At 34.6% G+C, this 40,568-nt stretch carries 43 protein-coding genes; 17 read left to right on the forward strand and 26 right to left on the reverse strand.

The window, feature by feature from the left end:
- From CDIMF43_RS13650 to CDIMF43_RS12710, 15 genes are all read right to left on the reverse strand, one after another.
- A partial coding sequence (locus CDIMF43_RS13650) for a hypothetical protein (protein WP_199198171.1) occupies positions 1 to 506 on the reverse strand: 506 nt, incomplete at its 3' end.
- Entirely contained in the window at positions 503 to 742 is a 240-nt protein-coding gene (locus CDIMF43_RS12645) for a hypothetical protein (protein WP_074401612.1), read from the reverse strand. The genes CDIMF43_RS13650 and CDIMF43_RS12645, both read right to left, overlap by 4 nt.
- 12 nt (positions 743 to 754) lie before the next feature.
- Positions 755 to 1,897: a signal peptidase I gene (gene lepB / locus CDIMF43_RS12650; RefSeq protein ID WP_109842214.1), complete on the reverse strand. Its 1,143-nt coding sequence runs from the start codon at positions 1,895 to 1,897 to the stop codon at positions 755 to 757.
- Entirely contained in the window at positions 1,897 to 2,799 is a 903-nt protein-coding gene (locus CDIMF43_RS12655; RefSeq protein WP_074401611.1) for a coiled-coil domain-containing protein, read from the reverse strand. The genes lepB and CDIMF43_RS12655 overlap by 1 nt, the downstream gene beginning before the upstream one ends.
- Before the next feature lie 149 nt (positions 2,800 to 2,948).
- Positions 2,949 to 4,391, reverse strand: a complete 1,443-nt coding sequence (locus CDIMF43_RS12660; RefSeq protein WP_109842215.1) for a helix-turn-helix domain-containing protein — start codon at positions 4,389 to 4,391, stop codon at positions 2,949 to 2,951.
- Between the two features lie 184 nt (positions 4,392 to 4,575).
- Positions 4,576 to 5,043 (reverse strand): hypothetical protein, encoded by a 468-nt coding sequence (locus tag CDIMF43_RS12665; RefSeq protein WP_109842216.1) that lies wholly within the window; start codon positions 5,041 to 5,043, stop codon positions 4,576 to 4,578.
- 417 nt (positions 5,044 to 5,460) lie between these two features.
- Entirely contained in the window at positions 5,461 to 6,969 is a 1,509-nt protein-coding gene (locus CDIMF43_RS12670) for a helix-turn-helix domain-containing protein (RefSeq protein WP_135021029.1), read from the reverse strand.
- 463 nt (positions 6,970 to 7,432) lie between these two features.
- Positions 7,433 to 7,624 carry a CsbD family protein gene (locus CDIMF43_RS12675; protein WP_034568306.1) on the reverse strand — a complete coding sequence of 64 codons (192 nt, stop codon included), beginning with the start codon at positions 7,622 to 7,624 and terminating at the stop codon, positions 7,433 to 7,435.
- A gap of 67 nt (positions 7,625 to 7,691) precedes the next feature.
- Positions 7,692 to 8,432: a carboxymuconolactone decarboxylase family protein gene (locus CDIMF43_RS12680; RefSeq protein WP_074401607.1), complete on the reverse strand. Its 741-nt coding sequence runs from the start codon at positions 8,430 to 8,432 to the stop codon at positions 7,692 to 7,694.
- 15 nt (positions 8,433 to 8,447) lie between these two features.
- Complete coding sequence (locus CDIMF43_RS12685; protein WP_074401606.1) at positions 8,448 to 9,029, reverse strand: histidine phosphatase family protein; 582 nt, start codon at positions 9,027 to 9,029, stop codon at positions 8,448 to 8,450.
- Positions 9,026 to 9,409: a MerR family transcriptional regulator gene (locus tag CDIMF43_RS12690; RefSeq protein WP_109842218.1), complete on the reverse strand. Its 384-nt coding sequence runs from the start codon at positions 9,407 to 9,409 to the stop codon at positions 9,026 to 9,028. Before CDIMF43_RS12690 ends, CDIMF43_RS12685 begins: the two co-directional genes overlap by 4 nt.
- Before the next feature lie 318 nt (positions 9,410 to 9,727).
- Entirely contained in the window at positions 9,728 to 10,720 is a 993-nt protein-coding gene (locus CDIMF43_RS12695) for a LacI family DNA-binding transcriptional regulator (protein ID WP_082985700.1), read from the reverse strand.
- Between the two features lies 1 nt (position 10,721).
- A complete protein-coding gene (gene galT, locus CDIMF43_RS12700) occupies positions 10,722 to 12,218 on the reverse strand; it encodes a UDP-glucose--hexose-1-phosphate uridylyltransferase (RefSeq protein ID WP_109842219.1) in 1,497 nt (498 codons plus the stop codon).
- A gap of 10 nt (positions 12,219 to 12,228) precedes the next feature.
- A complete protein-coding gene (gene galE, locus CDIMF43_RS12705) occupies positions 12,229 to 13,218 on the reverse strand; it encodes a UDP-glucose 4-epimerase GalE (RefSeq protein WP_074401603.1) in 990 nt (329 codons plus the stop codon).
- A 16-nt stretch (positions 13,219 to 13,234) separates the two neighbouring features.
- Entirely contained in the window at positions 13,235 to 14,398 is a 1,164-nt protein-coding gene (locus CDIMF43_RS12710) for a galactokinase (RefSeq protein WP_109842220.1), read from the reverse strand.
- Between the two features lie 256 nt (positions 14,399 to 14,654).
- On the opposite strand from CDIMF43_RS12710, the gene CDIMF43_RS12715 reads away from it, so the two are divergent.
- The 5 genes from CDIMF43_RS12715 (at position 14,655) to CDIMF43_RS12735 (ending at position 21,406) form a co-directional block, all read left to right on the forward strand.
- The gene (locus tag CDIMF43_RS12715; protein WP_233218327.1) at positions 14,655 to 15,692 is read left to right on the forward strand and encodes a galactose-1-epimerase; all 1,038 of its coding nucleotides are present in this window, start codon (positions 14,655 to 14,657) and stop codon (positions 15,690 to 15,692) included.
- A 39-nt stretch (positions 15,693 to 15,731) separates the two neighbouring features.
- A complete protein-coding gene (locus tag CDIMF43_RS12720) occupies positions 15,732 to 17,471 on the forward strand; it encodes a DUF2264 domain-containing protein (protein ID WP_109842221.1) in 1,740 nt (579 codons plus the stop codon).
- Between the two features lie 2 nt (positions 17,472 to 17,473).
- Positions 17,474 to 18,301, forward strand: coding sequence for a hypothetical protein (locus CDIMF43_RS12725; RefSeq protein WP_109842222.1), 828 nt, complete (start codon positions 17,474 to 17,476; stop codon positions 18,299 to 18,301).
- 138 nt (positions 18,302 to 18,439) lie between these two features.
- The gene (locus tag CDIMF43_RS12730; protein ID WP_109842223.1) at positions 18,440 to 19,606 is read left to right on the forward strand and encodes a glycoside hydrolase family 88 protein; all 1,167 of its coding nucleotides are present in this window, start codon (positions 18,440 to 18,442) and stop codon (positions 19,604 to 19,606) included.
- Positions 19,607 to 19,618: 12 nt separating this feature from the next.
- Positions 19,619 to 21,406 (forward strand): glycoside hydrolase family 35 protein, encoded by a 1,788-nt coding sequence (locus CDIMF43_RS12735; protein WP_109842224.1) that lies wholly within the window; start codon positions 19,619 to 19,621, stop codon positions 21,404 to 21,406.
- 19 nt (positions 21,407 to 21,425) lie between these two features.
- Here CDIMF43_RS12735 and CDIMF43_RS12740 read toward each other — a convergent pair whose 3' ends face one another.
- Complete coding sequence (locus CDIMF43_RS12740; RefSeq protein WP_074401596.1) at positions 21,426 to 22,133, reverse strand: GntR family transcriptional regulator; 708 nt, start codon at positions 22,131 to 22,133, stop codon at positions 21,426 to 21,428.
- A gap of 243 nt (positions 22,134 to 22,376) precedes the next feature.
- Here CDIMF43_RS12740 and CDIMF43_RS12745 point away from each other — a divergent pair, with 243 nt between their 5' ends.
- The 9 genes from CDIMF43_RS12745 to asnA all read left to right on the forward strand — a co-directional run bounded on the left by CDIMF43_RS12745 (position 22,377) and on the right by asnA (position 32,621).
- Positions 22,377 to 23,306, forward strand: a complete 930-nt coding sequence (locus CDIMF43_RS12745; protein ID WP_074401595.1) for a PTS sugar transporter subunit IIAB — start codon at positions 22,377 to 22,379, stop codon at positions 23,304 to 23,306.
- A gap of 18 nt (positions 23,307 to 23,324) precedes the next feature.
- The gene (locus tag CDIMF43_RS12750; RefSeq protein WP_074401594.1) at positions 23,325 to 24,119 is read left to right on the forward strand and encodes a PTS mannose/fructose/sorbose/N-acetylgalactosamine transporter subunit IIC; all 795 of its coding nucleotides are present in this window, start codon (positions 23,325 to 23,327) and stop codon (positions 24,117 to 24,119) included.
- On the forward strand, positions 24,112 to 24,912 hold the full coding sequence (locus CDIMF43_RS12755; RefSeq protein WP_176713086.1) for a PTS system mannose/fructose/sorbose family transporter subunit IID: 801 nt from the start codon (positions 24,112 to 24,114) through the stop codon (positions 24,910 to 24,912). Before CDIMF43_RS12750 ends, CDIMF43_RS12755 begins: the two co-directional genes overlap by 8 nt.
- 31 nt (positions 24,913 to 24,943) lie before the next feature.
- On the forward strand, positions 24,944 to 25,588 hold the full coding sequence (locus CDIMF43_RS12760) for a bifunctional 4-hydroxy-2-oxoglutarate aldolase/2-dehydro-3-deoxy-phosphogluconate aldolase (RefSeq protein ID WP_109842225.1): 645 nt from the start codon (positions 24,944 to 24,946) through the stop codon (positions 25,586 to 25,588).
- 3 nt (positions 25,589 to 25,591) lie between these two features.
- Positions 25,592 to 26,599 carry a sugar kinase gene (locus tag CDIMF43_RS12765; protein WP_109842226.1) on the forward strand — a complete coding sequence of 336 codons (1,008 nt, stop codon included), beginning with the start codon at positions 25,592 to 25,594 and terminating at the stop codon, positions 26,597 to 26,599.
- A gap of 14 nt (positions 26,600 to 26,613) precedes the next feature.
- Positions 26,614 to 27,456, forward strand: a complete 843-nt coding sequence (kduI, locus tag CDIMF43_RS12770; RefSeq protein WP_162532952.1) for a 5-dehydro-4-deoxy-D-glucuronate isomerase — start codon at positions 26,614 to 26,616, stop codon at positions 27,454 to 27,456.
- A 22-nt stretch (positions 27,457 to 27,478) separates the two neighbouring features.
- A complete protein-coding gene (locus CDIMF43_RS12775; RefSeq protein ID WP_109842227.1) occupies positions 27,479 to 28,282 on the forward strand; it encodes a gluconate 5-dehydrogenase in 804 nt (267 codons plus the stop codon).
- Between the two features lie 97 nt (positions 28,283 to 28,379).
- A complete protein-coding gene (locus tag CDIMF43_RS12780) occupies positions 28,380 to 31,406 on the forward strand; it encodes a polysaccharide lyase 8 family protein (protein ID WP_109842228.1) in 3,027 nt (1,008 codons plus the stop codon).
- Positions 31,407 to 31,616: 210 nt separating this feature from the next.
- Positions 31,617 to 32,621 (forward strand): aspartate--ammonia ligase, encoded by a 1,005-nt coding sequence (gene asnA, locus CDIMF43_RS12785; protein ID WP_109842229.1) that lies wholly within the window; start codon positions 31,617 to 31,619, stop codon positions 32,619 to 32,621.
- 155 nt (positions 32,622 to 32,776) lie between these two features.
- On the opposite strand, the gene CDIMF43_RS12790 is transcribed toward asnA, so the two are convergent.
- Positions 32,777 to 33,382: a hypothetical protein gene (locus CDIMF43_RS12790; protein ID WP_109842230.1), complete on the reverse strand. Its 606-nt coding sequence runs from the start codon at positions 33,380 to 33,382 to the stop codon at positions 32,777 to 32,779.
- Between the two features lie 97 nt (positions 33,383 to 33,479).
- On the reverse strand, positions 33,480 to 33,812 hold the full coding sequence (locus CDIMF43_RS12795; RefSeq protein ID WP_034568298.1) for a winged helix-turn-helix transcriptional regulator: 333 nt from the start codon (positions 33,810 to 33,812) through the stop codon (positions 33,480 to 33,482).
- A gap of 150 nt (positions 33,813 to 33,962) precedes the next feature.
- On the opposite strand from CDIMF43_RS12795, the gene CDIMF43_RS12800 reads away from it, so the two are divergent.
- From CDIMF43_RS12800 to CDIMF43_RS12810, 3 genes are all read left to right on the forward strand, one after another.
- Positions 33,963 to 34,388: a MerR family transcriptional regulator gene (locus tag CDIMF43_RS12800; protein ID WP_074401585.1), complete on the forward strand. Its 426-nt coding sequence runs from the start codon at positions 33,963 to 33,965 to the stop codon at positions 34,386 to 34,388.
- A 1-nt stretch (position 34,389) separates the two neighbouring features.
- Positions 34,390 to 34,956: an NAD(P)H-dependent oxidoreductase gene (locus tag CDIMF43_RS12805; RefSeq protein ID WP_109842231.1), complete on the forward strand. Its 567-nt coding sequence runs from the start codon at positions 34,390 to 34,392 to the stop codon at positions 34,954 to 34,956.
- Positions 34,957 to 35,151: 195 nt separating this feature from the next.
- Positions 35,152 to 36,423: a RidA family protein gene (locus tag CDIMF43_RS12810; protein ID WP_109842232.1), complete on the forward strand. Its 1,272-nt coding sequence runs from the start codon at positions 35,152 to 35,154 to the stop codon at positions 36,421 to 36,423.
- Positions 36,424 to 36,561: 138 nt separating this feature from the next.
- Here the strand turns inward: CDIMF43_RS12810 and CDIMF43_RS12815 are convergent, their stop codons facing one another.
- The 8 genes from CDIMF43_RS12815 to CDIMF43_RS12845 all read right to left on the reverse strand — a co-directional run.
- Positions 36,562 to 37,146, reverse strand: coding sequence for a GNAT family N-acetyltransferase (locus tag CDIMF43_RS12815; RefSeq protein ID WP_074401582.1), 585 nt, complete (start codon positions 37,144 to 37,146; stop codon positions 36,562 to 36,564).
- A gap of 5 nt (positions 37,147 to 37,151) precedes the next feature.
- Complete coding sequence (locus CDIMF43_RS12820) at positions 37,152 to 37,736, reverse strand: PadR family transcriptional regulator (protein WP_074401581.1); 585 nt, start codon at positions 37,734 to 37,736, stop codon at positions 37,152 to 37,154.
- Positions 37,729 to 37,959 carry a 2TM domain-containing protein gene (locus CDIMF43_RS12825; protein WP_074401580.1) on the reverse strand — a complete coding sequence of 77 codons (231 nt, stop codon included), beginning with the start codon at positions 37,957 to 37,959 and terminating at the stop codon, positions 37,729 to 37,731. Before CDIMF43_RS12825 ends, CDIMF43_RS12820 begins: the two co-directional genes overlap by 8 nt.
- A gap of 439 nt (positions 37,960 to 38,398) precedes the next feature.
- Complete coding sequence (locus CDIMF43_RS12830) at positions 38,399 to 38,764, reverse strand: hypothetical protein (protein WP_135017077.1); 366 nt, start codon at positions 38,762 to 38,764, stop codon at positions 38,399 to 38,401.
- A gap of 30 nt (positions 38,765 to 38,794) precedes the next feature.
- The gene (locus tag CDIMF43_RS12835) at positions 38,795 to 39,160 is read right to left on the reverse strand and encodes a hypothetical protein (protein WP_074401579.1); all 366 of its coding nucleotides are present in this window, start codon (positions 39,158 to 39,160) and stop codon (positions 38,795 to 38,797) included.
- Positions 39,161 to 39,363: 203 nt separating this feature from the next.
- Complete coding sequence (locus tag CDIMF43_RS13655; protein WP_162532953.1) at positions 39,364 to 39,519, reverse strand: hypothetical protein; 156 nt, start codon at positions 39,517 to 39,519, stop codon at positions 39,364 to 39,366.
- Between the two features lie 25 nt (positions 39,520 to 39,544).
- Positions 39,545 to 40,414 carry a T7SS effector LXG polymorphic toxin gene (locus CDIMF43_RS12840; RefSeq protein ID WP_074401577.1) on the reverse strand — a complete coding sequence of 290 codons (870 nt, stop codon included), beginning with the start codon at positions 40,412 to 40,414 and terminating at the stop codon, positions 39,545 to 39,547.
- The coding region (locus CDIMF43_RS12845; RefSeq protein ID WP_162532954.1) for a hypothetical protein at positions 40,387 to 40,568 on the reverse strand (182 nt) is incomplete at its 5' end. The genes CDIMF43_RS12845 and CDIMF43_RS12840, both read right to left, overlap by 28 nt.

Genomic DNA, 40,568 nt, shown 5'->3' on the forward strand with positions numbered 1-40,568 from the left:
GACGAATCTTTATCTTCTTCACTTGAAGAGTCCTTATCTTCTTCACCTGACGAATCTTTATCTTCTTCACTTGAAGAGTCCTTATCTTCTTCACCTGATGAATCTTTATCTTCTTCGCTTGAAGAGTCCTTATCTTCTTCACTTGATGAATCTTTATCTTCTTCGCTTGATGAATCTTTATCTTCTTCACTTGATGAATCTTTATCTTCTTCGCTTGATGAATCTTTATCTTCTTCACTTGAAGAGTCCTTATCTTCTTCACCTGATGAATCTTTATCTTCTTCGCTTGAAGAGTCCTTATCTTCTTCGCTTAAAGAATCCTTATCTTCTTCAGTTGAAACATTTTTAATAATTTCATCATTGTTTGGATGCACAGAATCAGAACTTTTTGCTAGTAAATGTAATTCATCACTGACTAATCCGTTGACTCCGAATCCAAATCCTGCTATTGTCAATAAACTGATTCCTACCACTATAAATGTATTTCTTTTTTTTGAATGTTTCATTCTTCTACACCTTCCTTCGCTAATAACTCTTGATAATGAAAAGCATTGAATCTAAAATAAAACGTAGCCAACAATAATACTAAAATTAAAAAAATATCTCCAATTGTTGTAACTTCTAATGAAAACAAATAAAGTTTTATAAGATAGATTACACTAGCGAACGCTGTCAAAAACGAAGCGCCTAAATATCCCCAGTAAAGATATTCTATCCATTTCGATTGATCATAATGGTACATTTTTTTCACTCCTTATTCTTCTTTTACCATCCCAATAAAATTTAAGCCATTAATTAAACCATACGATCGGCTATCAGCAGAATTGTTTCGATTATCCCCTAAGACTAAATAATGATTTGGAGGAATTGTATTCACTTCTGCAATTTCATGCAACGTAAAATTTTCATTTCCAACACGATATGGATCTTCTACTAATTCGTCATTCACGTATAATTCTCCATCTTTATAAATGATGTTCTCTCCCGGAAGACCAATGACCCTTTTTATATAATTTTCTGTCTTTGAATAGTTGAAAACAACAACATCAAAGCGTTGAATTTCTTTTACAGACTTTGCTACAACTACTTTTTCAGTATTGTAATATGTAGGAAGCATTGAATCACCATCAATTTCCGCTTTAAACGAAGCCTTTGGTCGAACTAATGCTATTTCTCCTAATACAATAACTAGTACACAAGAAAAAAGTAGTGTTTTTTTTATCCAATTATTAGAACGTCTGGTTTTATCTCCATAGATATCTAAACGCGTTGGTTTAAAAGTATCTTGGGTAGTTGAATTATCAATTCGTTGAAGTCTGGGCGATGTGTCAAGAAAATGTCTATCTTGTATCCGCATCTCTTTTTGTATGTTAAAATTAGACGCCTTATCTATTGATTTTTTTGTACTTACATAAGGAAATAATTTTTTTTTTAAATCTGCTAAGAAAAAGACAAGAATCTCTTTTTGACTACCAAATTCTTGCTCTAAACAATTCTCAAAATTTGTTTCCAAGGGGAAACCAGATTCTTTTTTAGCAATAGGAATAAAATCAAAATAATAAATACATTTGTCTTTTCCTATCTGTTCCATTTGAACATCTAACCAAACAATCTGATCATAGCAGCTTTTCAAGTTCAAATAAAAAGCATTCCACTCTAACTCAGCTTCTGTCAATTCAATTTCTAAATGCTTGACAGGCGAACTGATTTCCCAAATTGAGCTAAAACGCTGCATTATTTTTTCTAGCAACTCATAATTTTTCTCTTTTATAAGTATTTTTTTACTCACTGCAAAAAATTCATTTTTTTGATTTGATAAATGAAGATGCGTTCCAATTCTAGGAGCAGAACTTTGAAAATAGTTTATTTTCAGCCTATCATCATCATAAAAGCTCATTAATTTTTATTCACATTGTCTTTTTTATTAAATGCACTTAATTGGGTCACCAGTTTGTCAAAAGTGATAGCTGACTCATCTTTTAATTCATTGACACTTAAGTAAAGACTATGGGCAACATTTTCAAGTTCATTTAATTCTTTTTCTGCTTCAAATACTTTTGTTTGAGCTTCGTATTTCGCTTGACTCATAATTTGCTGTGCTTTTTTTTCCGCCTGTTCAATCATACGGCTTGAAATCCCTTTTGCCTCTACTAACACATCTGCAATTTCCACCTTATCACTATGATTTTCTGTAGAATTCTTTTCTAATTCATCTTGTAACTGATGAATTCTTTTTTGTAGCTCATTCTCTACATCTTTTTTCTCACTTTTCAACTTTTCAATAACAAACATTAAACGTGTTCGTTCTTCCTTTTCAACCGTCCGTTTTTCAGATTCCTCAACTAATAATTGTTTCAGCTTGTTGTTTTCAGAACCAAATTCTTTTTTCATTTGTTCTTGTTGGGCTTCCATGTTCGAAACTGCTTGATTAACTTTTGATTGTTCTTCTTGGTCATTCGCTTTAGCATGATCCAAAGCTTTCTTGAGTTTCGCAACAAGGTCTTGGTAATCCATCATTTTATTCGTAATTTGGTCAACTTCTCGTTGCTTTTGATCTGCTTCACTTTTTATACGTTCATTCATATTAAATAATCGTTCGTTTTCTTCTTTTACATGCATCATTTCTGTACTTAAAGCAGAGTAGCTAGTTTGCGTTTCTGAAATTTGTTCTTTTAATAAATCTATCTCTTTTTGAAGTTCATCCTCTTCATAATCGTAGCCCACGTCATCATACTCCTCGTAACTATAGTCATACTCTTTATTTTTCTTTTTTTGTTTTGGAAAAACATAGTCAAACATAAAAGTCTCACTTCGCTTTCTTTACTTTATTCACAACAATTTTTATCTCAATATATTATAACTTTTCTTCCTGAAACTGAAAGATAAAAAACAAACCTTCCAAAAACCATTTTTTTACCCTTTTGATTCCTATTCTAATTTGTATTAATTCATGCATGTTTCAAACTTAAAATTTTCATTTCTATTTTTTTTAAGTCATTCAAACTTAAATCTCGATTTATTGTAATAAGCTGTGCTTTTTCATATTTTATGCTGATTTCTTTGATTGGAATTGTTACCAAAGCCATGTCCACTTTTTCATTACCCTCTAAAAATCTTGCGTCAATAAGTTCAATATTATATTTTTTTCCTAAATAGGATTTAATTTGATTTATAACAAAATCTCTTGCAAAAAATGGAAGCCCACTTTCTAGCACAATCCTAATTTTTTTTTCATAAATTGGTAACTTATCAAATTTGGCAAAAATCATCATATAATGAGTAGATAAATATTGTTCTTCCTCAAATAGCGGCAAATTAGTTTCTTTTTTTAACAGTCTAATAAATTCTATTAGTTTAATATTCAAATTCTTACAGTATTTATTTATATATTCGGAATAGTCATATCCATTAATATCACAGCCAAAATTAACAAATTGTTTACTAAAGCTATGACAATAAAAAAGCCATGTTTCAACTTCTTTCCTATGCTCACTCGGTATTAAAAAAAATTTTTCTTCAAAAAATTGCATACATTTATTTGTAGCAATAGTTGCTTCTGAATCTTTAATATCATGGTTAGAATCCCCGGTAAAACCAATGCTTTGAAAAAATTGATAGTATAGTTCTACATCCTCATATTTAGCTCTAGAATCTTCTGCTATTTCTAAATTAAGCTGCAATCCTAAATTTTCTCTGTCAATAGTATTATTTTTTAGCTGCGTGCGGCTTTGGCTAATTCGAATTTTATTTATTGCCAAATAAAACATCAATCTCCGTTTGTCAATTTCAGTTATATTTTTAACATTTAATTGCGAAATAAGGTTATTTACATCGAGTTTCATTTGATTCTCATCAATAGAATCGAATGGCCAAACAACGCCTCTTGTAATCCTCCAAAAAAATAAATATAAAAATAACTGTATCTGTTTTTCTTCGCCTACTATTTCATATGACCCTCTTGAAATTTCTAGATTGTATCTTTTTAAAAATATTCTTAGATCTGACAACTGTCGTTTAATTGTTGATTCTCCTATAAAAAATTGGGATGAATAATCCGAAATAGAAGTTACTCGACCAAAAATAATTTCACTTAGTAGTGTAATCGTCCTATTTTTATTTAACAAAAAGGCAATAAAGCGTTTCAAATCATCATTTAAGCAAACATCAAAAAAAACGCCTTTATTCCGAATAACTGTAATTACTTGCTCTCCTTCATTGAAATCTATTAAATCTTTCTGTAAGGTATTTACAATTTTTCTTAGTCTTTTTTCTGGAAAATTAAATATTGAAATAAGCTGTTCCGTACTCACAAAGTTAGACTGCTCAGCGAGATAAAGTGCTATATTGATTTCAAGTAATTCATCTTCTGTAATTAATTCAAAATGTTTCACCTAAATCCCTCTTTCTATTAAACTAAAAAGTTTAAGTGTTTTACTCTTTTATAATTCAAACTTTTAATTTATATTGCCGAGTTCGACAGTAACTCGTGTTTGTTCTAAATAAAATTAACTTCTAACATTAATTCCTTTTCCTATTCTTTAATACAGGAACTTATTATTTATTCATACATACAAACTAGTTTTTCTTTAGCCAACAATCTTCATGCATATTAACCTGGTTAATCTCAATTTTTTTTATACACTTACTTATTATTCTTTTTTTTAATTCGCTATTCTCAATATCAATTGGAGCAATACATTGAATATCGAGTTCTTCATTGTAATTGTTGACTTTGGTCCTAACAGTTACTACATAAAGAGACATATCTCTCCAATATTTATCAATTAAATTTCCTTTGTCATACAAATTCCTATCATATTCTTCTAGGTCTGAGTCATTTATGATAAAAATGACTTTTTCGACCTTAATATACAAAATCGTAGCATCAATATAGTTGTTTAAATGTTTTTCTAAATCTCTTTTTTTATAATTTTGTGCCACAACCATTTGCCTATTGAATCTTTTATTATTATTATTTATCCAACTATAATAGTAGCAATCCATAATCCAACATGCTGAAAAGAGATTCTCTAAATTAATCATGACTTGTTCTCCTAATTCTGTGATTTTATATCTAATTTATTCGCAAATTAGATTTGTATCATTACTATAATTCAATATACAACTTATTTTTCATCAAATTTCACACTTACTAATTTCTAGTTTTGATTAATAATAGTTTACTTAATAATATTAATTGCACATTTTAATTTGTAATCTTCCTAAAATAAGCTATAATCCGTCTTCTTTATGGTCGTTACTAGACCTATTATTACTAGAAAATTTTTATTTGATATTAAAAAAACAGATTTTATCATAAGATAAAATCTGTTTTTTAGATAAATCGATATTAGTAGGATAAATATAAGACTTATAAAATGTTCCAAATACTTTTCTAAAAAGTTATACAGTTTTTTTCTAGTGAAGAAAGATACAACAATTTATTCTATTCACCATAAATCACTGTTTTTTCTTTAAACAATTTAATAAAGCTTCTTCTATTTTTGCATAGTCTGCAAAATGTAGTTCCCGATTAATGGCGATAATTTGAGCGTTCTTGTATATCTCATTGTACTCATCTAATGGAATTGTGGTTAAGAAAACATCCACTCTTTCTTCATCTATCTTCTCACCTAATTTAAAAAATTTGATGTTATATCGACTTCTAAAATAATTTTTGATTTGTTCTACTAAAAAGTTTTCAATCGCTTTAGGAAGTGCCGTTTCTAAATACACCATTATTTCCTTCTCAAAAGAAAGGTTTTTCGATACATTCGCTAGAAGCATAATATAATGTGGAACTAAAAATTTTTGCTCTTCATATAAAGACAGGTGTGTTTGTTGTTTAGCAGTTTGGATAAATTTGATTATTTTTTGCTCCAAGTTAAACGCATGTAAGTTCATCAATCTTGTATAATCATACCCATTAATATCTGTTGAGAAATTATGGAATTCGTGCGCTAAAACATGAATAGAATACAAGAACTCTTTTTCAACTTTCGTTTGTTCTACCGAAATATTAGAGAGTACATGTTTAATTTTATTGAACGTATAGACATTAGCCACTCCAGCAGGTAATAGATGCTCTTCCTCAAACTCTAATTCTCCGCTTAAGTTATTAAACCACGCAAACCCTTTAAAGAGCTGATACATAAAATAAAATTCATCTCTTGATAAATTGGACAAATAGTTCAATGATACTAAATCAGATTTCAACTTTTCATAATTTTCTGAGTAAAGAAAAATCTCATCATATTCAACATGGTTGTTTGAATTAATACGGATTTTAGTGATAGCTAAAAGAAACATCAGTCTCTTTTTTTCAATAGGAGATAAATGAGCAACGTATTCTTTTTCACTCAAGCCCTCCACAATTAATTTCATAGATTGTTCAGAAACCGTCTTGAACGGCCAAACTAATCCCCGATTAATTCGCCAAAAAAATAATAAGAAGAAATAACGTATTTGTTTTTCACTCCCAGTAAGATTGAAATTTTTATTTGAAATACCTATTTTCAAATTTCCAAGTAATTTTCTTACACTATTCAAATTTCTTCTAACAGTTGCTTCACTTAAATGATGGTCGAGAGCGTATTGGGTCACAGTTTTAAATTCCCCTTGAAAAATTGACTTTACTAATTGAATGTTGGGACTATGTTCCATAATAAAAATAAAAAATAGTTTCAAATCACTTTCAATAGGAACATTTAATTTTGTTCCATAACTTGTAGAAATATCAATCGAATATCCCTCAGTATTATATTCCTCTATATGTTGTTCTAAATTTCTGGAAATTTTTCTTGCCGAAAAACTAGAGAGATTAAATTCTTCACTTAATTCTTCTGTGCTCACATATCTAGACTGTTTATCAAGATACATTGCTATTTTTATCTCAAGTAGTGTATCATCTGAAATAAACTGAAAATGCTCCTGTTTCTCCACAATCACTCTCTCCTTTTGCTCTATCACTTTTTACACCAATTGTATCGTAAAAAAGAGATTTTTTCATGTATCAAGTTGCTTATTGTATAAAAATATTTTTTAGACTAGTACTGGTTTAAAATGCTTTATTTAATAAAGTATCAGATAATCAATCGCTACAAACCCTTGCATCATTTTTCCTTAAAATTAATACAAGAAGATATGCAAAATATAAACCACAATTTCAATGAAAAGCCGTCTAAATATAATCAAAAACTCTATTATGAGAAAATAGAACAATAAATTCCAGATTATTCTATTTTCTTAAAGTATTAAGTTTTTTATATAGAATAAAAGCCGTTCCTATAGGTGAATTCAAGAAAATTAGTACCAGTATGGGGAAACTATACAAACAAAAAAATCTTGGCGATTTCCAGTTATTCTGAAAATCGTCAAGATCGTTTTATTTTTTAAGGCCTCTATGTCACGACCTCTGTTCACTTGATTCGCTTTAAAATTTTTCTTTCACATCATCGATAAAATCTTCTGTTTTATCTTTTGCTTCAGTAGCGAATTCTTTTACTTTTCCAACAGCTTTATCAAACATGCCTTCTGCTTGCTTTTGTTTGTCGCCTGTTGCTCCGCCTACGCGATCTTTCACTTCACCTTTGACTTGATCTAATTTACCGTTATCTTCCGTCATTGTGCATCCCTCCAACTTTTCTTTTATTATACAAAAAAAGAATCGTAATTTCCAAAGATAACCCTTTTTAGCTTTTATTGATGATTGAAATGGCATTTAAGACATTTGGAAAGCCGATATAAGGCAAACAGTGAATCATCGTTGCAAGCAAGACTTCTTTGCTGTTTCCTACTTTCAAATTCCCCTTCGCATGTGCTAAAATTTGTTTTTCTTGACCGTTTGCAACCAGCATACATAAAATTAAAAGCTCTCTTGTTTGTAGGGACAACCCCGATCTCGTATAAAAGTCACCAAACCCAACTGCAGTTAAAAAGTTCGGCACTACAGTTTTCAAGTTTTCAGGCAAGTCTTGATGGGCTTGTTGAATTTCATCGCCATAAATAGGCGTTTGAATTGCTTTTCCTTTTTCAAAGCGCTCCTCTTCTGTCACTTGTTTTTGACTAGGTAGTGGAAGAGCGATTCCTTGTTCTTCAAAAACTTCATTAATAGCATTAACCGCATTCAAGGTCTTCGGAAATCCGATAAAAGGAGCACACTGATAAATGGCTTCTTTGATTTCAATTGGTGTTACACCTATCCTTAATGCAGCTTCTGTATGCGCTTTTAATTGAGGCAAGGTTTGTTGGACGGCTAGTAAAACGACCGTAACAAGCTCTCTTAATGAATCTTCCAGATCGCCAACGTAAAAAACTTCACCAAAAATAAATTTTTGCAAAATCTCCATTAACTCAGGATCTTTTGAATCCATTGTTGGAAATTCGCCAAATAGTTCGTTAAATTTTTCCCGACTTAGTTGAGTTCTGTCCATATGCTCTCCTTCTTTCTAAAAATTGTGATTGATTGCTTCAATAAAGGTAAACCTTTGATTTTCATATTCAAATTTTAAAATACAGCCATTATCAAAACGAATAGCCTCACGTTTCGATAAATCTTCCCATTTTTTTAAGAACATAAAACAAGCGCCACCATGACTCACCGCTAAGACGTTTTCGTGATTCTCTTGCTCCATCAGTTCAAGCAAGGTTGTATTCATCCGATTTTGTACGTCTTTATCCGATTCACCATTAAATCGAACAAAAAAATCCCCATACGTTTCTTCTTCTGGTGTTAGCGGAGGATTTAAATCTTCACTTTCTCCTTCAAATGTACCAAAATCCCATTCTTTCAGACCTTTCAATCGAGTATAAGGCAATTGAGTCATTAATTCTAGCGTATCACTTGCCCGTTCTTGTGTTGATGAATAGGCGTGAGTCAGTTTAATTTGGTTGTCTTTAAAATAAGTTCCGGCGGTTATTGCTTGTTGTTTTCCTTTTTCAGTTAAAGGAGAATCGCTTGCCCCTTGGATTTTGCGTCGCGCGTTGAATAATGTTTGCCCATGCCTCATTAAATACAATGTTTTTTTCATAAGTTCACTCCCATTTTTTGATGATCTCTTTGGCTAATTCGATCTTTTGTTAAATTTATTTTGTAGTCGAGATAATCTAAGGTTTTTTGTTGTTTTGTCATTTTTTCAAGGATGATTGCTTGTTGCTTGGCAAGAATTTCTTCCCGTTGCTCTAAGGTTTCTTCTCCTTCACGATACAAATCAAAGTAATGTTTAATTGCTTCAAGAGTTAAACCGGCTTCTTTCATACAAATAATAAAGTCGATATGATCCAAATCTTCTTGTTGGTAATTGCGAATGCCGTTTTCTCTTTTGATTGGTTCAATTAAGCCAATTTTTTCGTAATATCTTAAGGTATCAATACTGAGGTTAAATTTTTTACTGACTTCATTTATTTTCATGTATCTTCCTCCTTTTTTTATAGTTTAACACTTGGAGTTGACTCTAGGTCAAGTGTTTCTTTTTATTCGTAACTTTTATTTATAAAGTCTCCTTTTTTATAAGTATTGTTGAACAAATTTTTGTTTGCCTACTCCTTGTGGTTATTCGTTAATTGATAAACAATCAGAGGCACATTGTCAAATCTAGTGATGGTTAATTCTTGTAGGTGAGGACTTGATTTCAACGCTATTTTTCTAGTGCTTGATTTTGCTCTACCATCGACTCTCAATCAAATAAAAACGAACAATTCTCCTCCTTTCAAGAATTGTTCGTTTCATTTATTTTGTAGAAGTTCGATAAATCAGTTCCGTTCCAATTGTAATTTTTCGTGGAACAGGGGCAGGATTTTCTATCAGTTCTTTTACTGTGTCTACAGCTAACTCACCCATCCATTCCGTATGCACTTTGACTGTTGTTAATGCAGGTGACACATATTTTGCAACACTTACATCATTAAACCCAATCAGCTCTATGTCCTGAGGTACCTGAATTGAAGCTTCCTGCAACGCTCGCAATGCTCCAATCGCTAACGCATCACTTGCTGCAAATAAAGCGGTTGGCAATTCTTTAGTGGTCTCAATAAATTTTTTCATTGTTTCATAACCTGCTTCTACAGAAAACTCTGCTTGTAGAACGAATTCTTGATGATACGCTCCCACTGCTTTTAGCTGTTGTTTAAATGCTGTTAATCGAGCATCTTCTAGTAATTTATTGGATTCTTTTGTGTATTCTTGACCTGAAAGGATGCCAATTTTTTGATGTCCTTTATTTTGAAATTCTTGAAGGACCATTTCTACACTTTGAAAAAAATCAACAACAATTGAATCATACCCTAGTGCCATAGCATCAAAATCGACAAAAAGAAGTGGCCCTTTTAACAAACCTAAGCGTTGGATTTGCTGTTCATCAAACTTACCAAGAACAATCGTTCCGTCCATTTCTTTTGTTGAAAGTTCATTAAACGGTTCTTTTATTAACGTAATCCCAGCCTCTTCAGCTCTTTTTTCAATGCCTAAGCGAATGGATAAATAATAAATATCATCTAGTTCTTCTTGATTGTTAAACCATTGAACGAAACGTACCGTTCTTTTACCCACTCGCTGTTTTCTATGATGTTTTTTGTAATTTAATTCTTCTGCTACTTCAAATATTTTCTTTTTCGTTTCATTGCCAACTGACAATGTTTCATCATAATTTAAAACACGTGAAACAGTAGCCGAAGAAACGCCTACTGTCTGTGCAATATCTTTAATGGTTACGATGATTCTCACCTCAATTTTCTATACTTTCGATAAAACGCCTAAATGCTGCAATTCCTTTTTTATCTCGTTTAAACACTCCTGCATCAATGAGAACTTGGGTAAATACATCTCCCACACCTTTTTGAATAATCTCCATCACATTCTCTGGGGTAATGGTTGCATTCGTTTTTAAACTTTCTGCCCACGTACGATGGTATTCCGCCATTTCATGATTTTTATTTAATAAATAGTGTTTAACCTCTATTAATTCTTTGGACAGTCTAGGCGGCAGAATCGCTAGTCCCATCACTTCAATTAAGCCAATATTTTCTTTTTTTATGTGTTGCACATCTGGATGTGGGTGAAAAATACCGTCAGGAAATTCTTTTGATGTATTATTATCTCGTAAAACTAAATCAATTTCAAATAAGTTGCCGTTTCTACGAGCAATTGGCGTGACCGTATGATGAGGTGTACCATCTAAAGAATAGGCACTGATTTCCACCTGGTCATCTGAATAAATTCGCCATTTTTCTAAAATCAACGTTGCGGCTTCAATCAACTCATTCTTACTTGTACTTTGGAGACGAATAACCGACATTGGCCATTTTACAATACCAGCTGTTACTTGCTTAAAGTTGGTTAAACAAAAAGTCGTTTCTATCTCTGCAGTGGCCATGGGAAAAGTATGCCGTCCTGCCTGATAGTGATCATGAGCCAATATTGATCCTCCCACAATCGGTAAATCGGCATTCGAACCTACAAAATAATGTGGCAATTTTTCCGTAATACTTAATAGACGTCTAAATGTCTCTCTTCCAATCTTCATAGGACGATGTTCCGTTGATAAAATGATAGCATGTTCGTTATAGTAGGCATAGGGGGAGTACTGAAATCCCCAACTTTCACCCTCTAGGTCCATTCGGATAATCCGATGATTGGTTCGAGCCGGATAATCCATTCGCCCGTGGTATCCTTCATTTTCCATACACAGCATGCATTTAGGATAATGCTCCACCAATGTATTTTTTTCAGCTACAATTTGTTTTGGGTCTTTTTCTGGCTTCGAAAGATTGATTGTAATCTCTAGTTTACCATATGAAGTCTCTGCCGGGAAAAGAATATTTCGAGCAACTGATTTTGTTTTAATATAATTAGTTATTTTACATAGTTCGTAAAAATAGTCTGTCGCTTTTTTTGGAGAATGCTGATACTGTTGATAAAATTGTTGATTAACTAGCGAAGGCGATGGCATAATAAAATCCATTAATTGTGCTTCAAGTATGTCCGACTCCGCTATAGAATCTCCAATAACCTTATTTTCCTTGGCTTGAATAAGTAGCATCTCAACACTTTTCAAAATGGTGGTTTGATTATCAGTCATTTCACTTTCCTTTGCTAACTCTTTTTCACCAATTAAATGAGCTATTTGGTTTGTAAGATAAAAACGATCCATCTCATCCCAATTTCCTCGATGAATGATTTTCGTTACAAAGTCTGCAATTAACTGACTCCCTTTATTACTCATATGAACCCTCCTATTTCTTATAGCCTAGCGGATGATGAACATGCCAATTCCAAGCAGTTTGAATGATTTTTTCAATTTCTGTATAGCTAGGCTCCCAACCAAGAATATTCTTTGCTTTTTCACTGGAAGCAACCAAAGAACTAGGATCTCCATCTCTACGTGGAGCCATCACGGTAGGAATTTCTTGACCCGTTACGCTTCTGGCTGCCTCCACCATTTCTTTAACAGAATAACCGTTGTTGCTGCCTAAATTAAACGTGTCACTTGGACGACCAGCGTCTAAATAATCTAACGCTAGTAAATGTGCAGCGATTAAGTCTTCTACATAAACATAATCGCGAATACATGTACCATCAGGGGTTGCATAATCTTCACCAAAAATTGACAACTGCTCTCTTTGACCTAAAGCAACTTGTAAAATAAGGGGAACCAAATGGGTTTCAGGATGATGGTCTTCTCCAATCGATCCGTCTGCTTTAGCACCTGCAACATTAAAGTACCTAAGTGCAACATAACGAATGCCATAAGCGATGTCACACCATTTCATCATTTTTTCCATCATCAGCTTACTTTCACCATATGGATTTTTAGGATTCGGTGTTGTCATTTCATCAATTGGTGATTTTTTAGGTTCTCCATAAGTAGCAGCTGTACTAGAAAAAACGATTTGCCTGACATCATGCTTATTCATGACTTCTAGTAACACTTGCATACCATGCACATTATTATTGAAATAAGCTAGTGGTTTTTCAACAGACTCTCCTACTAAAGAACTGGCTGCAAAATGCAGCACGCTTTCAATTTGTTCTTTTTGAAAAACTTCGTTTAAAAATGCGACATCACGAATATCTCCTCTATAAAACAATGCAGCTGGATGGACGGCTTGTCTATGTCCCGTCAATAAATTATCAACGACTACAACCTTTTCGCCTTTTTGAATTAATTGTGAAACTGCATGAGACCCTATATAACCCGCCCCACCTAGAACTAAAATTGCCATTCGATTCTCTCCTTTTTTACGATAATTTTCGTGCACCCTCAGCAATATAAGCTTTATAAAAATCTGCTGGATACCCAATTTTTTCTTGATAATTTTCGCCAACAACTTGAATAAAGGCATCTAATTCACTTTCTTTAACCAACGCAATGCTGCACCCACCAAAACCAGCACCTGTCATTCTGGCACCCAGTACCCCTGGCTGGCGCTGGGCACAAGAAACTAAGGTATCCAATTCAATTCCTGTTACTTCATAATCTTGCTTTAAAGAAGAGTGAGAATCATTAAGGAGTTTCCCAAACTCCATCAAATTGCCTTCTGTTAATGCTTCTTTGGCTTTTAACGTCCGTTGATTTTCAGTAACTGCATGTCTGGCACGCTTGATTAAAGTTGGATTTCCAATCAAATGAAGATAACGTTCAAAGCTAGCTTCATTTAGTTCACCTAAAGAAGCAATGCTTACTTTTTTTTGTAAAAGATGCAACGCTTCTTCGCATTCTGAACGTCTTTCATTGTACTTAGAGTCTGCTAATTCTCTACGTTTATTCGTATTCATAATGACAACCACATATTCTCCAAAGTCTGCTGGAACCATTTCATATTTTAATGAACTCGTATCTAACAAAATGGCTTGATTTTTTTTCCCCATTCCTACTGCAAATTGATCCATAATACCTGAATTTACACCAATAAAACTATTTTCAACTTTTTTTCCTATTTCAATCAATTCTAAGGTAGGAACCTCCAACTTAAATAAATCATTAAGGATCACTCCCGTTAAAAGTTCAATTGATGCAGAAGAAGATAAACCAGCACCATTTGGAATGGTTCCATAAAAAAGAATATCAACTCCGCTAGTGATGTTATAGCCAGCCTCTATTAAATACTTCACTACTCCTTTGGGATAATTCGCCCAATTATGAGCTCTTGAATAAGAAAGATCTTCCATTGAAAATTCAATTACACCACTGTCTTTAAAGTTTTCAGAATACAATCGGATCCTGTTATCTTTTCGTTTACTTGCAATCCCATATGTTCCTAGCGTAATCGCTGCTGGGAAAACATGTCCTCCATTGTAATCTGTATGCTCGCCTATTAGATTGATTCTACCGGGAGAAAAATAACTGTCTCCATCCTGTTTATCAAATAGTTTGACAAATTTTTTTTTTAATTCCTTTTCCATTTCTCCACCTCATTAAAATTATTTTAGTAAATTAATTGTAGTTTATTTACTAAACTTTTTCAACTTTTTAATAAAAAATGTGAATTCATCCCTTTCCAAAAGTACCCTATTCATTTTAAAAGTAACGGAAATTGATTAACATTCATTTCCTTACACAGACAAAGTAAATCTTTACTTAATTTTACTTATATCGTATGATTACATTAAAATTAGCTCACAGAAATTAAATTTGCAATGGCAGAAAGGACTGTTTTTATTGACAATTACATCAAAAGATTTTGGAAATGAGATGACTCTTTATTCCCTAACAAACAAAAATGGAGTCATTTTAAAAGTGACTGACTTTGGAGCAAGGATCGTTCAGCTTGCTATTCCTACAAATAAAAAGGACCTGCGTTCTATTGTTTTAGGGTTCGATTCTACACGTGACTATCTTGAAAATGATTTATACTTTGGCGCAACAATTGGTCGAACCGCTGGACGGATCATCGAAGGAACATTTACACTAAATAATTTGAACTATCAAACAACTGTTGATCCTTTCACTAAAAATACTTTACACGGAGGTTCTCCCAGTTTTGAAAGTAAAAAATGGAGCACTCAACTAGTTCAATCAGAACCCGAACCTGCCATTACATTTTGTTTAAAAAGCCCTGATGGTGAAAATGGCTTTCCTGGTAATTTGACTGTCTCAGTCACGTATACTCTTACTGATAATAATGAATGTAAAATAACTTATCATGCTACAGCTGATGTCCCTAGTATTTTTAATCCAACAAATCATGTTTACTTTAACTTAACGGGGGACCCTACTCAATCTGTCGCAGACCATGAATTATTGATTCAAGCAGATGAATTTATTCCTTTAAAATCAGATGTTACACCTTTAGGAGTTACAAAAAGTGTCGAAAATACAGCTTTTGATTTTCAAAAAATTAAAAAAATAAAAGAGGCGCTTGATAGTAACGACTCTCAAATTTTAATGATGGGAGGACTAGACCATCCATTTATTCTGACTAATCACGATCTAATCCATCCGGATGTTCTTTTAATAAGTCCAGATCAAACGATTCAACTAGAACTCTATACCGATCAACCTGCTGTTGTCTTATTTTCTGCAAATTTTTCAGATAGCACTCTAACTTTTCACGATAAAAAGCTAGTCAACCATGGCGGACTTACTTTAGAAACGCAAATTCCTCCCGGTGCTGAACGTTTTCATCATTTTGGAGACCTCGCTATTCGACCTGAAAAACCATATGATTCTACAACAATGTTTAAAGTTATCTTTTAATATTTTTTACTTTATCGCATACAAAGGAGCTTTCTTATCATGAAAAATAAAGAAATGACGTTTATCACTCAAAAAGATTACGTAACTGCTCTAGAAAAAATAATGCAGCCTTTGCGACAGGAACTGCTCTTTTCATCAACCTCAGGATTAAACCTAGGAACTAGTGGTGCCGTTTATACTCAGCAGCGAGCAGAAATGGAAGCTCTTATCCGTCCTTTATGGGGACTTTCAGCCTTATGGACCATTGAAAAAGACTCCCCTTTGCAACTCGCTTATTTAGAAAAAATAACGCAAGGAACAGATCCTACAAGCCCTGTTTATTGGGGAGACATTCAAAATTATGACCAATATATAGTCGAATCAGCCGCGCTATCCTTGACGATTTTGCTTCATAAAGACTATTTTTTTGATGCTTTATCTAAAAAGTCAAAAACAAATTTAATCAACTGGTTGAATCAAGCTCTTGAACGAAAAATCCCTAAAAATAACTGGACTTTTTTTAAAATTTTAATTCGAATCGCTCTATCTTCTTGTGGAGAAAAGCTGGATCAGCAAGCACTTGATGTTGAATTAAAATTGATTGACTCCATGTATCTAGGAGATGGATGGTATAAAGACGGACAAGAAACTCAAAGAGATTACTATGTTCCTTTTGCTTTTCATTATTATGGTTTGATTTATGCAACTTTTATGAAGGATATTGATCCTGTTCGATCAAAAATTTTTATTGAACGTGCAACCTATTTTTCGAAAGATTTTATTTATTATTTTGATGAAGACGGTGAAGCATTGCCTTTTGGCAGAAGTTTAACGTATCGTTTTGCTCAAGCTGCTTTTTTTTCAGCTTTAATTTTTGCAGATGTTGAAGCGATTCCTTGGGGTGAAATGAAAACGCTTATGTCCGCACATTTAACCAATTGGATGAACCATGATATTTTCACAGTTGATGGACGGCTATCAATTGGTTATCATTATGAAAATTTAATTATGGCGGAAGGGTACAATGCTCCTGGCTCTCCATATTGGGGGCTAAAATTCTTTTTACTACTAGCAGTACCTGACACACATCCCTTTTGGCAGGCTTCTCCCGTTCCTTTAAGTAAACGTTCTAAGAAGCTCGTCCATAATGGGAATATGCTTTTACATTATAATCACAATCACTCACACTTACTCGGTTACCCTGCTGGACTTATGCTAAAGAACCAAGCACATGCTCAAGCAAAATACAGTAAATTTGTTTACTCTACTAAATTTGGATTTAGCGTACCTAAAGCGAGTATTTCTTACGAAGAAGGAGCATTCGATAATACATTAGCTGTTTCATGTGACCTAAATAGCTATTATCGCACTAAGGGAGAAGTTACGGATTATCTTTTAACTGAAACGTATACAACTCAAACATGGCATCCTTTTGAGGGGGTCTCCATTACCACAACCATCTATCCTTTTGGCGAATGGCATTTACGCGTTCATGAAATTGAAACAAGTAGGTCCCTTGACTTACGTGAAGGAGGATTCAGTGTTCCTCTGCTGGGACAACATCCAAAAGCAACTCATTCACAAACCGAAGCTTGTATACACGAAGGGAAATTAACCTCTCAAATTGTTGCCATTGAAGGATATGATACAGCCGAAATTATTCGTCCAGAAGTAAATACGTCTCTCTTTTTCCCACGTACCTCTTTTCCTTCTTTGCAAACAACTATTTCCGCTGGAAAACACCGTCTTATATGTTTAGTTGGCGGTATTGTATCAAATACAACTAAGAAAGGACGTTAACAATGATTGAATTAGCATTAAAAAATAAACACCAACAACAGATTTCAGGGAAAATCGACCATGAAAAAGAAAGACAGGAACTTAAGGCAATAGGAACTGAAATGGCCGTCCTGACAATTAAAGATTACACCTATTTGGAGGGCGATTACATCCATATCACAACAGACAAAGCTAATTGCTACCTTGTGGTTCAACTTGATGAAACCCTCGCTCCTACACTTATTTATTTAACGAAAAAAACATGGAGCTATCTGATACCAATAGCACACTCAGCTAAAAAGGCTTCTGTTGAAACAGCCTTTTCTTCAAAAAGACACCATCTTGTGGTCAGAAAAGCCTATGATTTTGAAATAAACCATTATCAAAACTTATCCATTAATCCTCATGACCAAAAAGAAGACACTTATGCCTATCCTCACGCAACTGCAAATGTCGAGACCAGAGATGACGTTGTGTTCTTTGCCAAAAATGCAATTGATGGAAAATATGGAAACTTGTCTCATGGTTCTTATCCTTATAATTCATGGGGAATCAATCAACAAGCAGAGGCTACACTCACCATTGAATTTGGTCGAGTCGTTGAAGTCGATTGGATTCGCTTATTATTTAGAGCCGATTACCCTCATGATAGCCATTGGAAAGAAGTAACCCTTTGTTTTTCTAATGGAGAGGAAAAAATAGTCTCAACGACGGACTCACCTCATTTCCAAGAACTCTCATTCTCACCGATAAAAACAACTTATCTCACCTTAAAAGAGTTAAAAAAAGCTCCTGATGCTTCCCCATTTCCCGCTTTAACACAAATCGAAATTTTTGGTAAAAATAAATAGCGACTAGAAAAAAACAACTTTACTAAAGAGTTGTTTTTTTATTTATATAAGAAATTTCCTTAAATGAGTTGCTTTTTCCTTTTTTTACGTTATAATTCTTATTGAAGTTAACATATTAACAAGTTAAGGAGAATACACATGACGATTCTTTTAGAAAACAAACAACGGTTGATAACGCTTGGTGAATCTATCTCTTCACAATGGCTAGAGACCCAATTAGATTTATGTATTAAAAAAATTGAACAAAACATGTTGCGCTTTGGAGAAAAATTTCCTTCCGCCTGTGGAACAAATGGGCACTATCGCTTAAAAGAAAATGATGACTGGACGAATGGTTTTTGGACAGGAATGCTATGGCTTTCTTATGAAGCCACTCAAAATGAAAGTTTTCTCAATCTTGCTCTTAAAAATATGGAGAGTTTTCAAGAACGCTTAGACTGTCATTTTGTTCTAGACCATCATGATATCGGTTTTTTATATAGCTTGTCTGCTGGAGCTGGATATAAAATCACTAAAAATGAAGCCTATAAAAAACAACTTCTACAAGCCGCAGATGTTTTACTCGCTCGATTTCAACCAAATGGACAATTTATTCAAGCTTGGGGCAAGTATGGGGAGGAAAAAGAATACCGTTTGATTATTGATTCATTAATCAACTTGCCTCTTTTATTTGAAGCAACTCGACTTTCCAATAATCCTATCTATGCAGCCACTGCAAAAAAACACTATTGGACTTTGTTAACTACTGTTATTCGTGAAAATGCAACAACGTATCATACTTATTATTTTAATCCTGAAACTGGTAAACCGAGTCATGGAGCCACTCATCAAGGCAACAGCGACCACTCAATCTGGGCCAGAGGACAAAGTTGGGCTGTTCTTGGAATCCCTTTAAACGAAAGCTTTCTTCATTCAAATCCATTTCCACAAAATTATCCTGCTATTGTCGATCAATTTATTGAACATCTGCCTGCTGATTTAGTTCCTTATTGGGATTTTGATTTTACTGATGAGAAGCCTTCCGCTAAAGATAGTTCTTCTTTGGCAATTGCAGCCTGTGGTTTGTTAGAAGCAAGTAAATTAGATGCTTATCCAGACGCAGATGCCATTGCTAAAGGAATGATTTATCAGCTAGGCGAGCATTATTCAACAAAAAATAATGAAGCAAATGAAGGTCTTTTATTACATGGTGTTTACGCTTATGCCGAAGGAAAAGGCATTGACGAGCCGAATTTATGGGGCGATTACTTTTATTTAGAAGCTTTAACTAGATTGGCAAATAAAAATTGGCAACGATACTGGTAGGGAGAGAAGAAAATGCATGTATTTGAAATAAAAGAAGATTTTTTACTAGATGGAAAGCCAATTAAATTGATTAGCGGTGCCATTCATTATTTTCGTATGACTCCTGCTCAGTGGGAAGATAGTCTTTACAATTTAAAGGCACTTGGAGCAAATACCGTTGAGACTTATATTCCGTGGAACATCCACGAACCCCTTGAAGGTCAATTTGATTTTGAAGGAAACAAAAATATTGAAAAATTTGTTAAGTTAGCACAAAGCTTAGAATTGATGGTTATTTTACGACCTTCTGTTTATATCTGTGCCGAATGGGAATTTGGTGGCCTTCCTTCTTGGATATTGAAAGAAAAAGGAATTCGATTACGTTCAACTGATCCTCGCTTTATGCAAAAAGTCCGTAATTATTTTAGCATGTTAATTCCTAAATTAACCCCCTTACAATTAACTGAGGGTGGCCCTGTTATCATGATGCAAATCGAAAATGAGTATGGTTCTTATGGAATGGAAAAAGAGTATCTTCGTCAAACCAAAGATTTAATGAGAGAATTTGGAGTTACTCAACCGTTATTTACATCAGATGGCGCTTGGAACGAAGTATTAGATGCTGGAACGTTGATTGAAGAGGATATTTTTGTAACAGGAAATTTTGGTAGTCAATCAAAAGAAAATGCCACTGTTCTACGTGATTTCATGCATCGTCATGGAAAAAATTGGCCAATTATGTGTATGGAATATTGGGATGGCTGGTTTAACCGTTGGGGAGAAGCGATTGTTAAACGTGACGCAGATGATTTGGCAAGGGATGTCAAAGACATGTTGCAAATTGGTTCGTTAAATTTATATATGTTTCATGGTGGAACTAATTTTGGATTTTATAATGGCTGCTCTGCAAGAGGTTCACTGGATCTTCCGCAAATTACAAGTTATGATTACGATGCTCTATTAACAGAATGGGGAGAACCTACCGAAAAATATTATGCTGTTCAAAAGGTCATTAAAGAGGTGTGCCCAGATGTCTGGCAAGCTCCTCCAAGAAGCAAAAAACTCACTTCATTTGGCAGCTATCCAGTCACAGCTAGTGTTTCATTATTCAATACATTGAACACCATGTCTTCTGCTATCCATTCTAGTTACCCTAAGTCGATGGAGGAAGCAAGTACGGGTTATGGTTATCTGTTGTATTCCATTAATATAAAAAACTACTTTCATGAGAATAAATTAAAAATAGTAGAAGCAGGCGATCGCGTGCAAGTCTTTATTGAAGGAGATCCCATTGCAACACAATACCAGCAATCATTGGGAGACGAGCTTACTTATTCCAGTTCATCACTTAACGAAACCCTTGCGGTTGATTTTTTAGTTGAAAATTTAGGACGGGTAAACTACGGCTTTAAATTTAATAGTCCTACTCAATCTAAAGGTATTCGAGGAGGAATTATTCATGATATCCATTTCCATCAAGGGTATACACACTATCCACTTCCCCTAGATTCTGCACAAATCAGGGCGATTGATTTTTCAGCACAACCTAATGAACATCAACCGTCCTTTTATCAAATAAAGCTTACTCTAACTGACGTGGAAGATACCTTTATTGATTGTTCGGCTTATGGAAAAGGGTGTGTTTTTGTTAATGGTATCAATCTAGGGCGATACTGGGACAAAGGGCCAGTTTACTCACTTTATTGTCCAAAAGAATTTTTAACTAAAGGCGATAATGAAATTGTGATTTTTGAAACGGAAGGCATCGCCATTGATTTTTTAACTTTTTTAGACCATCCATTGTACAAAAAAAATAGTTAAACAAAATAGAAGTAGAAGCTTATTCAGCCTCTACTTCTATTTTAGTTTTGAAATATTTCCAGTGTTTGTAGCTTAAAATGTATTCAGCAACGCTATTATCTGCTAAGTAAGAATATTTCATTTGTTTTACGACAGGTTCTCGAAAACTTAAACAAAGTAAATTTAACAATTCCGCATCCTCTGGAAATTCAATTTCATTTGTTTCCGTTGAAGCTAATGAAAAAAGATCAATTCCAAAATCTTTTCTTACTCGTTCATACACACTCGCATAAATGGATAAATCTTTTGAAATAGGTTCTTTCATTAACCTTTTAGGTAAATGCGTAATGTGTAATAAAAAAGGAATCTCTCCCACACAGCGAACTCGCTTAATTTTATAATAAGATTCCGTACTCGCTAGGCCTAATTTAGTTAGAATATCAGGGTCTTGTTCTTCTTCAACTGAAATGACTTTTACGGTCTCAGAATCTAACGAATGATTTTCAATATCAGAAAATTTTACACTTTGTGCAACTTTTGACTTAGAGACAAACGTCCCTTTCCCTTGGATGCGATAAAGATAACCTGCACTCGTAAGTTCGTTTAGTGCTTTTACTGCAGTAATTGAGCTCACCTTATAGCGTTGTTTTATGTCTGCTTCCGAATAAAACTTATCTCCCGGCACAAACTGATGATTTTTTATTTCACTTAAAAGTTCTTGTTTAATTTGTTCATATTTGGGTATCACATGAATCACCTTCTTTCAAAAGAATTCTCACTACTAAGAATAACATATCAACTTTTGATTATCAATTCCTACCTATTCCTTTTAAATAGGCCTTAATTTGATCTTTAAGTAGTTAAAAAAACTTTTTACTCAATATGTTAAGATATTAGGTTTACGAATTCCATTTCATATGGTATAGTATTTTTGCAAGGAACATAACATGTTAAGTTAATGCGCAATTATCAAGTACAAGGAGGCAATCAAGTGAAACATATTGTATTAGTCAGTCACGGAGAAATGGCACAAGGAGTTAAAGCCACATTAGAAATGCTTATTGGTAAACAAGATACGGTGCACGCTGTTTCATTACGCGCAGATGGCGACAATATTCAATTTGAAGAAGATCTTACTGAAAAAATGAAAGCCCTTTACGAAGAAGAAATTATTATTATCGCAGATTTATTAGGAGGGACTCCTTGTAATGTTGCAGTCAAAAATTATTTAACAAACGAGAACATTATGATTATAGCAGGTATGTCTTTGCCACTTGTAATCGAAGCCGCTATGAATCCTTTAGCAACGATTAAAGAGCTCGTTAAAGTCGGAAGTGATGGTGCAGTTGATGTGAAGGTTCAACTTAAGCAAGCAGCAGATACGATGGATCAAGCAACTGTGGAAGACAATATCATTGAGTGTTATCCAAATGCGGAAGATGCTACTATCGTCAACACACGTATTGATGAGCGCTTAATTCATGGGCAAGTTGCAGGTATTTGGTCTACTAGCTTAGACACTCAAAGAATTATTGTTGCTAACGATGCGGCAGCAGCGGACCCATTACAAAAATCTTCTCTTCGGATGGCGACTCCCACTTCCATGCGTTTATCTGTTCTTCCAGTCATTAAAGCTGCTCAGAATATTCAGTCTGGTAAATATGGCAAACAACGAATTTTCTTATTATTTAAAAATCCAACAGATGTTTTAACCTTTATTGAAGCGGGCGGAAAACTCGCTACTGTGAATGTTGGAAACATGAGCCATAAAACAGGAACTCGTGAGGTGACAAAAAGTATTAAAGTTCTACCTGAAGAAGAAATCGTCTTTGAAAAAATTGCAACAACTGGAGTCAGTCTTACTGCTCAATTAGTCCCAAATGATCCATCAATCGATTTTCTATCAAAATTAAGAAATTAAAATTAGGAGGAAAAATTCATGCATTTAGCCGCATATCAGATTATTCTTATTACGATTTATGCCTTTATTGCTATTAATGATTCACTTATTTCAAACACCTTAACTCAACCAGCCATTGCTGGAATGATTTCCGGGTTAATTATGGGCGACCTTGAAACCGGTTTAATGGTTGGAGGAACCTTACAATTAATGCGTTTAGGTATTGCTGCTTTTGGTGGTGCCTCTGTACCTGACTACTTTACTGGTGCCGTACTTGGAACCGCATTTGCCATTATATCAGGAAAAGGTGCTGAATATGGAATTGGCTTAGCTGTTCCTGTTTCGTTATTAATGTTACAACTTGATGTTGTCGCTCGTTTTTGTAATGTGTACTTGTTGCATCGAGTAGACAAAGCCATTGATAAAATGCAGTTAAATCGGATTCCACGCCTTGTTCTATCAGGTTCTTTCCTTTGGGGATTATCTCGCGCTATCCCGATTCTATTAATGTTGCTAGTTGGAGATGCTGCTGTTACCACTTTAACGAACAACATGCCTGAATGGTTGATGACTGGCTTAAAAACAGCTGGCGGTGTGTTACCTGTTGTGGGTGTCGCTATTCTATTACGTTATTTACCAACCAAACAATACATTCCATATTTACTTGTAGGATTTTTCTTAGCAGCCTATCTAAATGTTCCAATGTTGGGCGTTTCAATCATTGGTGTCGTAGCTGCAATGTTAGTATTTAAACGTGATAGCAATAAGATTCAGGAAGTGGCTACCACTTCAAATACCAACACTTTGGAAGGAGGATTTGATGGAGATGAGTAATCAAAAATTAACAAAACAAGAATTAAATAAAATAAGCTGGCGGTATATTTTAGGAAGTCAATTGAACTGGAACTATGAACGAATGATGAGTTCTGGCTATCTTTATGGAATCCTACCTGTTTTAAAGAAATTCTATGGGCACGATGAGGAGCAACTCCAAGACATGTTACGAACACATAATCAATTTTTTAATACCAATGCTATTTTTGGAAATTTAATCATGGGTATTGATGTGGCAATTGAAGAAGAAGATGGTTATAAAGCTAAGGACACTATTATTGCCCTGAAAACAGCGTTGATGGGGTCACTTGCTGGTGTTGGAGATTCTCTATTCCATGTTATCTGGGGAACTATTTTTGGCTCTGTAGCAGGTACGCTCGCACAAAATGGTTCTGTCGTTGGCTGTGTCATTTGGATCATTGCAAATATCGCCCTACTCTTTGGCCGTGCTGCTTTATTACCATTAGGGTATAAACAAGGTGTCAAGTTAGTCACCACCTTAAAAGATAAGTTATCCGCTTTTACTAATGCGGCAACGGTTCTTGGAATCACCGTTATTGGTGCTTTAATTCCTTCTGTGATCAAAGCAACGGTTCCGTTTGTATATAAGAAAAATGGTGTTGAGTTAGTTATCCAAGACACATTAGATGCTATTTTACCTTCCCTTGTCCCAATTTTACTAGTTCTTTTAACTTATTGGATGCTTGGACAAAAGAAATTAAATTCTACTCGTGTAATTTGGATTATTTTAATTCTTTCTATCGCATTAAGTGCTTTTGGCATCTTAGGGTAACCATTTTTATTACTAAAAGGAGTGAATAGATTTGAAACGCTTGACTATTTTGAACCGATTAAAGAACACAGGAGTCGTTGCAGTTGTTCGTGGAACATCAAAAGAAGAAGCCTTAAAAGCTAGTCATGCCATTATTAAAGGTGGTTTGACAGGTATTGAATTAACCTATACAGTCCCAAATGCTTGCGACATCATTCAAGAATTGACTTCAACGTATCAAAATCAAAAAGAAATTGTAATCGGTGCTGGTACTGTTCTAGATGCAACAACCGCACGTCTTGCAATTATGGCTGGCGCTGAATACATCGTTAGCCCCAGCTTCAATCAAGAAACAGCTGAAATTTGCAATCTTTATCAAATTCCATACTTGCCAGGTTGCATGACAATCACTGAAATGCAACGAGCTTTAACAAGCGGAGCAGATATCGTTAAATTATTTCCTGGCAGTGTCTATGGCCCAACAGTAATTTCTGCTTTTAAAGCGCCTATGCCTCAATTAAATATTATGCCTACTGGTGGTGTTAGTTTAGAAAATATGAAAGATTGGTTTAAAGCAGGTGTTGTGGCCGTTGGCGTTGGAGGAAATTTACTTGCTCCCGCCTCCACTGGAAATTTTGAGCAGGTGACGGAAATCGCTCAACAATATGCAGCAAAATTAAAAGAAATCAGGGGATAATTTATGGGGAAAATAGTGACATTAGGAGAAATCATGTTACGTTTGTCTACTCATCCTGGTGAACGTATCGGACAAAACAAACAATTTCAAGCCCATTTTGGTGGTGGCGAAGCTAATGTTGCGATTTCCTTAGCTAATTTTGGACATGACGTTTCATTTGCTAGTAAAGTACCGAATAGTTCAATCGGAATGTCGGTAAAAAAACATCTCCAACGTTACGGAGTAGAAACCAATCACCTGCTTTTTGGAGGTGAAAGACTGGGTACCTATTACATGGAATTCGGTATTGGAGAACGTGGGACTTCTGTCATTTACGATCGTAAAGGTTCGAGCTTTGCAGAAATGACAAGCCTTGAGTGGTCTATCGAAAAGTTGTTTAGAAATGCTGATATTTTCCATATTTCAGGAATTGTACCTGCTTTAGCTAAGAACTGGCCCTCTCTCACGCTCACATTAATTCAAGAAGCTAAAAAAGCTGGCTGTAAAGTAAGTTTTGATATGAACTATCGGTCAAAATTATGGACACAAAAAGAAGCTGGTGACGTATTCAATCAGCTTTTACCTTATGTTGATATTTGTTCTGCAGGTGAAAAGGACGCTTTGTATTTACTCGATATCGCTCCTGCTCCCACTACTAAAAAAAATCAACTCAATTATTATTATCAAGAAATGCATCACCGTTATCCAAACATTACTGTTTTTTACTCAACAAAACGAAAGATTCACTCCGCAAGTGCCAATCAACTAACGGGTACGTTATGGATGAATCACACATACTACGAATCACAGCGTCACGAAATCAATCCCATTGTAGATCGTGTTGGAGGAGGAGATGCTTTTGCTGGAGGAGTTTTACACGGCCTTCTTTCAAACAGAACGCCTCAAGAAATAGTCAACTTTGCAACGGCAGCTTCTGCTTTAAAACACACTATCCATGGCGACTGCAATCAATTTACTCAAGAAGAAGTCCAAGCCTTTTTAACTACTGGCTCTGGCAAAATCATACGTTAGAGGAGCATACAATCATGCAAACGATGGAAACACGTTACACACACAGCCCTAAAGATATTGAACACTATTCCACAGAACAACTACGAAATGAATTTTTAGTAGAAAAAGTCTTCATTCCTGGAGAAATTACCTTAACTTATACACACAATGACCGCATGATTTTTGGCGGTGTCACTCCGACTGAGTCTGAGTTAGAGATTCGCTTAGACAAAGAACTTGGTGTGGACTATTTCTTAGAACGACGAGAACTTGGTGTGATTAATATTGGAGGCCCTGGTTTTATCGAAATTGATGGAAAAAAAGAAGAAATGAAAAAACAAGATGGCTATTATATTGGAAAAGAAACGCGTCATGTTATTTTTTCATCCACTGATTCTAAAAATCCAGCAAAATTCTATCTTAGCTCTGCACCTGCTCATCATAAATATCCAAATGTAAAAATAAATATTGATCAGATTAAGCCAATGGAAACAGGTGAAGGTTTGACTTTAAATCAACGTAAAATTTATCAATACATTCATCCAAATATTTGTGAAAGTTGCCAATTGCAAATGGGCTACACCATTCTTGAACCTGGTAGCGCATGGAACACAATGCCTTGTCATACACATGAACGTCGCATGGAAGCTTATGTCTACTTTGATTATACGAACGAAGAAACAAAAGTTTTCCATATGATGGGAAAACCCGATGAAACAAAACACTTAGTAGTCGGAAATGAACAAGCTGTTATCTCACCAAGTTGGTCAATTCATTCTGGTGTAGGTACAAGTAACTATTCGTTTATTTGGGCAATGTGTGGAGAAAACATCACATACACCGATATGGATATGGTTACTATGAACGATTTAAAATAAATTCAGAAAAGAGGCACTAAACATGAATTTTTCAATGGATTCCTTTCAATTAGATGGAAAAGTTGCATTAATTACTGGAGCTGTACACGGTATTGGCTTTGAAATTGCGAAATCTTTAGCTACTGCAGGTGCAACAATCGTATTCAACAATTTAACTCAACAGTCAGTTGATACTGCTTTAGAAAAGTATCAACAAGCAGGCATCGATGCTTATGGTTATGTTTGTGATGTGACTGATGAAGCCGCTGTTAATAGCCTGATTAGCAAAATCAAGAAAGAAGTTGGCAGCATTGACATTTTAGTCAATAATGCAGGGATTATTAAACGTATTCCAATGATTGATATGTCAGCAACTGATTTCCGTCAAGTAGTGGATGTTGACTTAACAGCGCCCTTCATTATGGCAAAAGCAGTCATTCCAGATATGATTGAAAAAGGTGGCGGTAAAATTATTAATATTTGTTCAATGATGAGTGAATTGGGCCGTGAAACCGTTAGTGCCTATGCTGCTGCAAAAGGTGGTTTAAAAATGTTGACTAAGAACATTGCTTCTGAATATGGTCAATACAATATCCAATGTAATGGGATTGGTCCTGGTTACATTGCTACCCCGCAAACTGCTCCATTGAGAGAATTACAAGCAGATGGGGAACGTCATCCTTTTGATCAATTCATCGTTGGTCGTACACCTGCTGCTCGTTGGGGAAACCCAGAAGATTTAGCTGGTCCAGCAATTTTTCTAGCTTCAAAAGCTTCTGATTTTGTCAATGGCCACATTTTATATGTCGATGGTGGAATTTTAGCCTATATTGGCAAACAACCTTAACAAATTAATTGTCAAAGCCCTCTAATGCTGTATTCGAGGGCTTTAATATTACTCCGAAATGAAAGCGCGTTCAAAAAAATAAAAAGGAGTTTAACAAATGAAATCAAAAAAATTGATCTCCACTCTCCCACTAATGTTCCTATTTTTGAGTCTTTTTTTATGTTGGAACAACCAAAAATCATTAGCAAATTCTAACAATTTTGAATTGGACTTTAACCATGAAATTGGCAATTGGAAAGATCTTGTTGGCACTTCACTTTTGGAACAAAAAAACAATCAACTTTTTATTCAAAATACTACTATAGGAAAAAATATCGAATCCATCTCCCTTGCCAGCGATTCTCCACTATTAAATGACGGTGAAGTTGAATTAACCTTTCTTTATGAAAATCAAAAAAATTTTGGCGTTGTTTTCAGAGCAGATGCCACTCAATCTTCAAATTGGCAATCCTTCGCCTATAATGGTGATGGAAACTGGCAACTTGGTCAGCCTGGCGGAAAATGGTTAACCTCTATTAAAAGCCCTCCCTTAGTATCTGGCGAGACCTATCGACTTCTAGTAAGATACTCTGGAAAATCAATTGAAGCTTTTCTCAACGGACATTCCTTTTATCAAAATGAGCATGTTGTTTATCCCAATGGAAATGAAACTATTTCAGATGATTGGACAGGACAGATTGGACTTCGCCTCTTTGGAGATCGGATAACATTAAGAGTTCTTTCTTTAAAGAATGGCGCTGTTGGTTCTATTCCACTGTCACCAGATAATCCTGAAAAAAGCGAAGACTTAGCAGCTATTCGTTCAAAATGGAAAGAAAATTTAGTAGGGGATTTCGAAAAAACACCTGAATTATTATACGATGCCGAAGTTCAAACATACATCCAACAACTCTCTAACCAAGCAACTACTTTATACGACTCACTTGATAAAAGTACACAGCGCACACGATTATGGTCAAAAAAAGCATCTGATACAAACAGTGCAGACTTAACGACTCAATTTAAAAATATCGCTATTTTAGCAAAAGCATATGGCACTAAAGAAACGAAATACTACCATCAACAAGAGATTTTAACACAAATCATTTCAGCTCTCGATTTTATGACTACAGACGAACTCTATTCAGGTAAAAAATATTTTGGAAATTGGTGGGATTGGCAAGTTGGAATGCCTCAGGAATTCCTTACTTCGTTATTTATTCTTTACGAAGACATTCCCAAAGAAAAAATTTCCCACTACGCAACCATTATGAGCCACTACTTACCAAATGCTTATCAACAATTATATGGAAAACCTCAAGATACCTCAGTTGATTTAAGCTTCATTCCTAACTTTGTAACGACTGGCGCAAACCGAACAGACTTAGCTTTCTCTGTTTTAGGTATCCATACCCTAGCAGAAAATCCAGTAGGGATAAAGTCTGCCGTTTCGAGTGTCAACGATGTCTTTAAAGTTGTGACTAAAGGGGATGGTTTCTATCCAGACGGATCATTTATTCAACATAATGATATTCCCTATACCGGTTCCTACGGCAACGTTTTAATTAAAGGCGTGGGTAAAATTTTCTCTCTCGTTAAAAATACCGCTTGGGAAACCGATCAAACTACCGTGAATGAATTTGTTCAAAATGTTGAAAAAGCCTTTATTCCCCTTCTTGTAAACGGTGAAATGATGCCTATGGTAAATGGTCGCTCTATCTCAAGAGCACCTGCCGAAACTAAAACGGGGTTTGGCTCAGCAACACTTTACAACTTACTCATTGTTTCTGAATTTGCTAACCCTGAAAATCAGCAAAAATTAAAAGAAGCAACGAACTATTGGATGCAAAAAAATATCCCCTACTATTATCACAACACAAGAGACTTTAAAGACTTATTATTAACCAAAGAACTCCTTGCAGATAAAACAATTTCATTTGATAAAAAACCCTTCATCGGGAGTTATCTCTACGGCGCTATGGATCGATTTGTCTATAGCAACGAACAACTAAACCTCGGCATCAGTCTATATTCCAATCGCACCTCTTCTTTTGAAGCAGGTAATAAGGAGAATAAAAAAGGCTGGCACATGTCAGATGGGATGCTCTATCTATTCAACTCTGATCAACAATTTGGCGCTGCTTATTGGCCCACCGTTGACCCTTATCGCCTACCTGGCACAACAGTTGATACGATTCCCTTAAAGGATGAGATCAGTTCTTTCACAACTGTAAAATCGAAAGAAAATTATGTAGGTGGCGTAACCGATACTAAAAATTCCGTTGTTTCTATGAACTTAAATAAAGATGGAACTAAAAATAACGGTGTTCTCCTTCCAATGAATGTCAAAGGGAAAAAAACATGGTTTGTAATTGATGGAAAAATTATTGCTCTTGGTACTGCAATTAGTGGAACAACTTCAGCGACAATTGAGACCATCGTCGAAAATCGAATGTTGGATTCAACTAGTCACTACGAATTAACAAACCAAGACCAGCAACTCGTTGGAAATCAACAGACTCAATTAAAAAAAGGCGAGTGGTTGTTGCTTAGCTCCGATAAACCAAATCAAAATTTAGGTTATCTTATGCTTGAAGACCAGCTAGTAAAAACTGATTTAGAAACTAGAGAAGGAACCTACCAACAACTAAACGATGCTTTTCCAAGTAGTAAACAATATCGTGAAGCGTATCAAAAAATCATCATCAATCACGGATCGACAGTGAACAATGGATCGTATGCATACCTTTTGTTTCCTGATGCAACTGCCGCAGAATTAAAAAAAGTGACAACAGAAGACGCCTTTACTATTTTAGAAAATACTGAGGCGGTACAAGCAATTCAAAATAATCAATCAAACCTTATTGGTGCTACTGTTTGGTCTGACAATGGAGCTAAAGTAGATGGTTACACAGTTGACAAACCCGCGTCATTTTTAGTACAACAAAACGAAAAAAGACTTTCGATTAATTTATCGAATCCAAAGCAAACAAGTGAAAAAATAACCTTATCTCTTCCTACTAAAATTGAAGAAGTTATTTCTAGTTCAGAAGCGATCCAAGTAGCAGAAGACGGTCACTCAATTACAGTAGATACAACCGGCGGACTAGGCAAAACATTTACTATTGAATTACGAATCAACTAATAGTTCCAATAAAAAAATTAACCTCATTAAAATAAAAACAGTATGAAATCACCGTTACAAAAGTGAATTTTATACTGTTTTTACTATAAGTTAGTACCTTTATTCTAGCATTGTGTTTTTCAATCTACTGCACCACTTTCAAAAAAAAATACTTTCATGATCTTTTTATGGTAAAATGATGAGAGTATAATTAAAAAGAGGTGTAGTCTTATCAAAAAAACAAGTATTCCAACAAATTACGAATCAATCTTAAATGTGTACGACACACAAACCGCAATTGGATTTATCAAACGCTGCTTTGAAGAAGCGTTAACAGGTAGTCTAAAGTTAAAACGTGTTTCAGCTCCACTTTTTGTTCATCAACAATCTGGGCTAAATGATAATCTAAGTGGGGTTGAGCGCCCTGTTCAATTTGATGTGCCATCACTCAATGATAATGGCGAAGTGGTCCACTCGCTAGCAAAATGGAAACGCATGGCTTTAAAGCAATACGATTTCCATACTGGAAATGGGTTATATGCAGATATGAATGCGATCCGTCGCGACGAAGTCTTAGACAACTTACACTCGATTTATGTAGATCAATGGGATTGGGAACGAGTTATTTCAAGAGAACAACGAACCCTTGATTATTTAAAAGAAGTCGTACAAAGTCTTGTGAATGCCATGGCAGAAACTGCCAGTCGTTTGCATACCAAGTATCCAAGTGTTACGGTTCCAATTCAAACAGAAATTTCGTTTATTACAAGTCAGGAATTAGCTGATCTTTATCCTGAACTCGATTCAAAAGAGCGAGAGCATGACTACGTAAAGGCCCATCCGACAACCTTTATTATGCAAATTGGAGACAGATTAAAAAATGGCAAACCTCATGATCACCGCGCTCCTGATTACGACGACTGGTCTCTCAATGGTGATTTGTTCGTTTGGCATGAACCGTTGCAATGTGCAATGGAGCTTTCTAGCATGGGAATTCGAGTGGACGATCAATCTCTTTTGGAACAACTTGAAAAAGCGAATGCAACAGATCGATTGGCTTTTGATTTTCATAAACAAGTAGCAAACAATGCCTTGCCGTTAACGATTGGTGGTGGAATTGGTCAAAGTCGAATGTGCATGTTTTTACTAGGAAAAGCTCATATTGGCGAAGTTCAAGTTTCTTTATGGGATGATGAGACCATTGAGGCTTGTGATGGAAAGATTTTTTTACTGTAAGATTTTTTAACTATTTTATTGGCTATATTAAATGCTTAAATCAAAACCCCAACAAGAATCATTTTCTTGTTGGGGTTTTGACTTAAACTTTTTTTAACAAACTAACTCAAAGGCTAACGTCATGGCGTTTTAATTTTCTAATCGCAACCATCTATTTAATCGATTTTAGTCACTGTTAACTCTTTGAAAAAAGCTTCGGTTCCTATATCTACAAAAAGACCAATTGCCCCTTTAGCACCGCTTCCATGTTTCATATTTTCAACGACTAATACCGGTTCTTTCTCACCGTTTAAATAGAATTCTCCTCTAGGGCCATCTACCACTGCTTTTAAAGAAATCCACTCATCCAGTCCAATATCAGCTGGGCCTTCAAATTCTGTTATTCCTAAATTTCTAAAATAGTCAAACGTATACGTAGGATATGAAAAATATTGTACCCCACGATTTTTTCTGACTGGGTCTGCAATTCGGCCATTAGTCGGTCGCACGTAAAAAGATTCAAATGCTGTATCCTCTTCATTAATTCGAAATGCAATTCCAATAAAACCACGAGCAAAATCAGGTGCATCTGGTAGTAAACGGCTCAACATTTTGACTTCAATCACTCCATTTTGAAAAGACGAATCTACTAATTTTACATACGTATTTTCATCAAATTCCATCAACTTATCTTTTTTCACCACTCTTAAAACGGGTTCATCATCAAGTTTTACCCATTCTGCACTTGTATGAACAGCTTTTATTTTTGTAGCCTCATTCATCACACGAACCTCCTCCTTACTTGCTCTAATTCTTACAATATACGATCTAAAGTATAGCGAACATTTAAAGATCTGTTAAGTAGGTACAAATTTGTAACTATCTTCTTAAATCCTGTTCTTTGTAGAATTGCCCCCATTTTCGCATAGCTTCAATGACAGGCAACAAGCTTTCTCCTAAAGGCGTTAATTGATATTCAATGTGAGGAGGAACTTTCTCAAAATCAATCCGTTCCACCAATCCATCTTCAATCATCGAAGTCAGACTTGCTGTTAATACTTTTTGAGACACACCTGCCAATGATCGGTGCAGTTCTGAGTTTCTTTTTGGTCCCGTAATCAAATCACGAATAATGAGCGTTTTCCACTTGCTTCCAATTAATTGAACAGTCGTTGCCACATCACAAAGCGGCATTTCTTCTTTTTTTATCATAAAAAATCAACTCCTTGAAATTCTCTCTTTTAATTATATAGAACTTTCCAATTAATTCAATTTCCTATAAACAAAAACACTGACACGGTTCTCCCCTTGACATTAAACCGAGGTTCAATGTTATGATTCATTTAAGGAGGAGATTGTCAGATGCAACGAATTAAAGCTTTTTCAGATAAATTAGCAATTCCAGCTTCTTCCATTCGATATTATGAAAAAAAAGGATTGCTTGAAACAAAAAGAACTGAAAATAAATACCGCGTGTATGATGGAGAGGATGAACAACGTTTAAAACTGATTTTAGTTATGAAATATTCAGGTTTTTCCATTAAAGAGATAAAAGAATTGCTATCCTTTAGTAATACACCTGATGAAGAGGACTGCATTAAACGAACGAATGATTTATTGTTAACTAAACGAGAAGAACTGCTAGTAAAAATAGCAAATTATCAAAAGATTATTGATTTACTTGATTTAATGAGACCCCTTGCAATCGCTGAGGTAACAGAGGAAACAACTAACGCTCTTAATGATCTTGTGAACTTAATTTTTGACAATAATCTTGAGGAGGAATAATATGCGAACAACGATTATCACAGGACATCCCTATTCAAAAAGTTTTAATCACGCACTTGTAGAAAAAATTACAGCAGAAACAAATGCTACCGTAATCAATTTAATTGAGGATCGTTTCAATCCTGTGATGGAACTTGAGGACTTAGCAGGCTTTTCAAAAGGGGTGTCACATGACCCTCTTGTTGAAAAGTATCAAGAACTATTATTGCAAACAGATCAGCTCATTATTGTTACACCTATTTGGTGGTACGGTCTGCCAGCAATTTACAAAGGATTTCTCGATAAGGTCATGCTAAAAGGATTTGCTTATACTGAAACTAAAGGGCGTTTAGTAGGAAAGCTAACAACGATTCAAGAAGTTCTTCTCGTTACCACTTCAGAAGCACCTAAATGGTATATTCGTTATTTTGCTGGCAATCCTATTAAAGGACTTAAAAATAGAGTATTTAAAGATATGGGCCTAAAAAAAGTGATTTGGCTTCATCAGGGAAACATTGCCACTACCACCAAAAAAAAGCGACAAACGTTTATCCAAAAGGTCGTTACTCGTGCAGGTTTAAAGGAATAAATTCTTCTGAGTTAGAATAGAAAATCCAACCAATGATAAATTTAAAAGTAGATTTATCATTGGTTTTTACTTATTCCCTCACCTAATTAAAATTGAAGTCGTTCCTAAGTATATTCTAATGAAGCGTTGACTTATCTTTTGAAAGGGCTTACAATTTGTACTGGAATGTATAAAAAAGAAATGGGGAATATTACTATGAGTAACGATAACGCCGTCCTAGCAAGAAATACAAAACAGGCACCACAAAATCCTTTTTATTCACAAACAGTCGCTTTTTCTCATTACAATCACCTCTCCGCTCAATTGCCAATTGATCCACTATCTGGCAAGCTGCTATCTGGATCTGTAACGGAACAAGCTGAACAATGCTTTAAAAATATTAAAGCGATTTTAACTAGTATCGATCATGTGATGAATGATATTGTTCGACTCACTATTTTCGTTAAAACTATCAAAGAGATTGAAGCCGTAGAAAAAGTTTATCAAACCTTCTTTTCAGGCTATTTCCCTTCAAAAACAGTTGTTGCAGTGGATGCTTTACCGATGAACGCTTTGGTACAAATTGAAGCTCTTGTTTCAAATGGAGAAGGAACCATTCCAAAAGCCCCACAAGCAGGCGACTTAATCAAGCTTACAAATAATACACCTCTTGCGCCAATCGACCAATTTTCAACACAAACTGTCGCTTTTTCGCATTACAACAATCTTTCCGCTCAGTTACCTATCGATCCAAAATCTGGTCGCTTAGTAGTGGGTGGTATCAAAGAGCAGACTAGACAGTGCTTGAAGAACATTAAAACCATTTTAGAAAGTATTGATGTTCCTTTTGATGATATTGTTAAAACAACTCTTTTTCTTAAAGACCCTTCAGACATTGACGCTGTAAATGACGTTTACGCAACCTTCTTCCCAGATTCTGCTATTGCACGAACTGTGGCTTATGTTCCGGCTCGAACAACCGTTGCTGTTTCTGATTTACCAATGAATGCTTTAATTCAAATTGAAGCAGTTGTCTCCCACGGAGATGGCACACCGCCACAAGCAATTGAGGACAGACATGGTCTTATTCTTGAAGCAAACAATACTAAAAACGCACCAATTGATGCTTTAGCGACACAATCGGTAGCCTTTTCTCATTACAATCATCTTTCCGCTCAATTGCCTATCGATGCAAAAACAGGTAAATTCGTCGCTGGTGGCGTAAAAGAACAGACGCAACAATGTCTTGAAAATATTAAGACGATTATTGAACATGTTGACCACGTGATGGAGGATGTTGTGAAGGTAAACCTTTATTTAAAAAACATCACCGATCTTGATGCTGTCGATGAAGCATACGCAACCTTCTTTCCTTCAGGAACACCTGCAAGAAGAACCATCGGCGTATCCAACTTACCTCAAGATGCATTGATTCAAATTGATGCTGTTGTAGCAAATGCCGAAGGAACACCTCCTCTTCTAGCGTAAAAAAAATTCTTGATGAAAAGCGGTAATAATGCTTTTTATCAAGAATTTTTCTTATTTGTTTCAAATCCTTCCAGTTTTCTCTTTTTTTCATTAGCATTATCCTTATTCAATTCATGTATTTTACGAATCAATGTCGCTTTAATAAGGGCTGTTCTCCATGTAAATCCGTTCATTAAAACCTGTCTGCTTAGAATTCATATCCACTTTTCTCTCAAATTCTTTGAAGCCCATTTTTTTATATAAATTAACTGCAATTTCATTAGTATCTCCAACTTCTAAGATATATTTACTATATTTTTTTTGATCAAATAAATGAGTTATTAACCTTTGCGCAACTTTTTGTCCTCTTGCTTCAGGCAAGGTCGCAATAAATTCGATATACCCAACATCATCTGCATAATTTAAAGGTTGGTGAAACTCTTTAGATAATATTGAGTAGACAATGCTCCCTTTAATAAGACCTAATTCTTTTCTTATAGTTTTTTTATTTAGACAGATGGCTCTATTTTGGTTATCCGAATAACTTAGTAGCCCAATTGGTTCGTTATTTTTATAAGCAACAAGCCAATTCGCTTGAAAAGAACCTTTTAAAACCTTTGCCAACTGATGTTCATCTTTTGCAAAAGACTTATACAATGAATAAAATGAGTTAGAAAATATCATCGCTATTTCTTCTTGCGTTTCATTCGACAGACAATCCATAGACTTTATTGTTGTATCCATATGAACTAATCCTCTCCATTTTTTATATTAGCCTTTTTGTCGGCTATAATTTGTTCTTTAAGCTTCTCAAAAAATTGAATATCAAATAGATTGTGTTCCAATCCATATTTAAGTGTAAAGAACTGATATTTTTTTTCTTCGCTATCAAGTTCTTGTTGAACAGAGAGATGTTCTGTTAATTTGGAATCAAAGATCGAATCTAAAATATCTTCCAAATATTTTTTTTCTTTCTTCAAAGAAGATAAATAACCATCAATAAGTTCTATTTGCTTCTCTTGTGGAACAGTACCCATAAAAAACAGGCGACTCAATTCCATATTTTTTATTTTCCCCGCGACCATTGGTTTTCCAATCCATTTAGTAAATTCTATCTTCCCATTTTCATTAATAAAATATCTTTTTTTATTCACACCATTTTCTACTTTTTCTTCTAAATAGATTAAATTGTTTTTTAATAACTTATTAATGGCAGACTGAATACTACCTCTACTGTCGCTACAAATTGACTGCAAATTATCCCCAATAAATTTTCTGATTTCATAAGCAGTAAGCGGCTCCATCAACAGAAGACCTAAGACTATATTATCCATCCTTGTTCTCCTTTTTATTTTTATTTACTCGATAAACGTATACACCATGAATCACAAGACCAATGCCCCAACCCACAATTGACCCTATTGGCCAAAAATAGTCCATGCCTACTAAATAATAGATACTCACTAATAATCCATTTACAAAAATGTAATTTAGCAAATTACTAAGAAACGATTTAATCGTTTTCTCTTTTTTTATATCATTAACACTGTCAATCATAGTTCCCTCCTGCACTCTATATACCTAAAAGTAACATACCTATTAGGACTTGTCAAACACTTTAATAGTACGATAGTTATTTTTCACTTGTTACTAACCTACCACTCGATGATTCTATTACTCATCAATGGCTACTCTAAAAGAAATTAAGTGAGAAAATAACTGTTACTCTGCCATAAAGCAACTACGATGACTCTTCCAACAATCAACCTAACACTAGTATGCATCTTTTAAAACGCTAAAAAAGCCTTTCCCCCTTGGTAACCAAGGATTTAAGACTCATCTACAATTGCTTCCCATAATTACACTAATCAATTGGTATCACTATCGTTTAATTAAATTTCTTTTTCTGCGAACAGGCCGAGCCGAATGTTGAGCTTTTCCTTGCTGACTTTTTGTAACTCTATAGAATACATGTTCAATGAAAATAGTGTAGCAATCAAAAGATATCTACTCTCGTACATTCAAAAGAAATATAAGAATCTTCGATGATATCTCCATCTATTTTATCAGTGTCTAATTCAAATAAAAATCCACCAACTTTTACTATTTTTTCTTTTACATCAATTAATTTTCCAGAAATAAGATATGAAAAATATCCTGTCAATTTTGTTATCTCTTCTTTAAATTCCTTATTAACCATAATATTGGTTACATCTAAACAATAGACAGGTTCTTTCAACTCATCACCTACAGACAAATCAAGAGGTTGTGAAAAGCATAGCATTTTAAACCTATCATCAGTAACTTCAACCTCAGCTTCCTTTATTGTCTCATTTATCCACATTATTTCATCTATCCTCATAAGACCAACCTTACATTAATAAATCTATTTTTATTCCTTTCTAGAAAAAGTCAAATCAGCAAATTGAACACTTACTAATGGCTTCATGTAATTATAAGTATATATATCCAATTTAGGAAATTCACTATTTTCAAATTCTATTTTTTGAATAGTGAACTGGCTCCAATTTAATTCTCCATTATTCAATTCATATAAGTTTTTTGGCATATCGTAATTAAAGTTTAGACAATTACAAAATTTAAATTCAATTCTTTCACCTTTTTCCAATTCCGTCCAGAAATAATCAACTTCTATTACTAAATCAGTAAGGTTCGCTTCAAAATATATTTTTGTTATAACGCTATCTGTGAAATCAAATTCAGATAATTTTGCTTCAATAATATCGTTTTTATTCACAATCATTCTCCTCTAATTTAAATTTTTAAAATAAAAATGGGTCAATTCTCTAACTTCCTGCCTAGTTGCATTGCTCGGAAAAATCCCAGAAGCATCTACATAATTTCCTCCCGAATTTTGAACTCTAAAATAAGGAATACCATATCCTGGATTTGCATGAATTCTTATTTTTTCCCCAGTACTTGGATTGATAAAAATTGTAGCTACACCACTTTTTGAACCACCTTGTTCAATTGATTTTTGCCATCCTTTTTTTCCAACTGCTGAATTAATTCGTTAGGAGTTAAATTATTAGCTATTGCTTTAATACTTTTCCCTTCCCATTTGAAAGCTTTAATTGTATCCCCAGTTTTATCCAACGCCTTAAAATTCTTCCACTCTTTTTCAGTTAAATGAATGCCATCTAACGTCCATTAAGACCTCAATATCATCAATCCCTATCAATATCTTCAAAATGTCTGGAGTCAGTTGTGCCATCATGTCTACGGATTCCATTAGTTTTGATTTCTGTAAGGCTTCTGTAGCTTCTTTTTGAACTTTTCCATTTTTCATAAATTGATAAAACGTTCCATATTTTGTTTTGATTTCTTTGATTTCATAGCGATCTTCTTTATTTTCGCTATTGTATTTTTCTAACTTTTGATACCACTCTAACGAATTCAGATTCAAGCCATGATACCCATTCGCTCCACCTTCAAAATTTTTGCTATTTCCTAAGTACGCTAAACCTTGTAGGATTGCCCTGATAGTTTCATGAACGTTATCAAAATTCCCTTGGGTTTGCCTCTCAAATTGTTCGTATCGTTTTAACAATTCAATCTCTTTTATTTTTCCGTACATGCTCTGTTGTCCGAAAAACTCTTTCAAAACAGGCACATCTTTAAAGACTTTCGCCATTTCTTCCATAAAGTCTAATTTTTGTGTTTGAAGCTGTCTTAATTGATTTTGTAAATCCTGTAATTCATCTGTGTCTAGCCTATTTTCAGCTTCTCCCACGAGGCTTTTAAAGGTGGAAAGATATGCTTTAAGTGTGTCGTCTAAGTCATATAGAGCGTTAAAAATACTATCTGAAATCGTTTTATAGTTTCTATGATAACTTTTAGCAGAAGACCATGCTTGACCTTGTAGTTCATTTTCTTCTACAAAATGGTCATTGGCACGATTGTATTCTTTTAGGTAAGAAACAATCGACTGTCTAAGACTGGTTAGTTCATCGGACAGCCCTTTTAATTCTTGGTAGTCGATTCTTGGCATTCATTTTCCGCCTTTCTTACTTTTAGAAAATCTTCTTCTAGTTGATTTCGTTGAGTAGTTTTTTTACGGATAAGCTGTTCTAAAGCTTCTTCCCCACTTTCTAATTTACGGTTGAAGAATTGTTTTTCTTCCTCTAACTGGTCGCATTCTCTGG

This window comes from Carnobacterium divergens (assembly GCF_900258435.1).
Classification (GTDB): Bacteria; Bacillota; Bacilli; order Lactobacillales; family Carnobacteriaceae; genus Carnobacterium; species Carnobacterium divergens_A.

What these genes read in the sequence shown, in the direction of transcription:
- CDIMF43_RS12755 (WP_176713086.1), top strand. Translation starts at nt 24,112, where the DNA reads ATGAGTAATCAAAAATTAACAAAACAAGAATTAAATAAAATAAGCTGG.
- CDIMF43_RS12725 (WP_109842222.1), top strand. Translation starts at nt 17,474, where the DNA reads ATGATTGAATTAGCATTAAAAAATAAACACCAACAACAGATTTCAGGG.
- galT (WP_109842219.1), bottom strand. Translation starts at nt 12,218, where the DNA reads ATGAGTAATAAAGGGAGTCAGTTAATTGCAGACTTTGTAACGAAAATC.
- CDIMF43_RS12680 (WP_074401607.1), bottom strand. Translation starts at nt 8,432, where the DNA reads ATGGACAGAACTCAACTAAGTCGGGAAAAATTTAACGAACTATTTGGC.
- CDIMF43_RS12800 (WP_074401585.1), top strand. Translation starts at nt 33,963, where the DNA reads ATGCAACGAATTAAAGCTTTTTCAGATAAATTAGCAATTCCAGCTTCT.
- CDIMF43_RS12690 (WP_109842218.1), bottom strand. Translation starts at nt 9,409, where the DNA reads ATGAAAATAAATGAAGTCAGTAAAAAATTTAACCTCAGTATTGATACC.
- CDIMF43_RS12795 (WP_034568298.1), bottom strand. Translation starts at nt 33,812, where the DNA reads ATGATAAAAAAAGAAGAAATGCCGCTTTGTGATGTGGCAACGACTGTT.
- CDIMF43_RS12655 (WP_074401611.1), bottom strand. Translation starts at nt 2,799, where the DNA reads ATGTTTGACTATGTTTTTCCAAAACAAAAAAAGAAAAATAAAGAGTAT.
- CDIMF43_RS12765 (WP_109842226.1), top strand. Translation starts at nt 25,592, where the DNA reads ATGGGGAAAATAGTGACATTAGGAGAAATCATGTTACGTTTGTCTACT.
- CDIMF43_RS12825 (WP_074401580.1), bottom strand. Translation starts at nt 37,959, where the DNA reads ATGATTGACAGTGTTAATGATATAAAAAAAGAGAAAACGATTAAATCG.
- CDIMF43_RS12735 (WP_109842224.1), top strand. Translation starts at nt 19,619, where the DNA reads ATGCATGTATTTGAAATAAAAGAAGATTTTTTACTAGATGGAAAGCCA.
- CDIMF43_RS12820 (WP_074401581.1), bottom strand. Translation starts at nt 37,736, where the DNA reads ATGGATAATATAGTCTTAGGTCTTCTGTTGATGGAGCCGCTTACTGCT.
- CDIMF43_RS12780 (WP_109842228.1), top strand. Translation starts at nt 28,380, where the DNA reads ATGAAATCAAAAAAATTGATCTCCACTCTCCCACTAATGTTCCTATTT.
- galE (WP_074401603.1), bottom strand. Translation starts at nt 13,218, where the DNA reads ATGGCAATTTTAGTTCTAGGTGGGGCGGGTTATATAGGGTCTCATGCA.
- CDIMF43_RS12790 (WP_109842230.1), bottom strand. Translation starts at nt 33,382, where the DNA reads ATGAATGAGGCTACAAAAATAAAAGCTGTTCATACAAGTGCAGAATGG.
- CDIMF43_RS12805 (WP_109842231.1), top strand. Translation starts at nt 34,390, where the DNA reads ATGCGAACAACGATTATCACAGGACATCCCTATTCAAAAAGTTTTAAT.
- CDIMF43_RS12830 (WP_135017077.1), bottom strand. Translation starts at nt 38,764, where the DNA reads ATGAGGATAGATGAAATAATGTGGATAAATGAGACAATAAAGGAAGCT.
- CDIMF43_RS12685 (WP_074401606.1), bottom strand. Translation starts at nt 9,029, where the DNA reads ATGAAAAAAACATTGTATTTAATGAGGCATGGGCAAACATTATTCAAC.
- CDIMF43_RS12810 (WP_109842232.1), top strand. Translation starts at nt 35,152, where the DNA reads ATGAGTAACGATAACGCCGTCCTAGCAAGAAATACAAAACAGGCACCA.
- CDIMF43_RS12665 (WP_109842216.1), bottom strand. Translation starts at nt 5,043, where the DNA reads ATGATTAATTTAGAGAATCTCTTTTCAGCATGTTGGATTATGGATTGC.
- CDIMF43_RS12720 (WP_109842221.1), top strand. Translation starts at nt 15,732, where the DNA reads ATGAAAAATAAAGAAATGACGTTTATCACTCAAAAAGATTACGTAACT.
- CDIMF43_RS12750 (WP_074401594.1), top strand. Translation starts at nt 23,325, where the DNA reads ATGCATTTAGCCGCATATCAGATTATTCTTATTACGATTTATGCCTTT.
- lepB (WP_109842214.1), bottom strand. Translation starts at nt 1,897, where the DNA reads ATGAGCTTTTATGATGATGATAGGCTGAAAATAAACTATTTTCAAAGT.
- kduI (WP_162532952.1), top strand. Translation starts at nt 26,614, where the DNA reads ATGCAAACGATGGAAACACGTTACACACACAGCCCTAAAGATATTGAA.
- CDIMF43_RS12840 (WP_074401577.1), bottom strand. Translation starts at nt 40,414, where the DNA reads ATGCCAAGAATCGACTACCAAGAATTAAAAGGGCTGTCCGATGAACTA.
- CDIMF43_RS12710 (WP_109842220.1), bottom strand. Translation starts at nt 14,398, where the DNA reads ATGGAAAAGGAATTAAAAAAAAAATTTGTCAAACTATTTGATAAACAG.
- CDIMF43_RS12775 (WP_109842227.1), top strand. Translation starts at nt 27,479, where the DNA reads ATGAATTTTTCAATGGATTCCTTTCAATTAGATGGAAAAGTTGCATTA.
- CDIMF43_RS12675 (WP_034568306.1), bottom strand. Translation starts at nt 7,624, where the DNA reads ATGACGGAAGATAACGGTAAATTAGATCAAGTCAAAGGTGAAGTGAAA.
- CDIMF43_RS12730 (WP_109842223.1), top strand. Translation starts at nt 18,440, where the DNA reads ATGACGATTCTTTTAGAAAACAAACAACGGTTGATAACGCTTGGTGAA.
- CDIMF43_RS12815 (WP_074401582.1), bottom strand. Translation starts at nt 37,146, where the DNA reads ATGGATACAACAATAAAGTCTATGGATTGTCTGTCGAATGAAACGCAA.
- CDIMF43_RS12645 (WP_074401612.1), bottom strand. Translation starts at nt 742, where the DNA reads ATGTACCATTATGATCAATCGAAATGGATAGAATATCTTTACTGGGGA.